We start from the raw sequence: 57,671 nt of genomic DNA, 5'->3' as shown, positions 1-57,671 counted from the left end.
TTCGATTTTTTAACTACGCTGACTTGATCGATTTGAGCACTCATGCTGCTGGATTTCCTTGGTTCGATGGAGTGAGACCGGGCAGGTCGTCCGCGCTGACTACGCGGTTGCGCCCCGCGCTCTTGGCGGCGTACAGCGCCCGGTCGGCTTGCTGGATCAGCTCTTCGACGCTGCTGGCGGGCGACGGCACTACGCTGGCCACGCCGATCGACATGGTGACGCTGGAGAGTTCCGTAGTCGCCTGCGGATTTTCAATCGCGAGCTGTTCCAAGTGGCGGCGGCATGACTCGGCCACGATCAGCGCGCCGGTCAGTTGAGTATCGGGCAGGATAATCGCGAACTCCTCGCCGCCGTAGCGCGCAGCCAGATCGGCCGGGCGCTTCAGGTGTTCAGTTAACACCGCGGCCACTTTTTTCAGGCACAAATCGCCCGCGAGGTGGCCGAAGCTGTCGTTATACAGTTTGAAGAAGTCGACGTCGCACAGCAGCAGGGTCAATGGCTGCTTGTCGCGCTGGCCGCGCTGCCACTCGATGCGCATGGTGTCGTCGAAGCGGCGGCGATTGGCGATGCCGGTCAGGCCGTCCAATGCGGCCAGTTTTTGCAGTTCGATGTTGGCGTCGGCCAGCTGCTTCTGGCTCTCGCGCAGGAAGCGGAATGCCTGGTCGCGCTGCAAGCGGCTGATATGGGCGCCGGAGTGATAGCGCACGCGCGCCAGCAGTTCCAGCTTGTCCGGCAGCTTGACCATGTAGTCGTTGGCGCCGGTGGCAAAGCTGTGCGCCTTGAGTTTCGGATCTTCTTTTGCGGACAGCACGATCACCGGCACGTGGCGCAGGCCTTCCTCGTTGCGGTACTGGGCGATCTGGCCGAAGCCGTCGATGGTCGGCATCACCAGGTCTTGCAGGATCACGGTCGGTTGCAGTTGCAGCGCCGTCTCCAGCGACTTGGTCGAATCGGTCACGTAATGGAATTCGATGTCCGGCTGATCGCTCAACATGCGGCGCACGGCTTCGACGATAATCAGCTGGTCATCGACCAGCAGTACGCGCACTTTGAAGGTGGTCAGGACTGGTTCTTGATCTGCTGCGATTACTTGTGCTTCGGACATCAGGACTCTCTTAAGTTATTGTCTGGGAACTAAGTACGGCCACCCAGAGTGCTGCGCAACATAGGCCCGATCTTCGCCAGCGGTAAAATCATCTGCGCGGCATCCATCTCGGCCGCCGCACGCGGCATGCCGTACACCGCGCTGCTGGCCTGGTCTTGGGCGATGGTGGTCTGGCCGGCGCGGCGCATGGCCAGCAAGCCTTCCGCGCCATCGCGGCCCATGCCGGTCAATAGTACACCAACTGCCTCGCCTTTCCAGTGCTGGGCCACGCAGTGGAAGAAGACGTCCACCGATGGCCGGTAGGCGTAATCCTTGGGATTGGCATCGTAACGCAAGCGGTAGTTTTGATCCAGCGTCAGGTGATCGTTGCTCTTGGCGATAAGAACAGTGCCTGCTACCAGCTCGTCGCCTTCTTCGATGGCGCGTACCGGCATCTCCAGCTGTTCGCCAAGCCAGCGCGCGAAGTTATCGGCGAAGTGCTGGTCGATGTGCTGCACCACCACGATGGCGCAGCCGCGCGGCGCCTTCCAGCCGGCCAGCATCTTGGACACGGCGACCGGGCCGCCGGTCGATGCGCCGATGGCCAGCAGGGAGGTGACCTTTTCGGTTTCCTGTGCTTCTGAGTTGTTATTGTTGCCGGCAGCGGCAGCAGTACGGGGCGGCATGGACTGATTGCCGCCGCTGTGGCGTATCAGCTTGTCCATGGTGCGGATCTTGGCCAGCAGTTCGGTGTCGCCGCCAGGCTGCCCTTGCAGCACCGGGGTCGCAGTGACGTCAAGGGCGCCGGCGCCCAAGGCACGGAACACCTGGTTGACGTTGTCCTGCGGGCGGCCGGTCACCACCAGGATGGCGCACGGGCTTTGCTCCATGATCTGGCGCGTCGCTTCCACGCCGTCCAGCTCCGGCATGTTCAAGTCCATCAGGATCAGGTCAGGGCGGTTTTCCGCGCACATGCGCACCGCCTCGGCGCCGGTGCGCGCGATCCACAGTACCTGGTGTTCCGCAGTACTGGCGACCACGCGCCGCAGCGCTTCGGCTGCCATGGCGACATCGTTGGCGATGGCGATTTTCATCTGCGGGCGTCCCCAATCAAATCGCTGACGGCATCGAGCAGCGTCTCGTCGTGGAAGCTGCCCTTGGTCAGATAGTAGTCGGCGCCTGCCGAGAGGCCGCGTGCGCGGTCTTCCGGCCGGTCTTTGTAAGAGACTATCATGACTGGCAGCTTGTGCAAGTGGATGTCTTTTTTAATCAAGGTGACCAACTCGATACCGTCCATGCGCGGCATGTCGACGTCGGTGATGACCAAGTCGTAATCGCCGCTGCGCACCACGTTCCAGCCGTCGATGCCGTCGATGGCGATATCGACCAGGAAGCCGCGGCCAAGCAGCAGCTTGCGTTCCATCTCGCGCACGGTGAGCGAGTCGTCCACCACCAGTATGCGTTTGGTTTTGCGGCGCTCGGCGGCGTCGGATTTGGCCAGTTGATGCAGGCCGCCTTCGTGCAGCAGTTTGTCGATGGAGAGCAGCAGATCCGGTACATCGAGAATCAGCACCGGCTCGCCGTTGTCGAGCAGGGCGGCAGAGGAGATGTCGCGCATCTTGCCGAAGATAGGATCGATGGCTTGCACAGCCAGGCTTTGCTCGCCGCGTATCGCATCCACCACCAGCGCGTAGCGGCGCGTGCCGGCGCCGATTACCACCACGGAGAGTTCGGCGCCGCTGGCGTCGGTGTCGCCCAGCTCCAGCACTTGCGAGGCCGAGACCAAGCCCAGATGTTCTCCGCCGAAGTCGAAGAACTGTTTGCTCTCCAGCGTGTGGATGGTGGTTTGCGGCACCTTGAGTACACGTTCCACCTGCACGATAGGCACGGCGTAGGCTTCGCCTTTCACATCCACCACCAGCGCGCGCACGATCGATTGCGTCAGCGGCAGGGTGATGTAGGTGTGGAAGCCGACGCCCAGTTCGGACTCGATGCGCACGGTGCCGTTTTGCGAGCGGATGGTTTCGTGCACGATGTCCAGGCCGACGCCGCGCCCGGAAATTTCGGTGATGTTTTCTTTCAGGCTGAAGGCCGGCAGGAACAGGAATTCCATCAGCTCCGCCGGCGACATTGAAGCCGCCATCTGCGCCGGCGCCATTTTTCGTTCGATCACGCGGGTACGGATTTTTTCCAGGTTGACGCCTTTGCCGTCGTCGCTGATTTCGATACTGAGCATGCCGGCGCGGTGCTTGGCTTCCAATACGATGGTGCCGGTGCCCGGCTTGCCGGCGGCGATGCGGTCGGCGGCGCTGTCCATGCCGTGGTCGATGGCGTTGCGCAGCATGTGGTTGAGCGGGCTTTCGATCTTGACGAGAATGTCGCGGTCGACCAGTGTGTCTTCGCCGATGATTTGCAGTTGCACGTCTTTGCCCAGGCTGCGCGACAGGTCGCGTACCATGCGTGGGAAGTGCTGCACGCCGTCGCGGAAAGGGCGCATGCGCATGGTCAGCACTTCGTCGACCATGGATTGCGAGACGCCGAGCAGGCGGCGCTCGTAGGCTTCAATGTCGGCGATGTGTTCGAGCACGAACTGTTTGAGTGGATGCGTCTTTTGCAGCGCCAGCAGCGACTTCTCTTTCAGGCCTGCGTCGTCGCTGTTGGAGATGGCTTCGTGCAGTTGCTCGATCAGCGAGAACAGGCTGCTCTGGTTGCGCTTGAAGCGCTGCAGGTTTTGCACGAAGGGGTGCATCTGGTGCGCGTTGATGCGCGACTCGCTGGCCAGTGACAGCAGCTTGTCGAAGTTCTGCGCGTTCTTCATCGGCCCAGGGGAGCGGCGTTCGTGCGCGTCTTCGGCGGCAGCGGCAGGCGCTGTACCTTCTGCGACAACTGGTGCAGGCGCAACCACCTGTGGCGGTGCAGGCGGCGATAGGTCGATAGGCTCCGGCAGGAAAGCGATGGTGGCGATGGCGTTGAGCGTCGATTTGATTTGTTCGCTGTTATTAGCCAGCCATGCATCGACGCCGCTGTCTTGCAGGCGCGACGCCTGCAGGATCAAGTCCACGCCGGCCAGCAGTACGTCGACGCGGTTCGGCGTCAAGGCCAGCTTGCCGAGTTGCGCGGCGATGAAGGCGTCCTCCATGCCGTGTGCCAGTTGCACCACCACTTCCAGCCCGACGATGGCGGCTGCGCCCTTGATCGAGTGCGCGGCGCGCATCATCGATTCGACTGCGCTGGCATCGTCTTTCAGTCGCTCCATGGCCAGCAGACCGTCGGTCAGAATTTGCGTCTGGCTGTCGGCCTCCATGCGGAACAGGTCCAGCATGGAAAACTGGCTCAGGTCTCCGTTGTTATCGACGCTCATCGTAGGGTTCTCGCGAGTTGGTAGCCGATCAGCGCTTCATCCAGCATGCCGATACGCATGTCGTCATGCGAGATCACACCGGACAGGAAGCGGGACAAGCCCTTGTTGATAGTGGCGGCCGGCGCTTGCACTTCGCCGCTCGCGTAGCGCAGTATGCCGTGCAGGTCGGCCACCGGCAGCGCATAGGATTGGTCTTCCCAGCGGGTGAGCAGCAGGCGCGCAAAGGTGTGGCGGTTGGTGGCCGCTTCGCCCTCGCTTTCATCGATGCCCAGCAGGTCGGCCAGCGACATGCATGGATACAGCGTGCCGCCGACGTTGACGATGCCGCTTAAGCCGCGCGAGGCACGGTGCGGCAGGCGGTGCGGCTTGGCGATCGGCGCGACCGAGACGAACATGCGGGTCGGCAGCGACAGCCATTCGCGGCCGATGCGGAACACCAGGCAGGAGCTGTCCTGCTGCTGGTTGCCGGTGGCGGCCTGGCGGAAGTGGGCGGCCCAGTCTTTTTTGTAGTCGTCGCTGACGGGGCGCTGCAAATTCTGCTGCGCGGCGCTGGCATAGACTTCGCAGTTGCGGCAGTGGACATGCTGTTCCAGCTTGTCGCAACTCTGGTCGCCGTTCACGCCGATACTGTTCCAGCAGGCTTCGATGATGGTTGTGCTCATGGGTTAGCGTCTCAGGATGCCTGCTGGCGTTTGTAGATGCGGGCGGCGCGCGCTTTGAGGGCGGCGGCGCCGGCGGCGTCGTTGTTGGCTTCAGCCAGCAGGGCGAGGTGGCACAGGGCTTCGTAGTGATCCGGTTGCAGGTAGATGCAGCGCTTCCAGTAATCCGAGGCCATTTGCGGCTTGTTGGTTAGTTCGTTCAGCAGGCCGAGGATGAAGTAGGCTTCGGCCGATTCGGGATGCTGGGCGAGATGGTCGCGGCATTTGGCCTCGGCGGCTTTGACGTCGCCAAGGTCGGCAAGGCGGCGCGCTTCGGCCAGCAGGTCAACCGCGGCGGCGGTGGGGGCGCTCGCAGCGGTGCCGGCACGCGCTGCGCCGGTGGCGGCCGCGGTTGGCGCTGCGGCGCGGCTGCGGCCCGGAGCGGCCGGTGCAGGTGATGGCAGAACCGAGAACGCAGTTGGCGGCAGCGACGGCGGCGAGGCGATGCTGCGCGCGGCGCGCGGCGCAGGGGGCTTGGCCGGTGTGCGCGGCGCGTGTGCCGGCTTGCGCGCCGGTGCGGCTGCTTCCTTCTGCAAGCCAAATGCCTGGTTGTACGGCAGCGGCGAGAAACCGTGCTGGCAGAACGACGGCACCTCGGCGTAACCGGCAAATAGCTGGCCGTCATCCATCAGCAGCGCTTCCAGCTTGGCGATGGCTGCCTTGGTGGTTGGCTTGTCGAAGTAGATCAGAAGATTACGGCAGAAGACGACATCGTAGTAGCCGCTGCGCGTGCTCAGGTCAAACTCCAGCAAATTGCCTTGCTTGAAGCGGACTTGCTTGCGTATGGTGTCGTTGATGCGGTAATCGCCGTCGCCGGCGCTGGTGAAGTGCGTGTCGCGGAAGCTCAGATCCTGCGCGCGGAATGCGTTGCGGCCGTAAATGCCGCTCTTGGCGCGCGCCACGCAGGTCGGGCTGATGTCGAACGCATCGACCATGAAGTTATCGGGCGGGATGCCGGCGTCGGTCAGCACCATCGCCATGGTGTACGGTTCCTCGCCGCCCGCGCATGGAATCGACAGGATGCGTACCAGGCGCTCGCTGTTGGCGGCCAAACGCGCGCGCACAAACTCGGTCATCGCTACAAAGGCTTGCGGATCGCGGTAGAACCAGGACTCCGGTACCACCACCAATTCCACCAGCGCCGTCATTTCCTCCGGCGTGATCTGCTGGAGGTAGGCGTCATGATCGGTAACGGCGGTTTGCTCCATGCGATTCTTGATCGCTCGTTCCACCACCGACTTGGATAGATTCAAGCCGGTGGCAGCGCGCAGCATGGATTGGGCGGGCGTCATGATGTGCTATCCGCCTCTTGGAACAAGAGTGCGCGCAGCTCGGCCGGCAGCAAGTGTTCTAGTTCCACCAATTGCAGCATGCCTTGCCCATCGCTGGCGACTTGGCCGAGGAAGGGCGCTGCCTGTACGCCGCTGTTGAGCAGCAGGTCATCGCGCACTTCCTGCACTCCCAGCACGCGCTCGGCGCGCAGGCCTAGCTGGTGGTGGGCGCCTTCCGGCGTCACGTAATCGGCGATGATGATGCGGGTATCGAAATGGTCTTCACCGCTAGGCAGGCCGGCTGCGCGGCACAAATCGATTACCGGCACCGACCCGCCGTGCAAGTCCATCAGGCCGGCCACGGTGTCCGGCGCCAGCGGCAGCTGCTTGAGTTCCACCAGCGGCAGCACGCGCACCACATCGCGCAGGCGCAAGCCGTAACGATCAGCGCCGATGTGGAAGACGAGGAGTTTCATGACCTTATACCGCCACAGCGAAATTGGCGACGCTGGTTTGCAGATCGCCTGCCGCGTACTGTAGCTGATGCACTGCCTCGCTGGTGGCTTTCAGCGATTCCACGGTTTGCTGGGTAGCGTCGTTCAGCTGCATCATGGTGGCGGTGATTTGTTCCGCGCCCACGGCCTGCGACTGCATCCCTTGCAGCACCACGTCAAACTGCGGCGCCAGTTTCTGCACTTGATCCATCACGCCCGACAGCTGATCCGTCACTTGGCGCACCTCGCCCACACTGCGGCGGATCTCTTCGGAGAATTTATCCATGCCCATCACGCTGGCGGAAACAGCGGACTGCATCTCTTTCAGCATCTGCTCAATGTCCCAGGTCGACACCGAAGTCTGATCGGCCAGGCGGCGAATCTCCGTCGCCACCACCGAGAAGCCGCGGCCAGCTTCACCGGCTTTCTCCGCTTCGATGGCGGCGTTCAGCGACAGGATGTTGGTCTGGTCGGCCACCTTGGTAATCGTAATCAGCACGCTGTTGATGTTGGACGCTTTCTCCGACAGTGCCGCCAGCTTGGCGTTGATCGAATCGGTTGCCGACACCATGTGCTGCATGGTGCCATCCATGCGCTTCAAGTTGTTCTGTGCATCGGCGGTCGCGCTGGTGGTGTAGTCCGCCACGGCAGTGGCTTCTTCCATGGTCTTCAGCAGTTGCGAAGTGTTGGCCGAGATTTCCTTGGTGGTGCTGAGAATCTCAACGCTGGTCTGCGCCTGCTCGATGCCGGTGGCTTCCTGCTGCTTGGCCGAGGCGGCGATTTCGGTGGCCGAGGTGGTGACTTGAATGCCGGCCTTCTGCACATTGTTCAGCAGCGCGCGCAGGTTGGCGAACATGCGGTCGAGGCCACCGGCCAGGCGGCCGATGGCGTCTTCGCCTTGCACTTCGATCTTGCCGGTCAGGTCGCCGGCGGCGGCCTTGGATACCACGCCGAGCAGCGAATCGACTTTCGACTTGAGCAGATTGGTGGCGGCCAGTTCGTTGGCCTGGCTGTCTTGAATCGACTGTGCCATGCGGTTGAATTCCTGGGTGACTTCGCCCAGTTCATCGGCCGACAGCACTTGCGCGCGCGCCGACTGGTCGCCGGCGGCGATCTTGCCGACAGCCTGCGTCAGGTTATTCAATGGCGCCAGCAGCGCGCGCACCAGCAGCCATGCGATACCGAGCGACAGCACTACGCACACCACGCCGCCCAGCGTCAATACCGTGCGCATGGTTTCTTGCAGCTGGTCGGAGGCCTTGGAGCGATTGATCAGCAGTTGCTTCTCTTCGGCCGCAGCGTCGTTCATGAATTTGTAGATTTCGCCGATGGCGGAATTGGTGGTGCCGGACAGCTGCGGCGTGCGGCCCATGGCATCGGCGGCGCCGGGTTTGTCGCCCAGTTCCTGGCGCAGCTTAAGCTGGGAGGTGATGACGTCGTTGCTCCACACATTGATCATCTCTTCCAGCTTTTTAAAGCGCACCACTTGATTCGGATTATCGGCGGTGAGTTTTTGCAGTTCGGCGACGGAGGCTGGCAGGTCGGCCATCTCCTTGCGCGTCCGCTCGAGACGCTGCTCGGTGCCGGTCAAATAGTAGCCGCGTGCTTCCACCTGTACTTGCAGCAGGTCGTTGCGCAGCACGTCGATGGCCTGGATCACGTCCATGGTATGCCGGTCCCACTCATTGGCCTCGGACAGGCTGTTAAAGCGGTTGTAAGCGATGGATAGCAGCACCAGGATAATGGCGAGGATGGCGCTAAAACTGAGATATAGCTTCTTCTTGATGCTCAAGTCTTTAAACATTTTTTCTCCATGGCTGGTGGGTACCAGATTACATCTGGCATTGTCCCATACAGGCCGTTTTTAGGGTATTCAGGTCGCTACAGAGAACGTGGCGACGCTGCTTTGCAGTCCGCCGGCTGCATACTGCAACTGGTGAACTGCTTCGCTGGTCGATTTAAGCGAGTCCACGGTTTGCTGGGTGGCGTCGTTCAACTGCATCATGGTTTCGTTAATCTGGGCGGCGCCGACGGCTTGCGACTGCATCCCTTGCAGCACCTGGTCGAATTGCGGGGCCAGTTTCTGGACTTGATCCATCACGCCGGACAATTGATTGGTCACGGCGCGCACTTCGCCGACGCTGCGGCGTATCTCTTCGGAGAATTTATCCATGCCCATCACGCTGGCGGAGACGGCGGACTGCATTTCCTTGAGCATCTGCTCAATGTCCCAGGTGGAGACGGAGGTTTGGTCTGCCAGCCTGCGGATTTCGGTGGCGACGACGGAGAAACCGCGTCCCGCCTCGCCGGCCTTTTCGGCCTCGATGGCGGCGTTGAGCGACAAGATATTGGTCTGGTCGGCCACCTTGGTGATTGTAATCAGAACGCTGTTGATATTGCTAGCTTTTTCCGACAGCGCCGCCAATTTGGCGTTGATCGAGTCGGTCGCAGTGACCATGGTTTGCATGGTGCCGTCCATGCGCTTCAAGTTCCCTTGCGCTTCGGCGGTGGCGTGAGTAGTGTAGTCGGCGACTGAAGTAGCTTCCTCCATGGTCTTCACCAGATGCGAAATGTTGGCCGAGATTTCCTTGGTGGTGCTGAGGATCTCGACGCTGGTCTGCGCCTGTTCAACGCCGGTGGCTTCCTGCTGCTTGGCCGAAGCGGCGATCTCGGTGGCAGAGGTAGTGACTTGGATGCCGGCCTTCTGCACGTTATTCAGCAGCACGCGCAGATTGTCGAACATGCGATCCAGCCCTTCGGCCAGTTGGCCGATAGCGTCGGTACCGGTGACTTCTATCTTGCCGGTTAGGTCGCCGTTGGCGGCTTTGGATACCACGCCCAATAAAGAATCTACTTTGGACTTGAGCAGATTGGTGGCCGCCAATTCCTTGGCCAGACTGTCCTGTATCGATTGCGCCATCTGATTGAACGCGTTGGAGACCTGACCCAGTTCATCGTTGGAACTGACTTCCACGCGCGCATCCTGTTCGCCATGGGCGATGCGTTCGACCACGGAATTCAAGCGCATCAGTGGCGCAGCCAGTGCTCCCGACAACAGCAGGCCAATCGCGATGGCCAGCACGGTGCAGACCGCGCCGCCGGCTACCAGCAGCAGCATCATGGATTCGGACAGATTGCTGGAAGTGCGCGAGCGCTCGGCCAGCAAGCGTTCCTCGTCGCCGGTGATTTCTTTGAGCATGCGGCGCGCTTCGGCCACGGTGCGGCTGCCGTTCAGTACCTCGGCGCTGTTGACGGTCTGCGCGCCGCTGCGGCGTTTCTCCAATTGCGGATGGATGACGCTACTGAGCCAGTTATTGATGAAGGGTGTGAAGCGCTTGAGGCGCGCCTGCTGGGTCGCGTTGTCGGCGGTGAGTTTGGTGATCTGTTCAATGTGGTGGCGCAGCGCGTCCTCTTCGACGCTGACTTGCTGGGTGATGCTGTCGTCGCCAGTAATCAGAAAACCGCGCACGGAGCTTTGAATCTGCATCATCGCGGTTTCGATCTGTCCTGCTTCCAGCAGCACCGCCAGCGTATGCCGATCCCACTCGCTGGCGGTGGAGAGCTTGGTGAAGTTGGTATAGGCCATGGACAGCAGGATCACGATGATGGCGACAATAGCGCCAAATCCTACTGCGAGTTTTTTCTTGATACTGAGGTTTGCTAGCATAGTCGCTCCACTCTCGATCAGGCAGTGGAGCCAATGTATCAAAAAAATGGCCGCTCAGCGAGCGGCCATATTTGGGCGAAGCGAGTGTGGCTTATTGACCGCGCTTCAGGCGCGCGTTTGCAGCGATGCGCATGCGCAGGGCGTTCAGTTTAATGAAGCCGCCGGCGTCGGCCTGGTTGTAGGCGCCGCCGTCTTCGTCGAAGGTCGCGATGTTCATATCAAACAGCGAGTCGGTCTTCGAATCGCGCGACACCACGATCACATTACCCTTGTACAGCTTGACGCGCACCCAGCCGTTCACGGTCTGCTGCGTGTGGTCGATCAGGGTCTGAAGCGCGACGCGCTCCGGCGCCCACCAGTAGCCGTTGTAGATCAGCGAAGCGTAGCGCGGCATCAGGTCATCTTTCAAGTGCGCCACTTCGCGATCGAGCGTGATCGATTCGATGGCGCGGTGGCCTTTCAGCATAATGGTGCCGCCCGGGGTTTCGTAGCAGCCGCGCGACTTCATGCCGACGTAGCGGTTTTCCACCAAGTCCAAACGGCCGATGCCGTGTTTGCCGCCGAGGCGATTCAGTTCGGTCAGCACGGTGGCCGGCGACATGCGCACGCCGTTGATGGCGACGATGTCGCCTTTTTCGTATTCGAGGTCGACGTACTCGGCCTGGTCAGGCGCCTTCTCAGGGCTGACGGTCCAGCGCCACATCGATTCTTCGGCTTCGGCGCTTGGGTTTTCCAGGTGGCGGCCTTCGAACGAGATGTGCAGCAGGTTGGCGTCCATCGAGTATGGCGCGCCGCCGTTCTTGTGTTTCATATCGATGGCGATGCCGGCGTCTTCTGCGTACTTCAGCAGTTTTTCGCGCGACAGCAGATCCCACTCGCGCCAAGGAGCGATCACTTTCACGCCCGGCTTCAGCGCGTAGGCGCCCAGTTCAAAGCGCACCTGGTCGTTGCCCTTGCCGGTGGCGCCGTGCGAGATGGCGTCGGCGCCGGTCTCGTTGGCGATTTCGATCAGGCGCTTGGCGATCAGCGGACGCGCGATCGAGGTGCCCAGCAGGTATTCGCCTTCGTACACGGTGTTGGCGCGGAACATAGGGAACACGAAGTCGCGCACGAATTCTTCGCGCACGTCGTCGATGTAGATGTTCTCAGGCTTGATGCCGAACTTCAGCGCCTTGGCGCGTGCCGGTTCCAGCTCTTCACCCTGGCCCAGGTCGGCGGTGAAGGTGACGATTTCGCATTGGTAGTTATCCTGCAGCCATTTCAGAATGACGGAGGTATCGAGGCCGCCCGAGTAGGCGAGGACTACTTTTTTAATGTCGCTCATGATTGATTCCTGTTGATGATTACTTGTTTTCGATGCGGCCGAGCAGCAGGTACTCGATCAACGCTTTTTGAATGTGCAGGCGGTTTTCCGCTTCATCCCAGACTACCGATTGCGGGCCGTCGATGACGTCGGCCGAAACTTCTTCGCCGCGATGCGCCGGCAGGCAGTGCATGAACAGCGCGTCCGGTGCGGCGCGCGCCATTTTGGCGCTGTCGACGATCCAGCCGTCGAAGGCTTTCAGGCGGGCGGCGTTTTCTTCTTCGTAGCCCATGCTAGTCCACACGTCGGTGTTGACCAGGTGCGCGCCTTCGCAGGCGTCGGACGGATTGGAGAATACGGTGAAGCGGTCGGTCGAGACCAGCGACATATCCATCTCGTAGCCGTGCGGCGTCGAGACGTTGACGTGGAAGCCGAAGACCTCGGCCGCTTGCAGCCACGAATACAGCATATTGTTAGCGTCGCCTACCCACGCCACCGTTTTGCCGGTGATCGAACCGCGATGCTCGATGTAGGTGAAGATGTCGGCTGCGACCTGGCACGGGTGGTGTTCGTTGGTCAGGCCATTAATCACCGGCACGCGCGAGTTGGCGGCGAAACGCTCGATGATGTCCTGGCCGTAGGTGCGCACCATGATGATGTCGCACATGCGGGACATGACCTGGCCTGCGTCTTCCACCGGCTCGCCGCGGCCCAGTTGCGAATCGCGGGTGTTCAGGTAGATGGCGGCGCCGCCCAGCTGGTGCATGCCGGCCTCGAACGAGAGGCGGGTGCGGGTCGAGTTCTTATCAAACACCATGACCAGCGTGCGGTCGATCATTGGGTGGTAGATCTCGTAGTTCTTGAACTTGCGCTTGATGATGTGGGCGCGTTCGATGACGTACTCGTACTCTTCCAGCGTGAGGTCGGAAAACTGCAGGTAATGCTTGATCGGTTTTTGGATAGGCATAATGACAACTGACAGATAGCTAAAGCTTAGCCGATCAATTATAAAGGCAATTCGGCGGATAGGGCTAATCGCCGCACTTTATGCTGTCTATACAAATGGTTTAATTATAAATTTGAGTCGCTGCCGGCTGCTGGTGCTCGGGCGCCGTCAGGGGCAGGTCGAGGGTGAACATGGTGCCCTCGCGCGAGCTGTGTACCGAAATCAGTCCGCCCATGAGCGAAGTGACAATGTTGTAGCTAATCGACAGTCCGAGGCCGCTGCCGCCTTGTCCCAGCTTGGTGGTGAAGAACGGGTCGAAGATGCGCGACATATGCTCGGGCGCGATGCCGCTGCCGTTGTCGCGGAAGGTCACCAGCACCCGGCCTTCGACCGGCGCCTGCGCGCGCAGCCACATGCTGCCGCTGCCTTCGCGCGTGAAAGCGTGCAGCAGGGCGTTGTTGATGAAGTTGGCGATCACCTGTCCATACGGGCCGGGATAGCTGTCCAACATGATGGTATCCGGCACCTCGACTTCAATCCGGTGGTTGGAGGCCCGGATGCGGTTCATCATGGTGGCGATCACCTCTTGCGACACCTGCGCGAGGTTGAACTGGCGGCGCTGTTCGGTGGTGCGGTCTACCGCCACTTGCTTGAAGCTGTTGACCAGGTTGGCGGCGCTGGTCAAGCCGCGCATCACCAGCTCGTGCGCCTTGCGCGCGTCGTCGAGGTAGGCGGCAAGCGACGAGCGTTTCAAACCGCTGCCGTTCATTTGCGCTTCCAGTTCCTCGGTCTTTTGCATCAGGGTGCTGGCGATCAGCAGGCTATTGCCGATCGGCGTATTCAACTCGTGCGCCACGCCGGCCATCAGCGCGCCCAGTGCCGCCAGCTTTTCTTGCGAGACCAGCTGGGTCTGCGCATCCTTCAGCTGGCGATAGGCCTCGGCGTTATCGAGCGCGATGGCGCCGTACGCGCACAGGGTGCGGAAGATCAGGCGCTCGCGCGCGCCGTAAGCGTTGGGCAGCGTGCTTTGCACCGTCATCACGCCCAGCGTGCGTTCGCCCACCAGCAGCGGCACGTACAAGGCGCTGGTCATCACCTGCGTGCCGGGGGCGAGGAAGATGTCCTCGGGCCCGGCGTCGGCCACGTAAATCTCGGTGCGCTCGCGCAGGCTGCGGGCGGCGTTGGCGCGCGGGTTGGCGATGTCGATGGTGTTGCTGGCCAGCGGCTGGCCGTTCTCGATGCCGAACACGCGGCTGATGGTGTCGCAGCCCGGATCGCACATATAAATCGCCAGCGAATTGGCCGGCAACAGCGCTTGCACGTGGCGGTTCAGCGCCTTGAATACGGCGTTGGCGTCAAGATGGGTGGTGATCTCCTGGCCGATCACGGACAGGCGTTCCAGCGTGGAGGTGGTTTGCTGCAGCAGCTGCACGCGGCGCGCTTCGGCGGCGGCCAGTTCGCGGTGATGCAGGCCCTCGGCGCGCGCGTTCTCGGTCTGGTGCTGCACCTGCATGGCGATGGCGCGGTTGGTGGCGTCCTGGCTGTGGGTTTTCTCGCGCGCCGACGCCGCCAGTTGCGCCGATTCGTAGGCCTTTTTGTAGTCGCCGATCTGCGCGTACTCGCGCGCCAGTGCGTCGTGCAGGTCGGCGGGCAGGGTGTAGCCGTTGATGTGGCTTGCCACCGCCAGCGCCTGGTGCAGGAAGTGCAGCGTGGCGTTAGGTTCGGTCATGCCGTCCGGCGCCGGTAGCTGGTGGCGCAGGTGGATCAGCGACATCACGCGCAGCGCCGCCACGTGGTTGTAGCGGTTGTCCTGTTCCTGCGCCAGCTGCGCCGCTTGTTCAGCCATCGCCAGCGCTTCTTGCGGACGGTCCAGGAAGCACAGCGCGTGCGCCTGGCCGCGCCGCGCGATGCTTTGGAAGTCGGCGTGTTGCAGGCTTTCGCCGCGCACTTGCAGCTTGCGGAAGGCCGACAGCGCGGCGGTGTAGTCGGCCTTGTCCAGCGACAGGTCGCCCAGGTAGTGCAGCGCGGTGGCGTAGCTGCGCGAACCGGACATCGGCGCCAGGATTTCCAGCGCTTCTTGCAGCAGTTCTTCGGTGGCCTCCAGCCGTCCAAGGCGGCGCATGGTGTCGGCGGTGTGCATCAGGCAGGCGCCGATGCTGCGCGGCCAGTTGGTGGGGCGTGCCAGATCGAGCGCGCTTTCCATCCACTCCAGCGCCGCGTGATGGTCGTTAAGGGTGGTGAAATCGAGGCCGATGTTGATGGCGGCGGTGATCGCCATGCGCAGCTGGCCGCTTTCCAGCGCCGCTTCATAGCAGTGCAGATAGTGGCCGGCGGCGGCGCCGAAGTCGCTGGCCTGGCTGGCGGCCAGGCCGTAGTAATCGAAAATCCAGCTGGCCACGGCCGGCAGGTTTTCTTCTTCCTTGCTAAAGCGCTGCGACCAGCGCTGCTGCGCGCTGGGCAGGTCGTGCAGCACGGCCCAGCGGGCATTGACGGCGTCGGCGATGGCGCAGCGCTGGGCATCGCCGGCTGCGCGCGCGGCGGCGGCCATTTGTTCCAGTGCGGCGGCGGCGCGGGCGTGGTCGCCGCTGTCGATGGCGATCCATGCGCGCAGCCAGTGGGCATCGGCCTGGCCGATGGTGTTGCCGAGGGTGGTGAAGCGCGCGCCGGCGTCGGCGGCTTGTTCGTCGGCCACTTCCAGCTGGCCGGACAGCCATGTGGCTTCGGCGCGTATCAGCAGGAAGCGGGCTGCGATGGCTTGGCTATCGGCGCTGGGCAGGTCGGCGGCCGGCAGCAGGGTCAGGCCTTCTGCCGCCAGTTCGAGGGCGCGCGGCGTGTCGCGCTGGCGCAGATGCCATGCCAGCGGCAGCAGCATCGGCAGGCGCGCAGGGCCGCGCAGGGTAGGCAGGGCAGCCTCCCAATCGGCCAACGCGTCGTCCAGCGCAAACATGTCCATCACGGTTCCTCGGGCTAATTGCCTCAAGGCATTATAGACACAAAACCTTGTTTTTAATACAGGGTCTGTGAAGATTCATGCAAGAGCTGGCCGTACAGCGTATGCCGCATCCTGGCGATCTTGCCTTCCTCGACGGCGGCCAGCACGGCGCACTGCGGTTCGATCAGGTGGCGGCAATTGTAGAACTTGCAGTGGCCGAGGTATGGCTCAAATTCTACGAAAGCTCGCTCCAGCATGCCCTCGGTCAGATGGTAGAGGCCGAACTCCTGGAAACCGGGCGAATCGATGATGGCCGCATCCGGGCCCAGCTCGGGCAGGGTGTACAGGCGGGTGAAGGTGGTGGTGTGCTTGCCGGTGTCCAGCGCCGCTGAGATTTCACGCACGGCGATGTCGGCTTCCGGGATCAGCAGGTTGATCAGCGAGGACTTGCCCATGCCGGACTGGCCGATCAGGATCGACGATTGGCCGGCCAGCAGCGGTTTCAAGATGGCCAGCGTTTCCTCCGGCTTGGCCTTGGCCGATACCTCGTGCACCGGGTAGCCCAGCGCGGCGTACGGCGCCACGCGTTCGCGGGTGCGCGGCAGCGATTCGGCCACGTCGGTCTTGTTGAGGATCAGGTGGGCCTTGATGCCCGCCGCCTCGGCCGCCACCAGCGCGCGCGAGACCAGGTCGTCGGTGAAGCCCGGTTCGGTGGCGACCACGATGAACAGCTGGGTCAGGTTGGCCGCCAGCAGCTTGGACTTGTATTGATCCGAGCGGTACAGCAGGGTCTTGCGTTCTTCAATCTTGTCGATCACGCCCTGGTCGGGCGAGGTCAGCGTGATGTGGACGATGTCGCCCACGGCCACGTTGGTCTTCTTGCCGCGGGTGACGCATTGCAGCTTGAGGCCGTCCGATTCCGCCAGGTAGTGGCGGCCGTGGGCGGCGATGATGGTGGCTAAACGTTTCTCGCTCATTATTGCGCCGCCAGATTCAGTTGACGGATGCGCACGCTGGCCGGCGGGTGCGAGTCGTAGAAGGCCGAGTGCAGCGGGTCGGGCGTCAGGGTGGACGCGTTGTCCTCGTACATTTTGACCAGCGCCGAGACCAGGTCGCGGGCGTCGGTGTGCTTGGCGGCGAAGGCGTCCGCTTCGAACTCGTGCTTGCGCGAACCGATCGAGGTCAGCGGGTTGAACAGGAAGGTGAACACCGGCAGCACCAGCATGAACAGCAGCAGCACCATGGCGTCGTTGCTCTGGCCCGGCAGCGTCAGCGGATTGACGCCGAGGCCGTCGTAGAACCAGACCTGTGTTTTCAGGTAGCCGAGCAGGGCCAGGAAGCCCAGTGAAATGGCAAACATCATGGCAATGCGCTTGATGATGTGCTTGAGCTTGAAGTGGCCCAGCTCGTGCGCCAGCACCGCCTCGATTTCCTGCGGCTGCAAGCGCGCCAGCAGGGTGTCGAAGAAGACGATGCGCTTGGCCGCGCCGAAGCCGGAGAAGTAGGCGTTGCCGTGGGCGCTGCGCTTGGAGCCGTCCATCACGAACAGGCCCTTGGAAGCGAAGCCGACGCGCTGCATCAGGCCCTCGATGCGGGCTTTCAGCGACTGGTCTTCCAGCGGCGTGAATTTGTTGAACAGCGGCGCGATCACGGTTGGGTACAGCACCATGATCAGCAGCTGGAAGCCGCTCCACACGATCCAGGTGTACAGCCACCACAGGTCGCCGGCCTTGCCCATCAGGGTCAGGATCACCCACATCAGCGGCAGGCCGATGGCTGCGCCCAGCAGTGCGCCCTTGATCATGTCGGCAAAGAACAGGCCTTTGCTCATCTTGTTAAAGCCGAAGCGCTGCTCCAGCTTGAACTGCTTGTAATAGTCGAACGGCAGGTCGATGGCGCCCGAGATCACGGTGAAGGCGGTCAGCAGCACCAGCTGGTAGACCATGCCGGGGCCGGTGATCTGGAACACTTGCAGCGACAGCCATTGCAGCCCGCCCAGCAGGGTAAAGCCGATCAGCACCAGCGTGTTGACCACCAGGGTCAGCAGGCCGAACTTGGTGCGGGCGATGGTGTAGTCGGCGGCCTTTTGATGGGCCGCCAGCGGGATCTTTTCAGCAAATTCCGCCGGCACGGCGCTGCGGTGGGCCAGCACATGGCGGATGTGACGCGAGGCCAGCCAGAAGCGGACGAGCAGCGTCAAAATGATGAAAGATACGAACAAAATCGAAAACGCAAGTGAATACATTCGGTGCCTGTGAGAAAATGGCGGATTCGGATTAATTTAGCCAAGAGAGAATTATGTCACAAGCTACAGATTTGCCAGAAGGTTCCGCTGCTGCCCCGGCCACGCCGCGTCAGAACGAGTTCAACCTGGTGTGGGTGGATATGGAAATGACCGGCCTGGAGCCGGACACCGACCGCATTATCGAAGTGGCAATGGTCATCACCGATATGCACCTGAACGTGCTGGCCGAGGGCCCGGTGTTTGCCATCCACCAGTCGGACGAAACGCTGGACAAGATGGATGCATGGAATAAGGGCACGCACGGCCGCTCGGGCCTGATCGACCGCGTGAAAGCGTCGACCGTGACCGAAGCGCAGGCCGAGGAAGAGCTGATCAAGTTCATGAAGCTGTGGGTGCCGAAGGGCAAAGCGCCGATGTGTGGCAATACCATCGGCCAGGATCGCCGCTTCATGGTGCGCTACATGCCGAAGCTGGAGGCCTTCTTCCATTATCGCAATATTGACGTTTCGACCCTGAAAGAACTGGGCAAGCGCTGGAACCCGACCATGGTCAGCGGTTTCAAGAAAGCGCAAAAGCACACCGCGCTGGCCGACATCGTCGAATCGATCGAGGAACTGAAGTACTACCGCGAGCACTTCATCAAGCTGTAAAACAGACAACGCCGGCCAATGCCGGCGTTGGTGTTTTGGCGTACATAGCCGGGCGTATGCCTGGGTTAAAGTAAGCCATGACTCGTTCTTATCTCCTACTGGCCATTGGCGTTCCAGTGTTATTGCTGGCGCTGGCCGCCTGTTCGCCACTGGCCACGCTCAATGCCTTGTCGCCGAGCGGCGCTTCCGATTGCATCGAAGGCGTTGCCTATGGCGATGGCCCGCGCCGCAAGCTGGACGTTTATCGGCCACGCGGCCTGAGTGGGCGGGCGCCAGTCGTGGTGTTTTTCTACGGCGGCAACTGGGTCGGCGGCGCGCGTGGCGACTACGCGTTTGTCGGCCGGGCGCTGGCGGCGCGCGGCATCGTGGCGGTGATTGCCGATTATCGTCTCTATCCTGAAGTAAGCTATCCCGAATTCCTGCGCGATGCCGCGCGGGCGGTGGCATGGACTGCGCGCGAGGCGCCGCATTATGGCGGCGACCCGAAACGGCTGTTCGTGATGGGGCATAGCGCCGGCGCCTATAACGCCGCCATGGTGGCACTGGATCGGCGCTGGCTGGCGGAGCAGGGCATGGCGCCCTCCGGCCTGCGCGGCTGGATCGGCCTGGCCGGGCCGTATGATTTTCTACCGATTCAAAACCCCACCACCAAGCCGGTATTTCATTTTCCCGACACGCCAGCGGATTCCCAGCCTATCCATCATGTGAGCGCGGCCTCGCCGCCAGCCTTGCTGATCGCTGCGCGCAAGGACAAGCTGGTGGAGCCGATGCGCAATAGCGGCCAGTTGGCGGAATTGCTGCGCGCGCAGCAGGTTCCTGTGCAGGAGCGCTATTACGGTGCGGTTCGGCACACCACCCTGATCGCCACCATCGCTGCACCGCTACGCTGGCTGGCGCCGACGCTCGATGATGTGGCGGAGTTCGTGCTCAAACCGCCCGCATGACGAAGGGCACGCCGCGCGCCCAGCGGTTGGAGGAGAGTGAGAAGCTGAGCGCGTGCACCTGGTGGTACCAGCCGGCCGGCACGTACAGCATGTCGCCCGGTTCGACGATCACTTCGATCATGGTCGCTTGGCGGGCCAGCGGGTAGTGCTCGTAGTCGGGCGCTTCCGGGTTGAACGGTGAGCCGAACAGGATGGCGTTGGCTTCCTTTGGATACAGGAATTCGTCGTGATGCGGCGGCGACAGGAAGATGCGCTTGGTGCCCCAGATCTGCGCGAAGATATTGTCGTCGTAATCGCAGTGCAGCGGCGTCATGGTGCCGACCGGGCCGATCCAGAAACGGGGCGGGCCCATCTTGTCGAAGTAGGTAGGCCAGTGGCACATGCTGTTCAACTCACGCAATTCCAGATTGCCGAGGTAGGGCGGCAAGCCTTCGGTGCGCTCTGCGAGGTCGAGGTATTCGGCCATGGTCATATCCTGCATGGCGCGGTCAGGCGCGAAGGCGGTGCCGATGTAATCGCCAACGCGGGCGCGCACCGCCATGTGGCCGTGACGCTCGCGCAGAATGGTCTGCGGCTGCTGGGTCAGCGGCCAGCGGCCGACCACACCCTCAACCAGGAACGGCAAGCCCTGCATGGCGCGCGCGCGAAACGCCGCCGCATCCTGCAAGCGGACGCGCAGTACTTCGGTAATGGCAGGCAGTGCGCGCGAAGCCTGCTTAATCGCCTCGCGCATCTCATGAATCGAACTCACGCCGCGCACCTGGGCATCGCGCTGCTCACGCGCGAGCTTCTTGGCGGCTGCCTCGTCGGCCGTTTCCAGCGCCAACACCCGCGGCGGCAATTTCTGTTTTCCTAACATCTTCTCAATCTTTGTTGCGTTACAGGCAGAACTTTACCAGCAATCGGCCTCTCTTCAATAGGCGGCGCGGACGGCTTCGTTGGCGACGGTGAGGCGGGAGGCGAGGACGTTGACGACGAAGCGGTGGAATTGCTGGGCGCTGGCGCCGTCTTCGTGTTCCATTCGCTGTAGCGCGGCCAGCGACAGGCGGCGCACGCGGGTGGGGACGTCGGCGCGGACGTCGGCGCTGCGCGGGTTCTGCGTGTACAGGGCCATCTCGCCGACGATGGTGCCCGCGCCGAAGGAGCGCAGGCGCAGTGCGCCGCCATCGGCCAGCGGCAGCGAGACCGTCACCCGGCCGTGTTCGACGATGTAGACGGCATCGCCGGCATCGCCACGGGCGAACAGCAGTTGGCCGGCGGCCAGCTCGCGCTGTTCCAGTTGCGCCTCCAGCCGCTCCCACACGTCGGCGGTGAAGTGCGCTTGCAGGCCCAGGGCGCTGTCTTGCGCAGTGTGATGGGCGGCGGCGAGGATTTGTTCTTCGGCCCATTCCAGTCCGGCATCGAGGCTGTCGAAGTCCAGCACGGTATTGCTGAACAGGCCCGCCCGCTCCAGCAGTTGGCGCGCGTCGGCAGGCAGGGCGGTCAGCACCAGCCGCACGCCGGCGATGTCGCAGCTTTGGCGCAGTTTGAGGAAGCTGACCGAGGTGGAGGCGTCCAAGCCGTCGATCTGGCGGAAGTCCAGCAGCACGACGCGCGGCGCTTCGGCGGCGGCCAGGCGCTCGCGCACATGGCTCAGGATGGAGTTGGCGGTAGCGAAGAAGAGGAAGCCGTGCAGGCTGGCGCCGATCACAGCGCGGCCATGTTCGCGCAGCCGCGCCGTGTCTTCGATCGAACGCTCGACGTTGGAGCTGCGCGCGTGCAGGTCGAACTCGCTGCGGATTACGCTCACGCGCCCGTACTTGACCACGAACAGCACGCACGCCGCCAGGATGCCCAGCGCAATGCCGGCCACCACGCCATGCACCGCAATCACCAGCACGATCAAGGGAATCAGCAGGTACTCGGCGCGGCCCAGCTTGCGGTAGGAGTTGATCAGCCACTCTTGTATCAAGCCGATGGCGATGTAGAGCTGCAAACCAACCAGCACCGACTTCGGCATCCAGCCGATCAAGCCCGGCGCCAGTACCACCACCAGCAGGCAGCCGACGGCGGCCGCAATGCCGCTGCTGCGGTCGCTGGCACCGGCACGGCGATTGAGCATGGTGCGGCTCAGCGACTGGTAGCCGACGATGCCGCCGCACAGTCCGCCCAGCACATTGGCCGCGCCGGCTGCGCGCATTTCGCGGTCGAGGTTGGGATCTTGCTGGCAGGCCAAGCCGGCGCCGGTGGCGTTGAGCAGGATGGTGAGGGCCGATACCGCCACCACGGCCAGAAATTCCGGCGCGTGGCCGAGGATGACGTGCCAGTGGATTTGTTCCAGCGGCAGCATCAGCGGCGCTTGCAGTGCCGACAGCGGCACCGCCTCAAACAGCAGTCCGAGCTGGCGCGCCTGCGCCGCCGTCATGCCGCTCAAGTGCATGCCGGCAAAGAACACCAGCAGGCCGGCGCTGATCCCAACCGGCACCACCAGTGTAAAGCGCTTGAGCGTGCGCGCGCCGATCATCAGCGCGGCGCACACCACTACCGCCGGCAGCCATGCCAGCCACGGCAGCGAGAGCAGGGCGTCCAGCTGCGACCAGTGCAAGCCGTGGCCGGTCAGGACGCGGAAGGCGCCGGCCAGCAGCAGGTAGCCGGTGCCGGCAAGGTAGCCGCCAATCACAGGAAACGGCAGGAACTGGATCACCGCGCTGCCGTGCGTGGCGCCGAGCAGATAGAGCAGCAACCCACTCACCACCGAAGCCAGCGCCAGAGCGGCCAGCAAGGTCACCAGCAGATCGGGGCCGGCCGCCATGTCGGCGGCGATGCCGGTGGCCAGCCCGGCGAGAATGGCCGAGGCGTTGCCATCCGGCCCGCCGATCATGAAGCGGATGGTGCTGCCCATGGCAATCACCGGCGCCACCACGATGCAGCTAACCAGCGTCACCAGTACGCCTGCCGGCAGGTAGGGCGTGAGCGAGCCGCTGAAGATCAGGGCGGCGTAGCTGAGCGCGTAGCACAGCATCACCACCGCCGACAGCAAGCCAGCGCCGATATTTACCGGCAGCGGAGCGCTCCGGTCTGTCGGCGGCAGCAGCGTGACGGGAGTACCGGAGGCGTTCATGATGTTGTCGTCCTTATGCGAAGGCTTGCCACACCAGCCACGCATTGGCGCTGGAGATCACGGCAAACAGGAACCAGGACAGCGCCGTAGTCCACCACGCATTGACGTGGCTGCCCATGATGCGGCGCTGCGCGGTCAGGCTGATCAGCGGGTACATGGCAAACGGCAGCTGCATGCTCAGCACCACCTGGCTTAGCACCAGCAGCTTGCCGACCGAGTGTTCGCCCAAGGTCAGCACGCCGATCATGGCCGGGATCAGCGCCAGCCCGCGTGTGAGGGCGCGCCGTTGCCAGCATGGGATCTTCATTTTCAGGAAGCCTTCCATGATGACCTGGCCGGCGATGGTGCCGGTGAAGGTCGAGCTTTGGCCAGAGGCCAGCAGCGCGAGGCCAAACAGAATCGCCGCCAGTGCGGTGCCGGCCACCGGTTCCAGCAAGCGGTAGGCTTCGTCGATGTCGAGCACGCGGTCGGTGCCGGGCTCGTGGAAGGCGGCCGCTGCCAGCACCAGAATGGAGCCGTTAATCAGCAAGGCCAGCAGCAGCGAGACCACGGTGTCGATGCGCGACAGGCCAATCGCCTGGCGCTTGGCGTGGTCGTTATTCGCCACCACGCGCGTTTGCACTACGGACGAATGCAGGTAGAGATTGTGCGGCATCACGGTCGCGCCGAGGATGCCGATAGCGAGGTACAGCGGCTCGCGCGAGGACAGCGCGCTCAGGGACGGCACCAGTCCTGCGGCCACCGCATTCCAGTCCGGCTTGACGAATACCAGTTCGGTGAACAGGCAGATCGCCACCGTCAGGATCAGGCCCAGCACGATGGCTTCCACTTGTCGGAAGCCTTTGCCTTTGAGGCCCAGCACGATCATGGTGTCGAGCGCAGTCAGCGCCACGCCGACCGGCAGCGACACGCCCAGCAGCAGCTTGAACGCCAGCGCGCAGCCCAGCACCTCGGCCAAATCGCAGGCGATGATGGAAATCTCGGCAAAGCCCCACAGCGTCTTGCCGACCACCGGCGGGTACTGCTCGCGGCAATGCACCGCCAAATCCTTGCCGGTGACGATGCCGAGCCGCATGCTCAAGCATTGCAGCACGATAGCCGCAAGGCTGGACAGCACCACCACGAACAGCAATTGATAGCCAAACTGCGAGCCGCCTTGAATCGCCGTCGCCCAGTTGCCCGGATCCATATAGCCGACCGAAACCAGCAAGCCGGGGCCGGCAAAGCGCAGGATTTTCTTCCAGAACGGATCGCTCTCCGGCACGGCGACGGTGCCAGCGACTTCAGAGGGGCAGAACGGCGCGGTGGCCGTGGTGGGCAGCTTGAAGGGGAGGGAGAACATAGGCATCCTGCAAAAAGATGCCTAAATTCTACTTTAGAAAGAGAGACAAGTCCCTCTGTCATTGCGCCGGGCTTATTCCGGCTCGGCGCCGTGGCACTTTTTGTACTTCTTGCCGCTGCCGCAAGGGCAGTCGTCGTTGCGGCCGACCTTCGGTTCTTCGCGCTTGACGGTTTCAACACCGGCTTTGCGCAGCGGCAGCCAGAATTTGTAGATGTTCGGCAGGTTGGCTTCCAGTTCCAGGCCCAGCTTGTGGGCTTTGACTGGATCTTCGACCAGCGCCAGTTCTTCCTCTTCGATTTCGTCGGCGCCCAGCAGGTAGATAGGACGCATCAGGGCGGACTGCTCCGAATCCCAGATCGGCTGCCACGAACCCGGACGCAGTTCCATGCCTTCCCAGAAGCCCCAGCACCATGCTTCGGCGTTGATCAGGGTCTGGCCTTCGTGCTCGTGTTCGACGAACAGCGGCTCGAATTCCTTCGGCGCCACTTCAAACGTCACCAGCACTTCGTTCATGAAGCGCATGATCAGGTTGATGATGCGCTGCTCTTCTTTCTCGTGCTTGAATTTCGGGACGTCGGTATCTTCCTTGCCCCAGACTTTCTTCAGCCATTCGGCCGGCATGATGGCTTCCGGGCCGATGGCGATAGCGGTCAGGTAACCGTGGAGCATGTCCATGGTCATGGCGTCTTCAGGGGTGCGATCGGACAGCAGGAAGTTGTCCAATTCGTCGAATTCTTTGTCGCTCAGTGGCTGATCGAGTTGCATATTTTGCTCTTTTTATTTCGGGGAATACGACAGTATACACGCCGCGCCCCGTACAATGGCGGCTATGACTGCACCCCACCCATATTCCGCGTTGAGCCCAGACTGCGTGCTCGACGCCCTCGACAGCATCGGACTGCGCGGCGACGGCCGCCTGCTGGCGCTGAATAGCTACGAAAACCGTGTGTACCAAGTCGGCATCGAAGACGATAAGCCGCTGGTAGTGAAATTTTATCGTCCCGGGCGCTGGAGCGATGAGGCCATTCTCGAAGAACACGCCTTCACCGACGAACTGGCCGCCACTGAAATCCCGGTCGTGCCTGCACTGGCGTTGAATGGCCGCACGCTGCACCACTACCAGGGCTTCCGCTTCGCCGTGTTCACCCGCCACGGCGGCCGCGCGCCCGAGCTGGGCGATCCAGCCGTGCTGGAATGGACGGGGCGCTTCATTGCCCGCATCCACGCGGTGGGATCGGTAAAGCCGTTCCAGCACCGTCCCGCGCTGGACATCGCCACCTTCGGCACCGAGCCGTGCGACTTCTTGCAATCCAACGGCTTCATCCCGCTGGACTTGAAAGAAGCCTACGCCAGTATCGCCCAGCAAGCGCTGGACGGCGTGCGCCGCTGCTACGACCGCGCCGGTGAACTGCCGGCGCTGCGCCTGCACGGTGACTGCCACGGCGGCAACGTGCTGTGGACCGACGCCGGCCCGCACTTCGTCGACTTTGACGATGCGCGCATGGGCCCGGCCATCCAGGACTTGTGGATGATGCTGTCCGGCGAACGCTCGGAGCAAGTGCGCCAGATGGGCGACATCCTGGCCGGCTACGAGGACTTCTGCGAATTCAACCCGCGCCAGATGCACTTGGTGGAAGCGCTGCGCACTCTGCGCCTGATCCACTACTCGGCATGGCTGGCGCGGCGCTGGGACGACCCGGCCTTCCCAGCCGCCTTCCCGTGGTTCAACACCCAGCGCTATTGGCAAGACCGCGTGCTGGAGCTGCGCGAGCAAGTCGCGCTGATGGACGAGCCGCCGCTACCGGTTTGAGGTAGCGGAATATGCAGCGCTAGGCCTTCACGGCGCGCATTTTGAGAACACGCGAGATCTGCTGTTTGCTGAATCCGGTGCCCTGAATGTAGGGCACGCATTCGTCGGGCACAGTGTAGGACTCCTGCACGGCGTAGTTGCCGATGAAGCGGTAGCGGTCGCTATCCTGTCGCAAGAACACCGGGATGGCCTCGGTTTGGCGCGCCAGCGTGCTGCCGGCGGCGCGGGCCGCGCTGCCGCTATTGCAGACGATGTACTCGGGCGCCAGCGGATTCAATTCCGCGCGCAGGCAGGCCGCGACGATCTTGCCTTGGCGTGCAGGTAAAAACGATTCCTTGTTGCCGCCAACCACGGCGTGGATATTTTCGCGGCTGTATTCTTTGTTGAGTTCAAACATAATTTCTCCGTTCATCAGCGCAGCGGCTTGCTGCGTGCGAACAGTACGATAGTGTTTTCGCCGTAAAAGTAGTGTCAATTTTCTTGGTCGGCTTATCAATAATGCGTAAATTCAGCGTTTCAGCGGACGCTGCTATTTACGATAAATTTACTGCGCGGCGTAGCATCTTTATAAAACCTTTAGGCGGCCGGCGTTAAGCTTTCAGTTGGCTTAACGAAGAGGTACGCAGTGATGTACGACGAAACTTTCGATCCACGGCGCAGCGACGACGGCTGCGAAGAATCGCTTGCAGTGCAACGCTTGCTGCGGGCGCAGCGCAAGTCCTTGCGCGCCGGCTATGTGGTATTCGCGGTGATCGCGCTCAGTGCCAGCATGCAACTGCTGATTGCTTGCCTGTACAGCCAGTAAAGCAACCTGAGAATTGGCGGGTTTTTCCGCCTCTTCTCACGGTTAGGATTGCTTGTGGGCTACATGATAATGAGAGCTCAGAAATCCACCTGTGAGAACTCTCATGAACGACACCGACCTGCTCCCGATCCCGATGGTCTCGCTGCTTGATGCAGAGGAACCGGCCGCGATGCCGCGTGCCGCGATGGAGATGAAAGCGATCCAGGAAGCCATCGCCCGGGTGGAAGCCGAAGCCAAGGCCGCTTGCGCCGCCGAGAGCCGCGCGCACGCCGAAGCGCGCGCCCGCGCGCTGGCCGAAGACCGTGCCGCAATGGATGCCGCTGCGGCAGCAGTGGCGCTGCAAAATGCGCAGGCGTCGGAAGAGGCGATTGCCGCCAACAAGGAGCGCCTGGAATCGCTGCGCGCCGCTGCGCAGGCCAGCGTGGCCCGTCTGGACGCGGTCAAGCTGGAAACCGCCGAGCTGCGCGCCCGCGCCGAGGCGGACAATCAAATCCGCAAGGCTGCGGAAGAACGCGCCAAGGCCGAAGAAGAAAACCGCAAGCGCGCACACGAACACATCGCCACCGAAGCGGAACTGGCCGAGCAAGCGTCGCGCGCCGCCGCAGAACTGCAAGCACAAACCGAACACGCCCGCTTGCAAGCGGCTGAACGCGTCGCCGCGGTGCAGGCTGCCAAGGAAGAGGTGGTTGGCATCGCTTCTGCCGATGCGCGCGTCGCCACGCTGGCCCGCGAGCGCGAGCGTCATGCCGCTGGCGCGCGCCTGACCGCGCAGCAACTGGCCGAGGCCGAGGCCGAAGCGCTGGAACTGACCAAGCAGCGCGAGCGCGCCGATCAGGTGGCGCTGGAAGCGGCCTTCAACCGTTCCGCCGCCGAAGTGCGCGCACTTGAAGAAGCCCGCGCGCTGGCGCACCTTGAGCAGGAGCGCGAGCAGATCGCGCAAGCCAAGGCCGAATCCGAGCGCAGCGCCGCGCAATCGCTGCGCCTGCGCCTGCAAACCGAAAAAGAAATCCGTGACGCGGCGATTCACCGCGAGCGCATGGAAGCCGTGGCTGCCGCCAGCGCGCAGGCGCGCCGCGAAGCCGACGCCCGCATCATCGCCGCCACCGAAGCGCGTATCGAAGTGGATAACCAGCTGCGCGCCGTGGCGCTGGCCCGCGTGCAAGTGGAAGAAGAAGCCGAGATGGCGACCCTGGCCAAGGTGGAAGCGGAAGCCGAAGCGCTGGAGCAAGCCAAGCTGCGCCAGGCCGCCGATCAAGCCGCCGCCGAAGCCGCCCGCGCCGACAGCATGGAGCAGCAGCGTGCTACCGATCTGGCGAATGAGCGCGCGGCGTTGTCGCGTGCGGCAGCGGAACTGGTCGCCGCTCAAAACGCCGCCGAGCAGGAAGAAGTTGCGACGCTGGCCCAGCACGTGGAAGCGCAGAATGCCGCCAACGCCGTGGCCGCGCAGCGCGCCGAGCAAGCTGCTGCGTTGCTGCAAGCGGAGCAGGCGCGTGCGGCCGCCGAGCAGCAAGCCATCGCGTCGTTGAAAGAAAAACTGGAAGCCGAGCAGCGTGCTACCGAAGCGGCGCAACAACGCGTGGCCGCCGAGCGCGCGCAGACCGAGGCCTTCCGCCAGCAGCGCGAAGCCGACCAGCGCCTGGCCGACGCCGCCAATCAGGAAGCCGAAGCGGCGCGCGTGATGGCGGCGCAGGTGTCGGCGGAAGCCGAGCAGAAAGCCATCGCTGCGCAAGCGCTGGCGGCGCAAGCCAGCCTCGCCGTGGAACTGGGCGTGGTGCATGCAGAGCGTGCCCGCGTGGAGCAGGAGAAGGCGGCCAAGGCCGAGGAATTGCTGCAAGCCGAGCGTGATTTCGTGGAGACCGAGCGCAAATCGCTGGCGCTGATCGACCAGAAGCTGACGCAGCAGCGCATCACCACCGCATCGGAAGTACGCGCGTCGCAAGCGATTGCCGGCCGCCTGGAAGCGGAGAAGGCCGTGGCGGCCAGCGCCCGCCAGCGTGCCGATGAAGCGCAGGCTGAAACTGAAGCGATGCATCAGCGTGAATTGGCCGAACAAGCCGCAGCCCAGGCCGCAGCCGACAAGGCCGCCGCACAGAAAGCCTTGCTGGAAACCGCGCAAGCGCACGCGGCGATGCAGCGCAAAGTGGCCGAAACCACGGCCGCGATGACCGCGACCAAACAGAAATTGCTGGAACTGGAAACCCGCCGCCTGGCCGCAGCGCAGAAAGTGCTGGTCTCGGTGCAGGCCAAAGTAGCGGCGGAAGAAGCGCTGGCCGCAGAAAGTGGCACCGTCGTCGCCACGCTGGATGATGCGCGCGCCCGCAAGGAAGCGGCCCGCCAGCCAGCACCAGCCGAAACCACCAAAGCCGTCTGGCGCGCCCGCTAAAAAACCGGGGTCAGTTCTGCCAATCGGACACGGGCTCTACCGTAGCGGTCGCTACGGTAGAGCCCGTGTCCGATTGGCAGAACTGACCCCGGATTAGAAGCTGTAGCCGACGCCGATCAGAAACAGGTCGGCATCGCGGTGGTAGTCGGTGACCACGCGGTTCCATGAGACTTCGGCTACCACTTGCTTAGACCAGTGGTAGCGGCTCGCCACGCTCACCAGCCCCGAGCGGTGCGAACGCTGGCCCTCGCCATCCGGCACGCGGATGTTGAAGTAGGGGCCGGCCCCCATGCCCAATTCCACTTTGGGATTCAGCGAGCGGATCAGCCACAATTGCGTGGCCACGCCGTTGCGCTTGCTTTGCGCGGTATTGCCTTCATACAGCGCCGTCAACGTCCAGTCGACGTAACGCCCCACCGCGCGCCGGTATTCCAGCGCCGCAATCGCCGTGGTCTCCGAACTCAGGCTGTTGGTGATGCCTTGGCCCGCCAGCACGGTGACGGCTTCATCGGTCGCCGGCCCCTCCAGGTGCAGCTTGTCGCCCTTGACGCCGTTGAACTGGTAGCCCACGCCCAGCATCAGCGAGGTGGTCGCGTCCTTGCCGCTGGGGCGGATGCGGGTCACCATCAGCTGGTTGTACCAGCGGCTGTCCGGGTAGTGGTAGGTGAGCTGCGCGCTGTAGATCGGCGCCCAGCCGTGGTCGTTGGTGTAGCGCGCGCCGGTCTTGCTGTGCAGGTCGACGGTGTCGAAGTAGTAGTAGGCGCCGATGCCGGCGCCGAAGCTCCAGCCCGGCTGCTGGTTATTGCTGCGGAACCACACTTGGCTGCCCACGCCGTCACGGTGGTGGCCCAGCGGGTGGCCTTCGTTCAGGTAGACCAGTCCCAGCGCGAGGTGCTCGTTGACAGGGTTGAGGTAGGACGCGCCAGCGCTGAAGGTGACTTCGTCCGCCTCGCGCACGCGCAGCGTGCCGCCGTAAGCAGTCACTTCCTGCGCAGAAGTCCAGCCGGCCGCTGCCAGCGCCACGGCGGCAAAGAGGGTACGTTGCATAGTGGAAGCTCCGGTAAAACGGCGAGTCTACCGGAAATCAACTCACGACGCCTCACGCCTGTGTAACAGCGTGTTTTATGGCTGAGGTGTGACCTTGGTGATGTAATACTCGGTTTCACCGAAGCACTGGGTCGGCACGCCTTTGTGCTGGGCGTAGCTGAGCACCACGCGCTTGCCGGTGGCGGCGGTCAGTTCCTTGGCCACCTGCGGATCGCGCACGCTGAACTCGAATTTCTCCGGGATCGCGCCCGGCATCGAGGTCAGCAGGATTTCGCCTTCCCAGGTTTTGCAGATCCAGCCGCGGGTCGAGAATTTCTGCAGGTAGCCGGCGCGCTCGCCTTCCGAGTACGAGATGTGCAGCATGGCCCAGGTGTAGGCCGCCATCAGCAGCAGGGCGACGGCCAGCAGGCCGATGAAGTACACGAAAATGCGCTTAGGAGTGGTCATAGGGGTTCAGAGTTAGGCAACGTTTCTTATCTTATCACGCCGCGTGCAGCCGTTTGTGGCGCACCGACGACCATAGCGACACCACGATGAACGCCACGCCCGACAGCCCGGTGAACCACTCCGGGATGTGGTATTTCACACTGGCCAGCATGATGATGGCCAGGATGCCGATGGCGTAGTGCGCGCCGTGCTCAAGATAGACGTACTCGTCCAGCGTGCCTTTGTGCACCAGGAACACGGTCAGCGAGCGCACGAACATGGCGCCAATGGCCAGCCCCAGCATGATGATCACCACGTCCGAGGTAATCGCAAACGCGCCGATCACGCCGTCGAAGCTGAACGAGGCGTCCAGCACCTCCAGGTAGAGGAAGCCGCCGAAGCTGCCCTTGGCCACGCTGGCCACCACTGGCGCCACGCCCGCTTCGGTGATGTCGTCCTCGTCTTCCGGCTCGTCTTCTTCCAGCAGGCTGCTGATCCAGCCCACCGCCAGGTAGACGATCACGCCGACCACGCCGGCGGTCAGCACTTTATATTGCTCGTCCGCGCCGACCAGCGACACGCAGCCAAACACTGCCGCCAGCGCCAGCAGCACCGACAGGCTCTCGGTGCCGTGCTGGCCCAGTTTTTCCTCGATCCAGCCCAGCCAGTGCAGTTCTTTCTGGTCGTCGAACAGGAAGTTGAGGAACACCAGCAGCAGGAAGGCGCCGCCGAAGGCCGCCACCTCGGCGTGGGCGCCGGTCAGGTGGCGCGAGTATTCCTCGGGTGTGGTGGTGGCCATGTGCCACACGTCGATCAGGCCGAGGCCGGTCGCCATGGAGACGATCAGCAGCGGGAAGATCAGCCGCATGCCAAACACGGCCACCAGGATGCCGACCGTCAGGAACAGCTTGCGCCAGAATTCGTTCCAATGGCGCAACACCGAGGCGTTGACCACGGCATTGTCGAACGACAGCGACACTTCCATGATGCCCAGCACCGCCGTGATCCATAGCGCCTGCGCCAGGCCGCTGACGCCGCCATGGTTGTAGCCCCACCAGCCGGCAAGGGCCATGAGGATGAAGGTGACGGCAAAGGAGATTCGGAAGTGCTGCATCGTTGTCTTTGTGGAAATAAGGGAATAAGGTGAATTTTATAATACTTGCTTCCGCCGCTGGGGAGGGTTCTGCCATAATGTCGCCACAAAAATGCAAAGGACTGCCTCGATGGACATCGCTTATCTCGTTACCCCGCTGATTACCTGGATCACGGTCGGCCCGATCAAATTCCTGATTAATAGCGCCAAGGCGCGCAAATGGGCCTTTAATCTGGTCGGCAACGGCGGTTTTCCGAGCAATCACAGCGCCGTGGTGTCGAGCATGGCGACCCTGATCGCGCTGCGCGAGGGCATCGGCCACCCGGCCTTCGGCGTGGCGGTCACGCTGTGCTTTATTGTCATTATTGATGCCAATAGCCTGCGCCAGCACGTCGGCAAGCAGGCCGCCGCCATCAACCGCATCGCCAAGGAAGACGGCGGACACAAGTGGCTGCGCGAGCGCATGGGCCACACGCTGGTGGAAATTGCCGGCGGCCTGACCACCGGCATCATCATCGGCAACATCATCCACGCCATCTTCGGCCGCGGCTAAAACTGTCCGCGTGGGGCCGGACAGTGTCCGGTTCCGCACATTCCCGCTTTACCGTTCATCCCCGTATTTGGCGTTTCAGCCACAAAATTTACCGTTCGTCGCACTGTGGTTGACCTGATAATGTCGGTCAAGGATACTCTGCGCCCTGTAGTCTGGCTCATTCTAAAAGCACCTCGACGTGCCACTTTCTGGAGAACTTTATGTTGCGCAAAACCCTTCTAGCTCTTGCCATTGCCTCTGCCCTGGTTGCATGCGGCAAATCAGCCAAGGAGCCTGAAAAAGCCGCCGCCAGCGCTTCTGCCTCAGCTTCCGCAGCTAAAGATGCGCCAAAAGTGACATTGCAGATGTCGCCGGAAGACACGCTGACCATTGAATCGAACGCGCTGGCGTCCGGCCCGGTGATTACCGGCTCGATCCAGCCGGAGCGCCGCGCCGACCTGCGCGCCGAGGTGAGCGCGGTTGTAGTTCAGGTACTCAAGGAGAATGGCGAAACCGTCAAAAAAGGCGACGTACTGCTGCGCCTCGACGAAACCGCCATCCGCGACAGCCTGACCTCGGCCGACGAAGCCACCCGCGCCGCCGAACAAACGCTGGCCCAGACCCAGCGCATGTACGAGCGCCAAAAAACCCTGCTGGCGTCCGGCATGGTGTCGACCACCGCCATGGAAGACGCCGAAGTGCGCCGCAACAACGCCCAGAGCGACCTGGCCGCGGCGCGTTCGCGTTCGGTGACGGCGCGCCAGCAACTGACCCGCACCGTGGTGCGCGCGCCGTTTGACGGCATTGTCAGCGACCGTAAAGTGTCGAACGGCGATACCGCCCAGGTCGGCAAGGAGTTGATCAAGGTGATCGACCCGAGCAGCATGCGCTTCGAAGGCATGGTCTCGGCCGACAAGATCGGCGTGGTCAAGACCGGCCAGCCGGTGCTGTTCCGCGTGAACGGCTACCAGGGCCAGAGCTTCACCGGCAAGATCAAGCGTGTTGATCCATCCGCCAACGCCGTCACCCGCCAGGTGGAAGTGCTGGTGGATTTTGCTGATGCGACCCGTCCGGGCGTAGCCGGCCTGTATGCCGAAGGCCGCGTCGAAGCGCAGACCACCTCGTCGCTGATGGTGCCGCCATCGGCGCTGGTGCAGGCGGGCGACAATAATTATGTGTGGCGCGTCAAGGACGGCGTGCTGGCCAAGGTGCCGCTGACCATCGGCACCCGCGACGAGCGCAGCGGCCGCTGGCAGGTGCTGAGCGGCCTGAACGCCGGCGATATGGTGGTGCGCGTGCCGGCCTCCGGCTTTAAAGACGGCCAAAAAGTGACCTTGACCGCGCCGAAAGCCGTGGCCTCGGCCTCGGCCGGCAAGGTCGCAGAAAAATAATCAGGAGCCCCAGCCATGTTCTTATCGGATTTTAGTATCAAGCGGCCCATCGCCACGATCGTGCTGATCGTTGCGATGATGTGCCTAGGCCTGATGGCGCTCAACAAGCTGCGCGTCAATCAGAACCCGGACGTGGAAGTGCCGTTCATCGTGGTCAATATCCCGTACCCGGGCGCGTCGCCGGAAACGGTGGAGCGCGAGATCGTCAACCGCCTGGAAAAATCGCTGCAGTCGATTACCGGCGTGACCGAACTCAATAGCACGGCGTCGGAAGGCGCGGCCAGCATCTTCATCAAGTTCACCTTCACCAAGAACTTGATCGAGGCGTCGGACGAGATCCGCAACGCCATCGCCGCGGTGCGCTACAAGCTGCCGACCGAGATGCGCGAGCCGATCTTGCAGCGCATCGATCCATCGGCGCAGCCGGTGATGCAGATGGCCCTGTCGTCCAGTTCGCAAAGCCACGCCGAGATCTCGCGCCTGGCCGAGGACAAGCTGGCCGACCGCTTCCGCAGCATTGACGGCGTGGCCTCGGTCAACATCGACGGTTCGCTCAAGCGCGAGCTGAGCGTGCTGCTGAAGGCCGAGAAACTGCGCGAGTACAACGTCTCCATCGGCGACGTGGTCAATGCGTTGCGCAACCAGAATACCAACGCGCCGGTCGGCAAGGTGCGCGGCGACCTCGACGAGAAAAGCATCCGCCTGGTCGGCCGCATCGAGCGCCCGGAAGAGTTCCAGCAGGTGGTGGTCAAGCGCAACGGCAACGAACTGGTGCGCCTGTCGCAAGTGGCCACCATTCAAGACGGCTTTGCCGAAGTGAACAGCCTGAGCGTGCGTTCCGGCAAGCCGAACGTGGGTATCTCGGTGACCCGCTCGCGCGATGCGTCGACCGTGACCGTGGCCCGCAAGATCAAGGCCATGGCCGAGGAAATGCAGAAGGAAATGCAGCCCGGCACCAAGCTGGAAATCACCCAGGATGACGGCGAGAACGCCGAGAGCAGCCTGGATAACGTGATCCACGCGCTGGTGTTCGGCGCCGGCCTGACCATCTTCGTGGTGTACGCCTTCCTGAACTCGTGGCGCTCGACCCTGATTACCGCGCTGTCGCTGCCGACCTCGGTGCTGGCGGCCTTCATCGGCGTCTGGCTGTGCGGCTTCACGCTGAACTTCATGACCCTGCTGGGCCTGTCGCTGGCGATCGGCGTGCTGATTGACGATGCGATTGTGGTGCGGGAAAACATCGTGCGCCACATGCAGATGGGCTCGGATCGCCGCACCGCCGCGCTGAAAGGCACGGCCGAGATCGGCATGGCGGTGGCTGCCACCACCTTCTCGATCATGGCGGTGTTTATTCCGGTGGCCTTCATGCCGGGCATCACTGGTGAATGGTTCCGTCCGTTCGCACTGACCGTGACCTGCTCGGTGGCGGTGTCGCTGCTGATCTCGTTCACCCTGGATCCGATGCTGTCGGCGTTCTGGGGCGACCCGCCGGGCCACCACGACGCACCGCGCAAGGGCCTGGAGAAGTACTTCGCCAAGTTCAACGTCTGGTTCGACCACCAGGCTGACCGCTACGGCAACGTGATCGAGTGGGCGCTGCATCACCGCCGTTCGATGGCTGTGATCGCGGTGGCGACCTTTGTCGGCGCGCTGATCCTGCAAGGCAAGTTCGGCGGCGCCAGCTTTGTGCCGGCGTCGGACTGGGGCACCATTGCGATTGACGTGCGCACTCCGTCGTCGAGCTCGCTGGAATACTCGCGCCTGAAACTGGAAAAGGCTGCCGTGATCGCCCGTTCGATCAAGGAAACCAAGGAAACCAATAGCTACGTCAACCTGAGCGGCGGCCGCATCTACGTCGACATCGGCAAGAAAACCGAACGCAAGCGCGGCGCGGTGGAAGTGGCCAAGGAATTGCGCGAGAAGCTGGCCGGCCTGGTCGGCGCCGAGTACACCGTGCTGGACGACCTGAGCAACGGCGCCCGCAAGCCGGTGCAGATTGAATTCACCGGCACCGATTCGCGCAAGCTGATGGAAATCACCAACGCCTTCATGGATCGCCTGCGCAAAGTGCCGGGCGCGGTGGACGTCGGCTTGTCGGAAATGGATCCGAAGGACGAGCTGCAAATCGAGCTGAACCGTGGCCTCGCCAACTCGATGGGCATCGCTGCTGGCGATGCGGCGCAAGCATTGCGCGTGGCGTTTGCCGGTATCGAAGTGGGCGACTGGGTCGACCCGACCGGGGAGTCGCGCGACGTGGCCGTGCGCCTGGCGCCGGAAGACCGCACCAGCGCCGAGAACATCGAGCGCCTGCCGATCTCGGTGGCCGGCACCAGCCAGATGGTGCCGCTCGATCAGATTGCCCGCGTCACCATGGGCAAGGGCCCGTCGACCATCAAGCACAAGGATGGCAAGCGCGTGATCTCGGTCAGCGCCAACGTCGAAGGCCGCTCGCCGGGCGAAGTGACCACCGACGCCATGAAACTGGTCAAGGACATCGACTTCCCACCGGGCTACGGCCTGGCACTGGGCGGCGCCGGCAAGGACATGCAGGAAGTGTTCGGCGCCATGGGTATCGCGCTGGTGGCCGGCGTGGGCCTGATGTACCTGATCCTGGTGATGCAGTTCGGCTCCTTCTCGGCACCGATCGCCGTGATGCTGTCCTTGCCGCTGTCGCTGATCGGCGTGGTGGTGGGCCTGCTGCTGACCAACAGCACCATCAATCTGATGAGCTTGATCGGCGTGATTATGCTGATGGGCCTGGTGGCCAAGAACGCCATCCTGCTGCTGGACGCTGCGCGCAAGCGCGAGGAAGAGGGCTATGGCCGCGAAGATGCGCTGATGTACGCCGGCCGCATGCGCCTGCGTCCGATCCTGATGACCACCTTTGCGCTGATCGCCGGCATGCTGCCGGTGGCCATCGGCCTGGGCGAGGGCGGCGAGTTCTATCGTCCAATGGCCATCGCCATCATCGGCGGCACCATTACCTCGACCCTGCTGACCCTGTTGATGGTGCCGACCTTCTACGACAGCATCGAGATCAGCAAGGATCGCATGAATGCCAAGTTCAGCCGCCGCGCGGCACGCTGGACAGCCGCGCCGGCCCTGCTGGTGACCATGGTCGAGGCGATATTGACGCTGGTGTTCGTGCGCTTCATCTACCGCATGATCATGAAGGCGGTGTACAAGCTGACCGGCCGTGGCGGCCCAAGCGCACCGCCGCCGGCCGAGATGTTGGAGCAAGAACGCAAGATTGCTTAAAAGTATTTTTAATTAAGCACAAGAAAGGGCCTTCGGGCCCTTTTTTTATTAATGAAATGCAGAGCGTTCGCTCGGTTGGGTGGTTTTTGGTGTATGCTGCTGGCCTTCCAGTACCTTTGGCTACTGGGCCCAAAAAAACCATTCAATAAGTGAGACTGTCATGCAGCACAAATACCTCCCCCTGATCATTGCCGCCGCCCTGGGCGCGATGTCCGTTAGCGCCCAGGCATCGGGCTACCGTTTTGGCTCGCAGAGCGTGGCTGGCCAGGGCACGGCTGACGCCAACGGCGCCGAAGCCGCTGACGCTTCGACCATCTTCTACAACCCGGCAGGCATGTCGCGCCTGGACGGCACGCAGATCAGCGTGGGCACCACCGTGGTCGTGCCGCACTCGACCTACACCGACACCGGTTCCAAGCACTTCACCGGCGCACCTACCGGCGGCACCGCTGCTGACGGCTACGCCCCGGACGCCGTGGCTGCGCCGTCGCTGTACGTCAGCAAAAAGCTGAACGACCAGTGGGCAGTCGGCCTGGGCCTGTTCGTACCGTACGGCGCCAAGCTGGACTACGGCAACACCTGGAACGGCCGCTACGCGCTGTCCAACATCAAGCTGGAAGCCATCACCCTGAACCCATCGGTATCGTGGAAGCTGAATGAGCACCACGCCTTCGGCTTCGGCATCAACGCCGAGCACATGAAGGCCGAACTGGGCCAGGCTGTGGACGTGCCAGGTTCGATCGCCGCGCTGTCGACGCCAGCCGGTGCTGCGCAAGGCGCAGTGCTGATCAAGCAGATCGCTGCACTGGGCGGCAATCCTGCACTGCTGAAAACCGCGGGCGACGCCCACGGTTCGAACGACGGCCAGGACTGGGGCTGGGGTTTCAACCTGGGCTATATGTTCACGCTGGATCAGAACACCCGTTTCGGCCTGGCTTACCGTTCGTCGGTATCGCACCAGCTGAAGGGCAGCACCGTGTGGGACTTCTCGCAAGTGACCACCGATCCTATCGTCAACAAGGTGCTGGAAGCCGCGTCGCACAAGGTCAACTCGGCCGCGCTGGTACGCCTGCGCACCCCGGAAACCCTGTCGGCGAACGTGTTCCACCAGTTCGATTCGAAGTGGGCCGGTATGGCTGACGTGACCTTCACCCGCAACAACCGCATGGGTGATCTGCACATCGAGTTCCCAGGCACCGGCGAAGGCGACGAAGTGATTCGCCAGCAATGGAAAAACACCGTGCGCGTTTCGCTGGGCGGTAACTACGCTTACAGCGAAAACCTGACCCTGCGCGCTGGCGTTGCGTACGACGAGTCGCCAGTACCGAGCGCAGAGCTGACCCACCCAGCACTGCCGGACAGCGACCGCATGCAGTACTCGTTCGGCGCGAACTGGAAACTGAGCCCACGTTCGTCGATCGACCTGGCATACAGCTTCCTGGACTTCAAGGATGCCAAGATCAACTACACCAACCAGTGCAACCCGCTGGCAACCACCTGCACCGGCAACGGCGAAACCACTCGTGGCGTGTACAAGACCCACCTGTCGCTGATCGGTCTGGCGTACAACTACAAGTTCTAAGCATTTAGAATTACGTAGCACTAGGGCCCTTGCGGGCCCTTTTTTTATGCTGCTTTTTTCTCGTTATCGAGCGGTGGTTCGACATCGCTGTTAAAGGTGGCGTAATCTGTTTCTCCCAGCACGCGGCTGGTAACGGCGCCCGCTGTTACCGAGCCACTGACATTAAGCGCGGTACGGCCCATATCGATCAGCGGTTCAATCGAAATCAGCAGGCCGGCCAAGGCCACCGGTAAATTCATCGACGACAGCACGATCAGCGCGGCAAAGGTCGCGCCGCCGCCCACGCCGGCCACGCCCACCGAACCGATCGTAATGATCGCCAGCAGCGGGGCGATAAAGCTTACCGTGAATGGATCGACGCCCACGGTCGGCGCAATCATCACCGCCAGCATGGCCGGGTAGATGCCGGCGCAGCCGTTCTGGCCGATGGTGGCGCCAAACGAAGCGGCAAAGTTGGCGATGCCTTCCGGCGTGCCGAGGCGCTGCGTTTGCGTCTGCACGCTCATCGGAATCGCCCCGGCGCTGCTGCGCGAGGTGAAGGCAAAGGTCAGCAGCGGCAGGATTTTCTTCGTCCAGCGCAGCGGATTCAGGCCGAGGCCGCTCACGATCAGCAGGTGCACCACGAACATCAGTAACAGCGCGCTGTACGACGCCAGCACGAAGTCGACCAGGCGCAGGATGTCGGTGTAGCTGGAGCTCGATACCACTTGCGCCATCAGCGCGAACACGCCGTACGGAGTCAGGCGCAGCACCAGCGTGACGATGCGCATGACGATCGCGTGCGCCACCTGCACGAAGCGCTCGAACGAGGCGAAGATGTCCGGCTTCTTGTCATGAATGCCGGTGGCGGCAATGCCGATAAACACCGAGAAGATCACCACCGCAATGGTGGAGGTCTTGCGGCCGCCGGTCATGTCGAGGAAGGGATTGGCCGGGATAAAGCTCAGCAGCATGCTTGGCAGCGAGATCGCCTGCGCCGCTTCCACTTTGCCTTGCAGGTAGACGCCGCGCGCGATGTCGGCGGCCGAGGCGGTCAGGCCGACCGCGCTCAGGCTGAAGGCCTTGGCCATCAGGATGCCGATGCTGGCGGCAACCAGGGTGGTGATCATCAGCGTGCCGATCGTCAGCGCACTGATTTTCCCCAGCGAGTTGATACCTTTGAGCTTGAGGATGGCGGCAATGATCGACACCATAATCAAAGGCATCACAATCATTTGCAGCAGCTTGACGTAGCCGGTGCCGACGATGTCGAGGTACTCGCCGGTGGTCTTGATCTCGGCCGCGCCGGCGCCGTAGATCGCCTGCAAGGCCGCACCCAGCACCACGCCCAGCCCCATGCCGGTGAACACGCGCACCGAAAACGACGCGTGCTTGCGTTGTTGCGCGTATAACAGCCCGAGCAGGGCCAGCGCTGCCAGAAGATTGAGGATCACGTTGATCGTCATAGCTTATCCTTTACTACGAATTTTTGACCGATCGTGCATTTTATATGGCCTTATAGATGGTTTATCGAATATCTGGCTATATGGATAGACAGAATTCACATATGCAAGTGTTGTAAGTTGTTTTCGTGTGGAAATTTGTGAAACTATTTGAATTCCAAGCCGGTACAATTTCTAGCATTCCATCTGCAAGGAGCGTACGTATGGCTACCATGAAAGTTGGCACCCGGCTCAGCCTGGGTTTTGGACTGGTGCTGCTGCTGTTATTGCTGGTCGCCATGCTGGGCGTGTTCAACATGAGCACGATCCATGCCAAACTCGACCGCATCGTCAACGAGAACGCGGTCAAGACCCAGTTGGCGAACGAGATGTCGGAGTCGGTGCATATCGTGGCGCGGGTGACGCGCAGCGTGGTGCTGCTGACCGAGGAGGCGGCCATCCGCACGGAGATGGAAAAGGTCGCCAAGGCGCGCGCCGTCTACAACAAGGCGGTGGAGGAGTTGTCCAAGATGCCGGCTACGCCCAAGGGCATCGAAATCCGCGAGCGCATCGCCGCGCAAGCCAAGATCACGCGGCCATTGAACGACCAGGTGTTCGCGCTGGCGCTGGCCAACAAGGATGCCGAGGCCACCGAGCTGCTGATGAAGCAGGCCGGTCCCTACACGCAGACCTGGCAGGATGCGCTGGATGAGTATGGCGACCTGCAAAAGGAAACTAATCAAGCGGATGCCGCCGCAGCCACCGCCGCTTACCAGCGCGCGCGCACGCTGATGCTGGTGTTGAGCGGGCTGGCGATCGTGGTCGGTGCGGTGGCGGCAGTACGCATCGCGCGCGGCCTGTTGCGGCAGCTGGGCGGCGAACCGGATTACGCGGCGGCGGTGGCCGGGCGGATTGCCTCGGGTGACTTGACGGTGGTGGTCGATACGCGCAGCAACGACAACAACAGCATGCTGCACGCCATGAAGATGATGCGCGATGCGCTGGCCAAGATCGTGGCCGAGGTGCGTACCGGCACCGAGACCATCGCCTCGGCCTCGTCGCAGATCGCGAGCGGCAACCAGGACTTGTCCTCGCGCACCGAGCAGCAGGCCAGTTCTCTGGAAGAGACCGCATCGTCGATGGAAGAGCTGACCAGCGCGGTGCGCGCCAATAATGACAATGCGCGGCAAGCCAACCAGCTGGCGCAGTCGGCGTCGGCGGTGGCGCAGCAGGGCGGGGCGGTGGTGTCGCAGGTGGTCGATACCATGGGCGCGATCAACGAATCGTCGCGCAAGATCGTCGACATTATTTCCGTGATCGACGGCATCGCCTTCCAGACCAATATCCTGGCGCTGAACGCGGCGGTGGAAGCGGCGCGCGCCGGCGAGCAGGGACGCGGCTTTGCGGTGGTGGCGTCGGAAGTGCGGACGCTGGCGCAGCGCTCGGCCTCGGCCGCCAAGGAAATCAAGGAATTGATCGGCACCTCGGTGGAGAAGGTGGAGATCGGCAGCAAGCTGGTCGAGCAGGCCGGCCACACCATGGACGAGGTGGTGGCCAGCGTTCAGCGCGTGACCGACATCATGGCCGAGATTTCGACTGCGGGCGACGAGCAAAGCGCCGGCATCGAGCAGATCAACCAGGCCGTGAGCGAGATGGACACGGTGACGCAGCAGAACGCCGCGCTGGTGGAGGAGGCCGCCGCCGCGGCGGAAGCGATGCAGAATCAGGCGGCCAACCTGGAGCGCGTGGTCAGCGTGTTCCAGGTGGACGGCATGCAGCGCGCCGCCGCGCCGGTGGTCGCGGCCAAGCCCGCTGCGCCGCGCCTGGCGGTAGCGCCGCGGCCGGCTCCAGCCGTGAAGCCGGCCGCGCCGCGCGTGGCGGTGCCGCTTGCAGCCAAGGCCAAGCCGCGTCTAGCCAGTACCAGTACAGCGGGCGGCAGTAGCGATGGTGATTGGGAAGAATTCTGAATCTGACTATAATCGCGACAGTATCTATCTTTAAGGATGAGTCGCGATGAAAGTTTTGTTTGCCCTGATGTTGGTTTCGACGGCCGCCATGGCCGATGATGCAGCGCTGCTGAAGTGCCGCCAACTGGAAGACGGCCCGGTGCGCCTGGCCTGCTACAACGCCATTCAGCTTAATCCGGCCGCGCCGGTAGCCGCCGCACCGACTGGCGTGCCAAGTAAAGCCGAGATGGAAGCGATGTTCGGCCGCGAGCCGGCAGCGCTGAAATCGGCAGGCGTGAATTCGATCGAGACCTCCATCGTTGGTCCGTTCGACGGCTGGGTACGTGGCCAGCGCATCCGCCTCGCCAACGGCCAAGTGTGGAAAGTGGTGGACGACACCGAGGACGTGGTTGAGCTGAACAATCCGAAAGTCACCGTCAAGCGCGGCCTGCTGGGCGCGATCTTCCTCGACATCGAAGGCGCGCACCGCAACCCGAAAGTGCAGCGCGTTCAGTAAAGCCAGATATCGAAGCTGGTCGCGCCGTTGCCGGTGGCGGCCAGCCGGTAGCTGAAGCCGTGCCGGTTCAATACTTCGCGCACGAATAGCAGGCCGATGCCTTGGCCGCCTTTCTTGGTGGTGAAGAACGGCGTGAACAATTGGCGCGCCGGCACGTCGCCCAGCAGGTTGCCGCTGTCGATCACCGACAGCCGCACGCCGCCATCCTCGCGCGCCAGCACGAAGGCGATGCGCTTGTCGTCGCTGCTGCCCATTTCTACTGCTTCCATCGCGTTTTTCACGACGTTGAGCAGGGCTTGCTCCATCAGGTGGCGATCCATGGCGATGGCTTCCACCTCGTCGCAGCGCTCCCACGCCAGGCTGATGCCGCGGCTGCGGCACGGCTCGCGGTACAGGTAAAGGATGTCGTCCATGATGTCGCGCACGGCGTTGGGACGCAGTTCCGGCGCCGGCATTTTCACCACGCGCGTGAAGCGCTCGATGAATTCGCCCAAGCTGGCGTTGCGGCGCTGCACCGCGACGATGGCGGTGCTGAAGTCGTCGCCGTCGCGCTCAGCCAGCTGGCTGCGGTAGTAGAGCAGTGAGTCCAGCACCGAGCCGGTGGCGGCGACGGTGTTGTTGACCTCGTGCGCAAGCACGCGGATCAGTTTTTCGTAGGTGGCTTTTTCCGAGCTTTCCAGTTCTTCCGTCAGTTCTTCCACCAGCAGGAAGTGGCGCGCGAAGCCGCGGTCGTAGAACTGGCCGCGCTGGCCACGGTAGCGGCGGCCGTCGGCGTCGGTCAGCAGTTGCGAATCGCCGAGGGGCAGGGCGTCCAGCTGGGCGAGCAGGCAGAGGCTGTCGCCTTGCGGCACGCACTCGGCCAGCGTTTTGCCCCTGGCGTGGTGCAGGCCGCGCAAGGCTTGCGCACTGGCGTTGAGCAGGCTGATGCGGCCGTCGAAATCGAACACGATGACCGCGCTTGGCGTGGCTTCCAGCAGGCGGTCGAGGAAGCCTTGCTGTTCGCCGATTTGCAGGCGCTCCTGGTACAGCGCGCCCAGCATGGTGTTGAATAGCTGGACGAGTTCATTGAGTTCGGCGTCGCTGCTGTTTTGCAGGCGGGCGGCGTAGTGCTGGTCTTGCAGCAAGTCGTGGAAGTGGCGCGTGTAGCCGAGCGGCTCCAGCGCGCGGCGGATCAGGCGGATGCCCAGCACCAGGCTCAGCACCACCACCGATTCCAGCGCCAGCATCAGCAGCGGCTGGCTGCGGAACAGCAGCACCGTGAGCGCAAGGAATAGCGCGTGCGCGGCGATCAGGTAAGCGTACAGCCGCCGCCGCAAGCTCATCGCCAGCCGCCGCTGCGCGCACCGCCGTCAGCGTGAGCGAGGTTGCCGCCGTCCGTGGCGCTATCGGGTGCACTGCCGAGGCCGTGGCGTTCCAGGCGGCGATACAGCGCGGTACGGCTCAGTCCCAGCGCTTTCGCCACGCGCGAGATATTGCCTTGATGCTGCTCCAGCGCATGCGCGATCATGTGCCGCTCGACCTGTTCCAGCGTCATGCCATCGACGCCCAGCCGCGCACCCGCTGCGCCCGGCCCGCCGCCATGCTCATGCTGCTCGACCGCAACAAAATCCGCTTGCCGCAATTCGCTGCGGCCCACCAGCAGCAAGGTGCGCTCCAGCGTCTGCTTCAACTGGCGAATATTGCCCGGCCACGGCTGCGCGCTCAGCCACTCCAGGGCTTGCGGCGCAATCGTCGCCGACGGCAGGCCATAGCTGGCCGCCACTTCGCCGATGATATGCCGCGCCAGCAGCGGAATATCGCTGCGCCGCTCGCGCAAGGGCGGCAGCCGGATCGTGATCAGATTCAAGCGGTAGAACAAATCCTCGCGGAATTCGCCGCTGGCCACCAATTCCGCCAGTTCGCGATTGGTGGCCGACACCACGCGCACATCGGCCTTCTCGCTGCGGCTGGCGCCGACCGGCTGGTAAGTCTGGTCTTGCAGCACGCGCAGTAGTTTGACCTGATCCGAGCGATTCAGTTCGCCGATCTCATCAAGGAACAACGTCCCTTCATGCGCGGTAGCGACGTGGCCCTTGCGATCCGTCTTCGCATCCGTGAACGCCCCGCGCACATGGCCGAACATCTCGCTTTCAAACAGCGTCGGCGTAATCGCGCCCATGTTGATCTTGACGATGGCCTTGCCCGAGCGCGCGCTGTTGCGGTGGATGGCGTCCGCCACCAGCTCCTTGCCGCAGCCGCTTTCGCCGAGTATCAGCACCGGCGCGCGCGTGTTGGCGACCTGGCCGATGGTGGTCAGCACCTTCAGCAAGCGCGGATGCTCGCCGATGATGCCGCCGAAATCAAACTGCGCGTCAAGCGCCTGCCGCGACGCGCTGCCCGCCGGCGCCGGCGCGGCCGCCTCCAGCGTGGTGCGGATCAACTCCGCCAGCTGCGTGTTATCCCATGGCTTGGTGAAGAAGTTGGCCGCGCCGGCCTGCATGCCGCGCACCGCCAGCGCGATCGAGCCCCACGCCGTCATCAGCAGCACCGGCAGCGCCGGGTACTCAGCGCGTATCGCCGCCAGCAATTGCAAGCCTTCCTCGCCGCTGGTTTGCAGCGAAAAATTCATGTCCTGCAAAACCAGGTCAACCGGCTGCTGGGCAAGCAAGGCCAGGGCCTGCCTGGGATCGTCGGCGCACAGCGTGTCGTAGCCGGACTGCTTGAGCAGCAGGGCCAGCGAGACTTGCACCGCGCTGTCGTCGTCGATGATGAGAATGCGTTGCTTGCGAGTCGATTCCATTGTTTATTCGTAGTGCAGCGCTTGGGTCGGGCTCAGGCGCGCGGCGCGCCAGCCGGGGTAGAGTGAACACAGCAAGGATAGCAGATAGATCACACTTGCCGATAGCACCGTCGCCGCAAGGAACACCGTCCAGTTCAAGCTTTCGCCAAACACGCCGGTCAGCGGCAGCTGCACCAGCAGCACCAGCGCGATCACGATGGCGCTGGTACTCAGCAGCATCTGCTCGGAGATGATCTGGCGGTAGATGCTGCCCGCATCGGCTCCCAGCGCGCGGCGCAGGCCGATTTCCGGGATGCGCTGGGTGGTGTTCTGCCACAGCACGCCGAACAGGCCGAACGCCACCATCACCAGCAGGAAGGCGGCAATCACCGACAGGATGATCAGCGGCACCATCTGCGTGTTGAGCATGGACTTGCGCGCCTCGCTTTGCGGCGTGATGACGAAGTTCCAGTCGTTGCGGATCTGCTTGAGCTTGGCGTTGAGCTTGGTCTCGAAGATGCGCGGCGTGCCCGGTTTCAGCTTGAGCATGATGTTGTAGGCCGCTTCCTTGCCGACGCCGGGGATGAAGCGCGGCAGCATGAAGTACACCGGATCCATGAATTCGCCCTGCGAACGGAAGTTGGCCACCACGCCGGTCACGCGGTAGCGCCAGCGCTTGTTCTTGTCCTCGTTCGCCACGACGATGATCTGGCCGATCGGATCCTTGCCGGGGAAGTATTTGTCTGCCAGGCGCTGGTTGATGACGGTGGGCGCGGCGTCGGCGCCGTCGTCCTGCTTCGAGAAGGCGCGGCCGGCCGTGAGCGTCATGTCCATGGTCTTGAAATAGTCGTCGGTTACGCCCATGGCGTCGATGGTGAGCTTGTTGCTGCCGTCGGGTAGGGTGTATTCCTCAGTCCAGCGCGACATTTCATACGTACCGAACGAGCTGAAGGCCACTGATTCCACTTCCGGCAGGTCGAGCAGGCCGCGCTTCAGGCTGTCGTAAATGGCGGCGTCGTTGGGGATATCGCCGGCCACGCGGATGCTGACCGACCACTGGTTTTGCCAGGCGTGGCCGGTAGGCATCTGGTACAGCTGGGCGTAGCGCAGGCCGAATGCGGCGATCGCAAACACCACCAGGAAGGCCAGCAGTATCTCCAGGCTCAGCATCATGTTGCGGGACTTGCGTTTCCAGATCAGTTTCAACAGGTGGCGCAGCATTATGCAGTTCCTTTCAAGGCGTGAACCGGGGCCAGCCGGGACATTTTCCAAGCCGGGATCACGCCCGACAGCACGCCGAACACCAGCGTAAGCAACAAGCCGTAGCCGAACACGGCCAGATTGAGGTGAACCTGCAAGTAGGGAATCAATCCCGAGCCTTCCAGCCACCACAGCACGCCGGCGGCGAGCACCAGCCCGGCCGCGCCCCCGATCAGGCACAGCAGTACGTTTTCCAGCACCAGTTGCGCTACCAGTTGGCGGCTGGTGGCGCCGAAGGCTTTGCGTACGCCGATTTCGCTGCTGCGCTCCATGATGCGGCCGACGTTGAGGTTGATCAGGTTCAGCGCGGGCAAGGTCATGAACAGCATCATCAGCACGATGATGCCGGCTAAAAATTTACCTGCGCCGCCGTCTTCGGTCTGGTCGCCAAGCAGCGTGCGGGAGAACAGGCTGAGCTTGGAATCGCCCCACATCCGGGTGCGATTGAACTGGTTCGGATCGTCGTATTGCACGGTGGTGGCAACCTGCATGATTTCTTTTTTCAGGGCGGGCAGGTCATCCGGCGAGCGCGCCAGCATCAGGGCGCTGAAGCCGCCGAACAACTTGGTCTTGTACTCGCTCGATGGCTGCGCGGTGACCGGCGCCCAGATATCGGCGTAGGCGTTGATGTGCATCTCGTCCTGCACCACGCCGATCACGGTGAGCATTTGCCCGTTGGCGCTGAATTTCTGGCCGAGGTAGGACTGGCCGGGGAAGAGTTTGCGCGCGGTGGACTGGTTGAGCACGGCCACCATGCGGCCTTGTTCGACGTCTTCGGCGTTATAGAGACGGCCTTGCAGCACGGTGAAGTCGAGGATTTTCCAGTACTCGGCATCGGTGTGGCGCATCATGAGGTCGCTGACGCGGTCTTGCTGGTACACCGATACCGACATCGGGAAGCCCGCCGCCGACACCAGCTCAGCATGCTTGAGCGGCTTCAGATATTGGTCGATCAGCTTGTAGCCTAGCGTGCCTTGGCGGCGGCCGCCCTTGCCGGTGTGGGTGGATTCGATCATGATCATTTGCACGAAGCGCTCGCTCTTGCCTTCCACGCCAGTGGGGAAGAAGGTGTTTTGCAGCAGCGCCGTTACCACCATCAGCACCACCAGGGTCAGCACGATGCACAGCAGGTTGATCGCGGTGAACAGCTTGCGGCGCATGAAGACCTTCCATGCCGTCAGCAGATAATTTCTAAACATGCGTGCTCCTTAAGCGACCAGCTGGCCGTCGAACACGCGCACGATGCGGCCGGCTTGCCTGGCCTCTTGCTCGTTGTGCGTGACCATCACAATGGTGGTGCCTTCGCTGTGCAGCTTGAGCAGGATGTCCATCACTTCCTGGCCCATTTTGCTGTCCAGGTTGCCAGTCGGCTCGTCGGCCAGCAGCACCTGCGGCTGGCCGACGATGGCGCGGGCAATCGCCACACGCTGCTGCTGGCCGCCCGACAGCTGGTTCGGATAGTGATCCATGCGCGCGCCGAGGCCGACTTTTTCCAGCGCCTCGCGCGCCAGCCGCTGGCGCTTCTTGGCCGACATATTGCGGTACAACAGCGGCAGTTCGACGTTGTCGATCACGCGCAAGTCGTTAATCAGGTGAAAGCTCTGGAAGATGAAGCCGAAGGTGTTGTTGCGCAGCTTGGCTACGTACTTGTCTTTGTACGAGGCGACCGGCGTGCCGCCGACGTGGATGGCGCCGCTGCCCGGCTGATCGAGCAGGCCGATCAGGTTGAGCAGGGTGCTTTTGCCGCAGCCGCTGGGGCCCATGATGCTGACGAACTCGGATTTCTCCACGTGCAGGTCAATGTCTTTCAGTGCCAAGGTTTCGACCTTGTCGGTCTGGTAGGTTTTGCTGACTTTGTTTAAGCGGATCATGCTGTTCTCCCTGTATTTACTGGGCCACGCGGACGCTGTCGCGATCCTTGTAGCGGCTGGTGTCTGAAATGATGAGGTGATCGCCGGCGCGCGCGCCGGACAGGATTTCGACGGCCTTGCCATCGCTGGCGCCGATGTTGAGCGTGGCCTTGCGGGCGATGCCGTCGCGCACCACGAAGATGTCCTGCGGGCCGCGGCCGTTGAAAGCGGGGCCGTAGTCGGCTAGCAGGGTGTTCTGCTTTTGCTCGGTGATGATGTTGACCTCCACCCGCAGCTTGTTGCGCAGGATGGCGTGGTGCGGCTCGGCCAGCGTGACCAGCAGCTTGATGGTGCCGTTCTGAATTTCCGGCAGCACGGTTTGCACTTCGCCGCTGAGCTTGATGTTGCCTTGTTCGACCAGCACCTTTTGGCCGGCGCCGAGGGCGCGCGCGTGGAAGTCGGACAGCGAGGCTTCCACCTTGTAGTTGTTGAGCTCGGAAACCTTGGCCACCAGCTGGCCGGTGCTGACGCTGGCGCCTTCCTCGGCCGTCAGCCAGGTCAGCATGCCGGCGAACGGCGCGCGCACCTGCGTTTGCGCCAGCAGTTGTTGCTGCTCTTGCAGCTGCTTTTGCAGGATGTTTTTTTGCAGGCGCGCACCTTCGATATTGCTGCTGGTGACGCGCTTGCTGTCTTCGATTTGCTCGCGGTGCTGGCGCAGCAGGATTTCGGTGCGCTGGACGTTGAGTTCGGCGGTGAGCAAATCTTCGGCCGACACGCCGCCGGCTTTGCGCAGCGTTTGGTAGCGGCTGAGCTTGACGCGGTTGGCTTGCAGATCCAGTTCCAGCAACTCGATGGCGCTGATGAGCTGCTTGCGTTTCTGATCCATCTCCAGCGTCAGTGCGAGGATGCGGTTTTCCTGCTGCGCCAGCTGTTCCTTGAGCGCGTCGATGGCGAGCAGGATGGTGCGGTTGTCGAGTTCCAGCAGCAGCTCGTTGGCCTGCACTTGCTGGCCCAGCTTGGCGTGCACCTTGGCGACCCGCGTCTGGATCGGGCTCGACACCAACTCCTCATGCACCGGGATGACGATGCCGGAAGCATTGATGGTATTGGCGATATTGCCGACGCGGACGGTGGCGATGCTAACGCCGCTGGCATCCACGCTGGGGCTGACCGCACGGTTAATCGCCCACGCCGTCAGGCTGATCGTAGCGAGCAGGGCGGCCACCACCAGCGCAGTCTTGCGCTTACGGCGGGCAATGATGTCGGGGCTGATAGTGGTATCCATGCCCTCTCTACTGCAAACCTCGTGCCACTATGCAAAGCCTTATAAATCAAGGTCTTAGCAAGGGGAGTCGTAGGTTGGTTTGCCCGCCTTCGCCCACTGCCGTCCGAAAACGGACACCCTGCGCTAGCGCAGGCGCTTGGCCATCAGGGTGTAGCTGTGGTGTTTGCCGTCGATCAGGAACATATTGGGAATTTCGCCGACCTTGCGGTAGCCGCTGCTTTCGTAGAGTTTGATGGCCGGTGTGTTCATCGAAAGTACTTGCAGGTCGACCCACTGGACGCCTGCCATCAATGCCCATTGCTCGGCATGGGCCAGTAATTCCCTCCCTAGGCCTTGCCCCCGATGCTTGCGCTCCACACCCATGCCCAGCAGGCAGCGGTGCTTGGTAAAGGTCTCCGGGTGGCCGCGTAAATCAACATGGCCGACAATGCCGCCGTCATCGTCCCGGATCACCCACGCCCGCCGCCAACCCGGCTTGCTCACTTCGATCTGCATGCCATTCCTGAAGGCCTCCTCCTTCTCAGGCGGGAAGCGCGAGGCGTCGCGTGGCAGCGGCTGGAAATAGGGCATGCTGCCTTGGCCATTGTCCGACAAATGGTCGTTGAGGTAGGCCACGAAGTCCGCAAAGCTGGTTTGATCGAGTTTTTCCAGGTTCATATTTCAGTGTGGGAATTTTCCAACGATGGAGTTATACCAATGTGTTAGGGTTGTGTCCATTGTGCATCATAAAACGGAGTCGTCATGCCTCGTTTGTGGATCGCCTTGCTGGGCCTGCCGCTGCTGGCCCATGCTGCCGATGACAAGGATCAAATCGTCACTGACCGGCCGGATTTCGTCGAGTCGAGCAACGTAGTCGGCGCCGGCCGCTTTCAAATCGAAACCAGCGTTGCGTTGGAACGCAACAAGGCCAACGGTATCAAGGAGCGTACTTATTCCACGCCGACCTTGCTACGCTTCGGCCTCAGCGATACGCTGGAGGCGCGCATCGAGACCGACGGGCACATGCGCGTGGTGACCAATGATCTGGGCGCCGGCACCCGTCAAACCGACAATGGCTACGCCGACGTCTCGCTCGGTGTGAAATGGCACGTGGCCGACGAGCAGGGCGCGCGGCCATCGATGGGCATACTGGCCCACGTCGACCTCGACAGCGGCAGCGCGCCATTCCGCGCGGCCGGCAAGGGCGGTTCGCTGCGCCTCGCGGCCGAGTGGGAACTGCCGAACGACTTCGGACTAGGCATCATGCCCGGCATTGCGTGGCAGCGCAACGATCAGGGCGAGCGCTACACCAGCGGCATTTTCGGCATCGTGCTGGGCAAGGAGTGGAGCGAGCGCTGCCGCACTTTCATCGAATACGCGGCGCCGCAGATCGCCAAGGGCCGCAACGGCGGCTCGGTGTCGACCTTCGACATCGGCGGCGCTTATCTGGTGACCGACACGGTGCAAGTCGATACCGCCTTATCGCGCGGGCTCAACAAGAACACGCCGGACTGGAGCTGGACGCTAGGCCTATCCATCAAATTCTAAGCAGGGGACAGCATGCGAATCACGATCAGGCAGCGCTTGTTATTGATGAATCTGGCGACGCTGCTGTTTGTCAGCTTGGTGGGGCTGGTGGGATATTATGCGGTGCATGTGCTGGATGTGTCGATGGATGCGATCAGCGCCAATAGCGCGGCGATGAAGGACCAACTGCAAGCGGATCAGGCGCACGATGCGCTGCGTGCCGATGTGCTGGCCGCGCGCCTCGCCGCCGAGAAAAATGATCCTGCTGAGATCAAGGAAGTGCGGCAGGATACAGCCGAGCACATCGCGCTGTTCCGCAAGCTGATCAAGGAAATGGACGCGGCCAGCACCGACGCCGAGGTGCGGCAAGCGATGGAGAAGGTGCGGCCGGATGTGGATCGCTATCTGAAAAGCGCGGAGGAGATGGTCGAGCTGTCGCTGAGCAATCCGCCGGCGGCGCAGGCCAAGTTCCCCGCTTTCATGGACAGCTTCCGCGTGCTGGAAAAAAGCATGGCCGCGCTGAGCGACCTGATCGAGCATAACTCGGATGCGACCAAGGAGGTCGGCGATGAGGCCGTGGTGAAGTCGCGCATCCACATCATCGGCTTCGGCTTGCTGGCGGTGGTGGTGTCGCTGGTGGTGGGGCAGATGATCTCGCGCTCGATCTTGCAGCCGCTGGGCGAGGCGGTGGGCTTTGCTGCGCGCGTGGCCAAGGGCGATTTGTCGTCGCAATTGACGGTGGCCGATGATGATGCCACCGAGACCGGCCATCTCAAGCGCGCCTTGCGCGATATGAATGGCAGCTTGCACGGCATCGTCAGCCAGGTGCGCACCGGGACGGATGCGATCGCGCTGGCCTCGGGCGAAATTGCGACCGGCAATCTCGATCTGTCATCGCGCACCGAGGAGCAGGCGAGTTCGCTGGAGGAGACCGCGTCCTCGATGGAAGAGATGACCTCGGCCGTGCGGCAGAATTCCAGTAACGCGGGCGAGGCCAATCAGCTGGCCTCATCGGCAGCGCAAGTAGCCACGCGCGGCGGCACGGTGATGGCGCAGGTGGTGGAGACCATGGGCGGCATCAACGCTGCATCGCAGAAGATCGTCGACATCATTTCCGTGATTGAGGGCATTGCGTTTCAGACCAATATCCTGGCCTTGAATGCAGCGGTGGAGGCGGCGAGGGCGGGCGAGCAGGGGCGCGGCTTCGCGGTGGTGGCGTCGGAGGTGCGCAGCCTTGCGCAGCGGGCTGATGCGGCGGCCAAGGAGGTGCGGCAATTGATCGAGGCTTCGGCCGCCCAAGTGGCGGAGGGCAGTGCGCTGGTGGGGCAGGCCGGCGGCACCATGGAGGAAATCGTCGCCAGCATCCAGCGCGTGACGGCCATTGTCGGCGAGATTGCCTCGGCCAGCCGCGAGCAGGAGATGGGCATCGATCAAGTGAATCAAGCCATCGGCACCATCGACAGCGCAACGCAGCAGAACGCGGCGCTGGTGGAACAAGCCGCCGCAGCAGCCGGCGCCCTGCAAGAGCAGGCCGGGCGGCTGGCGGAGGCGGTGAAGGTGTTCCGGCTGCGTTAGGCCGCGGCGAGGCCGCCTCTCCGGCGCGGGGCGACCAGCGACAGTTGCGCTCTCTTGCGCTGCCCAGCCGGCGCGGCCGGGGCGGTGGCTTGATGCGACTGGTCGGACGCCAGTTTGAACACGCCCACCAATTGCACCAGCTGGTGCGCTTGGTCTTGCTGGGCTTCCGCCGCTGCGGCCGCTTCTTCAACCAGAGCGGCGTTTTGCTGCGTGACCGTGTCCATCTCGGCAATCGCGTGGTTGATCTGCTCGATACCGGCTTCCTGCTCGTTGTTGGCGGTGCTGATCTCGCTCATGATGGCCGTGACCGACTGCACGGCGGCGACGATTTTCTCCATCGTCGCACCGGCTTCGCTCACCAGCTGCGTGCCGGCGCCGACTTTGCCGACCGAGTCGTCGATCAGCTTCTTGATTTCCTTGGCCGCTTCCGCCGAGCGCTGCGCCAGCGTGCGTACTTCCGACGCCACCACCGCAAAGCCACGGCCTTGCTCGCCGGCGCGTGCTGCTTCCACTGCTGCATTCAGGGCCAGAATGTTGGTCTGGAACGCGATGCCGTCAATCACGCCGATGATGTCCACAATTTTCTTGGCCGATTCGTTGATCGCATCCATGGTCTGCACCACGTTGGCGACCACTGCGCCGCCTTGCACCGCGATGTCGGAAGCGTTTTGCGCCAGCGTGTTGGCTTGCCGCGCGTTCTCGGTGTTTTGCTTGACGGTGGCGGTCAGTTCTTCCATCGAGGAAGCGGTCTCTTCCAGCGAGCCGGCTTGCTGTTCGGTGCGCGAGGACAGATCCATATTGCCGGAAGCGATCTCGGTGGCTGCGGTGACGATGGAATCCGCGCCGCTGCGCACTTGGCCGACGATATCAGACAGGCTGTCGCGCATGCCTTGAATTGCAAACAGCAGGCTGCGCTGGTCGCCGCTGCGCAGGGTGATCGGCACCGCGAGGTCACCGCCGGCAATTTTGCCGGCGATGGCGGCCACGTCGTTCGGCTCGCCGCCCAGTTGACGCAGCAACTGGCGCGAAATCAGCCACGCCAGGCCGGCACCGAGCGCCAGCGCCGCCAAGCCCAGCAGGATAGCCAGATTGCGCGACTGCACATAGGTTGCTTCCGCGCTGGCGCGGGCTTGTTCCATGTTGGCGTTTTGATGCGCGATCAAGGTGTCGATGGCGCCCATATAAGCCAGTTGCAGGCCGCGCATTTTGCCCAGCATTTCATCGATGGCGCCGTCGATATCGCCTTCACGGCGCAGGCGCATCACTTCGTCCAGCGAAGCGTTGAACGGCGTGCGCGCCGCTTGCACGGCATCGAACAATTCTCGCCCTTTGCTGGACTGAACCATTTCGTCCAGTTTTTTCATGGCCGTGTCGTTTTCCTTGCGCTTTTCCATGATGACGGCCATTTCCTTGGCGGCCTTGGCATCGTCACGAATCAGCAAGGCATTGCGCAGCGAGCGCGCAATCTTGTTGTTGTGATTCATGATGGTCTGCGCTTGCAGCACTTTCGGGTAGGTAACGTTGACGATGTCGTTGGTGTTTTCGGCCAGTTCGCTTTGACTGTAGATGCTTTGGCCGATAGTGATCGCCAGCATGACCAGCACAGCGCCAAAACCGAGTCCCAGCTGGGTGCCTACCTTGAGGTTGTTGAGTTTCATGTTGATATTCCGTTTGTCGAGGGTGACTCGCGTTCCACAGTGGAACGTTGGCGGGAATGGGGCCAGAGAGGAAATGTGACGACCGCGAGAATTAGGCGATCAATAGTGCGTTGAATTGTCACCAATATACACAGGTCGTTCCCGCATGGCAATTAAATTAAATTTAGATGCTTTGTTCACCTACATGTGTGTTGCGTGGGATCGATTCCATTACACTTGGCTTTCTGTTCACTTTTTGCCCAGGAAATGGTGGAGACCCATGACTACAACGAATAATTCCCGGCTGGACGTGATCGATGCGCTACGTGGCTTTGCCATCGTGTCGATCATGTTGCTGCACAACATCGAGCACTTTGACTTTTACTTCGCGCCCGGCGGCTTGCCGGATTGGCTGAAGGCGGTCGACAAGGTGATTTGGGACAGCCTGTTCTTCTTGTTTGGCGGCAAGTCTTACGCCATCTTTGCCTTGCTGTTTGGCATGACTTTCTACATCCAGTATCACAACCGGGAAGTGCGCGGCGAGGATTTCCGCGCCCGGTTTGCATGGCGCCTGGTGCTGCTGCTGGGCTTTGGCCTGCTGAATTCCATGTTTTATCACGGCGATATTTTGAGTATCTACGCGGTGCTGGGATTCGCGCTGATTCCAGTGGTGCGGCTTTCCAGTCGCTGGGTGCTGACGATTGCGATTGTTTTACTGTTGCAGCCGTATGCGTGGATTGAGTTTATTCAGGCTTTGCCAAATCCTGATCAGAAATTGGGCGATCCAGCGTCGTGGGCTTATTTCGGCATTGCGAATGATTATTTTGCGAACGGTTCGGCGACCCAGGTTTGGTGGGGGAATCTGACTAATGGCAAGATCGGCGTGATTCGCTGGAGCTGGGAAAATGGCCGGATCTTCCAGATTCCTGCCTTGTTTATGCTGGGTATGCTGGCTGGCCGTAAAGGCGTATTCAAAGAAGGTAATCAAGCTTTCTGGCGTAAGACCTTGTTAATTGCATTGCTGGCTTTTATTCCGTTTTATCTGTTGAAAACATGGCCGGAGGCTTGGGGAATTGGGCAGGCAGTTAGCCGCCCGCTGCTGACTATTGTTACCTCTTGGTCTAACGTGGCGTTTATGGTGGTGCTGGTTTCCACTTTCTATCTGCTGTTTTATTCGCAGGCTTGGCTGGCGATATTCTCGCCATTAGGCCGGATGAGTTTAACCAGCTACATGGTGCAATCCATCGTCGGCACGTCAATTTATTATGGCTTTGGCCTCGGCATGTATAAGTACACTGGAGCGAGCTTTGCGCTGGCGATCGGCATCGTGCTGGCGCTGGTGCAGCGCCAGTTCAGCGTCTGGTGGCTGGCTCGACACCCTCAGGGGCCGCTTGAAACCGTGTGGCACAGACTGACATGGATCGGTGGTGCTTCCCTGATTCATGCTAAAAATTAGCACGAATACACCAAAAATCAGCTTGGGTAGCCCGGCCGGCAGCGTTGCCGGCTGGCGCCGATTATTCGTCGTCGGGATTAATCCAGAGAATGCGGCCGTTGCCGGCTTCATTCAGGCGGGTAATCAGCGCGGAGGCTGCACTGTCGGGAAGATTAAATTCAAACTGAACGCTATCCGCATGCCGGACATTATTGAGCGTGGCGCCAGCCATTTCAATTTCTCGCCGCACCATGCCTTCCATCGCATAAGGTGCGCTGCAAATAAGAAAACGCTGCTTAATAATAGGGATTTTCTCCGCTTTTAATAAAGCCTGCGCCACGCTATCGGTGTAAGCGCGAACCAAGCCGCCAGCACCTAATTTAACGCCGCCAAAATAGCGTACCACCGTTGCCAATACGCCTTCTAAATCCTGATGGCGTAAAACATCGAGCATAGGACGACCGGCGGTGCCGCTAGGTTCACCATCATCCACGGCCGCTGATTGGCCGCCCGCTAATAATGACCAGCAAACGTGCGCCGCTCCCGGATGCTGGGCTTTTAATTCCGCGACGATTTTCTGCGCACCGGCGCGATCAGTCATCGGCTGGACGCAGGCGATAAAACGGCTTTTTTTAATCAGCAGTTCGTGATGAACTGCGGTGTGGATGGTTTGAGGCATAGGGGGCGTATGGTGCCAGAAATTAATCGCGAAGACGAGGGCGCGGTATAATCCGGGCCGTATCCCCACTGAGTATAACGCCATGACCAATCCTTCCCCAGCGCCACATTTAGCAACCTCCGACGGCGATCCGGGCGAGGACGATGAACTGCTGCGCCAGCTCGGTCTGACCGACAAGGGCGTCGCGCTGTTCCGGCTCGAAGGCCGGGTGTTTTTGCGAATCACCGGCGTGGTGGAGTACGCCGGCCGGCAAGTGCCTTACGATCTGGTGCCGGCGATGGGTGTGCTGGCCAAGCCGTCCAAGTGGCGCAAAATGGACGCAGCAACCCGCGGCGCGCTGCTGCGCGAGCGCGCCAGCGATGAAGTGATTGCCGAATTGCACGGCTACGTTGATGCCTTCGTGCAAGAGCTGAGCGATGCCTGCGATGACTGCGATATGGACGCAGAACCTTTCCTGCAAGCACTGAGCGATATGCAAATCGCCGAGCCGGCCGGTTTGGTGTTCGACCGCATCCGCCAGCGACTGGAGCACGCGGTTGAGCGCGACATGGAGGAGCAGCACGCCGAGCGCACGCGCCAGAGCATCAACTTGGCCGAATATCCGGCCTCGTTCGACGTGGCGCGCCGTATCAAGCGCAAGTTCATCGCCGTGCTGGGGCCGACCAATTCCGGCAAAACGCACTTGGCGATGGAAGCCTTGGGCAAGGCGCCGAGCGGCGTCTACCTCGCGCCGCTGCGCCTGCTGGCGCTGGAAAACTACGAACGATTGCAGGAAATGCAACAGCACGGCAAACCGCTCAAGGTCAGCCTGGTCACCGGCGAGGAGCGCCGCTTGATGCCGGGCGCGACCCACGTCGCCAGCACGGTGGAAATGCTCGATACCCAAACACCGGTCGATGTGGCCGTGATCGACGAAATCCAGATGCTGTCCGACCGCGACCGTGGCGCGGCGTGGACGGCGGCCGTGTGCGGCGCGCCGGCCAAAATCGTGTACCTGGTCGGCGCGCCGGAAGCGCGGCGTGCGATCGAGGTGCTGGCGGCGCGGCTGGAATGCGAACTGGAAGTGCACCTGCTCAAGCGCAAGGGGCCGTTGTCGATGGAGCCGACCGCCGTGCGCAAACTGAGCAATCTGCGCCGTGGCGACGCCGTGATCTGCTTCTCGCGCCGCGAAGTGCTGATGTGGCGCGACATGGTGACCGAGATGGGACTGTCGGTGGCGACCGTCTACGGCAACCTGTCGCCGGAAGTGCGGCGCGCACAAGCCCAGCGCTTCCGCGAAGGCGCGGCCGACGTGGTGGTGGGTACCGACGCCATCGCCATGGGCCTGAACATGCCGATTGCGCGCGTGGTGATGACCACCAGCGTCAAGTACAACGGTTACGAGGAAGAAGAGATTCCAGCCGCGCTGGCGCGCCAGATCGCCGGCCGGGCAGGGCGC

47 protein-coding genes (2 of these 47 running past the window's edge) are annotated in these 57,671 nt (G+C 62.5%); 15 read left to right on the top strand and 32 right to left on the bottom strand.

Annotated elements, in window-relative coordinates:
* The 14 genes from ppnP to GTP45_RS16060 all read right to left on the bottom strand — a co-directional run.
* Nucleotides 1-44, bottom strand: partial view of a pyrimidine/purine nucleoside phosphorylase gene (ppnP, locus tag GTP45_RS16125; RefSeq protein WP_161014854.1) — the 5' end (the start) only. It extends 271 nt beyond the left edge of the window; only the first 44 of its 315 coding nucleotides appear in the window; its start codon is at nt 42-44; the stop codon falls past the left edge of the window.
* Nucleotides 41-1,105, bottom strand: a complete 1,065-nt coding sequence (locus tag GTP45_RS16120) for a diguanylate cyclase (protein ID WP_161014853.1) — start codon at nt 1,103-1,105, stop codon at nt 41-43. Before GTP45_RS16120 ends, ppnP begins: the two co-directional genes overlap by 4 nt.
* A 29-nt stretch (nt 1,106-1,134) precedes the next feature.
* A complete protein-coding gene (cheB, locus tag GTP45_RS16115) occupies nt 1,135-2,178 on the bottom strand; it encodes a chemotaxis-specific protein-glutamate methyltransferase CheB (RefSeq protein WP_161014852.1) in 1,044 nt (347 codons plus the stop codon).
* Entirely contained in the window at nt 2,175-4,445 is a 2,271-nt protein-coding gene (locus GTP45_RS16110) for a hybrid sensor histidine kinase/response regulator (RefSeq protein ID WP_161014851.1), read from the bottom strand. Before GTP45_RS16110 ends, cheB begins: the two co-directional genes overlap by 4 nt.
* Nucleotides 4,442-5,107, bottom strand: a complete 666-nt coding sequence (locus GTP45_RS16105) for a chemotaxis protein CheW (RefSeq protein ID WP_161014850.1) — start codon at nt 5,105-5,107, stop codon at nt 4,442-4,444. The genes GTP45_RS16110 and GTP45_RS16105 overlap by 4 nt, the downstream gene beginning before the upstream one ends.
* An 11-nt stretch (nt 5,108-5,118) precedes the next feature.
* The gene (locus GTP45_RS16100; RefSeq protein ID WP_161014849.1) at nt 5,119-6,435 is read right to left on the bottom strand and encodes a CheR family methyltransferase; all 1,317 of its coding nucleotides are present in this window, start codon (nt 6,433-6,435) and stop codon (nt 5,119-5,121) included.
* Nucleotides 6,432-6,890, bottom strand: a complete 459-nt coding sequence (locus GTP45_RS16095) for a chemotaxis protein CheW (RefSeq protein ID WP_161014848.1) — start codon at nt 6,888-6,890, stop codon at nt 6,432-6,434. The genes GTP45_RS16100 and GTP45_RS16095 overlap by 4 nt, the downstream gene beginning before the upstream one ends.
* A 4-nt stretch (nt 6,891-6,894) precedes the next feature.
* Nucleotides 6,895-8,712, bottom strand: a complete 1,818-nt coding sequence (locus tag GTP45_RS16090; RefSeq protein ID WP_161014847.1) for a methyl-accepting chemotaxis protein — start codon at nt 8,710-8,712, stop codon at nt 6,895-6,897.
* Nucleotides 8,713-8,781: 69 nt separating this feature from the next.
* Nucleotides 8,782-10,575, bottom strand: coding sequence for a HAMP domain-containing methyl-accepting chemotaxis protein (locus tag GTP45_RS16085; protein ID WP_161014846.1), 1,794 nt, complete (start codon nt 10,573-10,575; stop codon nt 8,782-8,784).
* A 91-nt stretch (nt 10,576-10,666) separates the two neighbouring features.
* Nucleotides 10,667-11,899 carry an argininosuccinate synthase gene (locus GTP45_RS16080; protein WP_161014845.1) on the bottom strand — a complete coding sequence of 411 codons (1,233 nt, stop codon included), beginning with the start codon at nt 11,897-11,899 and terminating at the stop codon, nt 10,667-10,669.
* A 19-nt stretch (nt 11,900-11,918) separates the two neighbouring features.
* The gene (argF, locus tag GTP45_RS16075; protein WP_161014844.1) at nt 11,919-12,845 is read right to left on the bottom strand and encodes an ornithine carbamoyltransferase; all 927 of its coding nucleotides are present in this window, start codon (nt 12,843-12,845) and stop codon (nt 11,919-11,921) included.
* A gap of 100 nt (nt 12,846-12,945) precedes the next feature.
* Nucleotides 12,946-15,777, bottom strand: coding sequence for an ATP-binding protein (locus GTP45_RS16070; RefSeq protein ID WP_161014843.1), 2,832 nt, complete (start codon nt 15,775-15,777; stop codon nt 12,946-12,948).
* Between the two features lie 53 nt (nt 15,778-15,830).
* The gene (gene rsgA / locus GTP45_RS16065) at nt 15,831-16,733 is read right to left on the bottom strand and encodes a ribosome small subunit-dependent GTPase A (protein ID WP_161014842.1); all 903 of its coding nucleotides are present in this window, start codon (nt 16,731-16,733) and stop codon (nt 15,831-15,833) included.
* Nucleotides 16,733-18,001 (bottom strand): M48 family metallopeptidase, encoded by a 1,269-nt coding sequence (locus GTP45_RS16060; protein WP_161014841.1) that lies wholly within the window; start codon nt 17,999-18,001, stop codon nt 16,733-16,735. Before GTP45_RS16060 ends, rsgA begins: the two co-directional genes overlap by 1 nt.
* A gap of 53 nt (nt 18,002-18,054) precedes the next feature.
* Between GTP45_RS16060 and orn the strand changes: the two genes are divergently transcribed.
* Entirely contained in the window at nt 18,055-18,651 is a 597-nt protein-coding gene (gene orn, locus GTP45_RS16055; RefSeq protein WP_161014840.1) for an oligoribonuclease, read from the top strand.
* Between the two features lie 77 nt (nt 18,652-18,728).
* Nucleotides 18,729-19,595 (top strand): alpha/beta hydrolase, encoded by an 867-nt coding sequence (locus GTP45_RS16050; protein ID WP_161014839.1) that lies wholly within the window; start codon nt 18,729-18,731, stop codon nt 19,593-19,595.
* Here the strand turns inward: GTP45_RS16050 and GTP45_RS16045 are convergent.
* The 4 genes from GTP45_RS16045 to GTP45_RS16030 all read right to left on the bottom strand — a co-directional run bounded on the left by GTP45_RS16045 (nt 19,579) and on the right by GTP45_RS16030 (nt 24,802).
* Nucleotides 19,579-20,454: a cupin-like domain-containing protein gene (locus GTP45_RS16045; protein WP_161014838.1), complete on the bottom strand. Its 876-nt coding sequence runs from the start codon at nt 20,452-20,454 to the stop codon at nt 19,579-19,581. The two genes, GTP45_RS16050 and GTP45_RS16045, sit on opposite strands and share 17 nt — an antisense overlap.
* Before the next feature lie 54 nt (nt 20,455-20,508).
* A complete protein-coding gene (locus tag GTP45_RS16040; RefSeq protein WP_161014837.1) occupies nt 20,509-22,695 on the bottom strand; it encodes a SulP family inorganic anion transporter in 2,187 nt (728 codons plus the stop codon).
* 13 nt (nt 22,696-22,708) lie between these two features.
* Entirely contained in the window at nt 22,709-24,037 is a 1,329-nt protein-coding gene (locus tag GTP45_RS16035; protein WP_161014836.1) for an Nramp family divalent metal transporter, read from the bottom strand.
* Between the two features lie 72 nt (nt 24,038-24,109).
* Nucleotides 24,110-24,802 (bottom strand): UPF0149 family protein, encoded by a 693-nt coding sequence (locus GTP45_RS16030; protein WP_161014835.1) that lies wholly within the window; start codon nt 24,800-24,802, stop codon nt 24,110-24,112.
* Nucleotides 24,803-24,857: 55 nt separating this feature from the next.
* Here GTP45_RS16030 and GTP45_RS16025 point away from each other — a divergent pair, with 55 nt between their 5' ends.
* Nucleotides 24,858-25,847, top strand: coding sequence for a serine/threonine protein kinase (locus tag GTP45_RS16025; protein WP_161014834.1), 990 nt, complete (start codon nt 24,858-24,860; stop codon nt 25,845-25,847).
* A gap of 19 nt (nt 25,848-25,866) precedes the next feature.
* On the opposite strand, the gene GTP45_RS16020 is transcribed toward GTP45_RS16025, so the two are convergent.
* A complete protein-coding gene (locus GTP45_RS16020; protein WP_161014833.1) occupies nt 25,867-26,244 on the bottom strand; it encodes a glycosyltransferase family protein in 378 nt (125 codons plus the stop codon).
* A 231-nt stretch (nt 26,245-26,475) separates the two neighbouring features.
* Here GTP45_RS16020 and GTP45_RS16015 point away from each other — a divergent pair, with 231 nt between their 5' ends.
* Together GTP45_RS16015 and GTP45_RS16010 are read left to right on the top strand one after the other, a co-directional pair.
* Nucleotides 26,476-26,652, top strand: coding sequence for a hypothetical protein (locus GTP45_RS16015; protein ID WP_161014832.1), 177 nt, complete (start codon nt 26,476-26,478; stop codon nt 26,650-26,652).
* A 103-nt stretch (nt 26,653-26,755) separates the two neighbouring features.
* Nucleotides 26,756-29,035, top strand: a complete 2,280-nt coding sequence (locus GTP45_RS16010) for a coiled-coil domain-containing protein (RefSeq protein WP_229258482.1) — start codon at nt 26,756-26,758, stop codon at nt 29,033-29,035.
* A 93-nt stretch (nt 29,036-29,128) separates the two neighbouring features.
* On the opposite strand, the gene GTP45_RS16005 is transcribed toward GTP45_RS16010, so the two are convergent.
* From GTP45_RS16005 to GTP45_RS15995, 3 genes are all read right to left on the bottom strand, one after another.
* Nucleotides 29,129-30,082: a hypothetical protein gene (locus tag GTP45_RS16005; protein ID WP_229258481.1), complete on the bottom strand. Its 954-nt coding sequence runs from the start codon at nt 30,080-30,082 to the stop codon at nt 29,129-29,131.
* A 75-nt stretch (nt 30,083-30,157) separates the two neighbouring features.
* Entirely contained in the window at nt 30,158-30,529 is a 372-nt protein-coding gene (locus GTP45_RS16000; protein ID WP_161014831.1) for a DUF8785 domain-containing protein, read from the bottom strand.
* A 34-nt stretch (nt 30,530-30,563) separates the two neighbouring features.
* Nucleotides 30,564-31,622 (bottom strand): DUF475 domain-containing protein, encoded by a 1,059-nt coding sequence (locus GTP45_RS15995; protein WP_161014830.1) that lies wholly within the window; start codon nt 31,620-31,622, stop codon nt 30,564-30,566.
* 109 nt (nt 31,623-31,731) lie between these two features.
* Between GTP45_RS15995 and GTP45_RS15990 the strand changes: the two genes are divergently transcribed.
* From GTP45_RS15990 to GTP45_RS15975, 4 genes are all read left to right on the top strand, one after another.
* A complete protein-coding gene (locus tag GTP45_RS15990; protein ID WP_161014829.1) occupies nt 31,732-32,154 on the top strand; it encodes a divergent PAP2 family protein in 423 nt (140 codons plus the stop codon).
* 200 nt (nt 32,155-32,354) lie between these two features.
* A complete protein-coding gene (locus GTP45_RS15985; protein WP_161014828.1) occupies nt 32,355-33,524 on the top strand; it encodes an efflux RND transporter periplasmic adaptor subunit in 1,170 nt (389 codons plus the stop codon).
* A 15-nt stretch (nt 33,525-33,539) separates the two neighbouring features.
* Complete coding sequence (locus GTP45_RS15980; protein ID WP_161014827.1) at nt 33,540-36,782, top strand: efflux RND transporter permease subunit; 3,243 nt, start codon at nt 33,540-33,542, stop codon at nt 36,780-36,782.
* A 160-nt stretch (nt 36,783-36,942) separates the two neighbouring features.
* The gene (locus GTP45_RS15975; RefSeq protein WP_161014826.1) at nt 36,943-38,364 is read left to right on the top strand and encodes an OmpP1/FadL family transporter; all 1,422 of its coding nucleotides are present in this window, start codon (nt 36,943-36,945) and stop codon (nt 38,362-38,364) included.
* A gap of 44 nt (nt 38,365-38,408) precedes the next feature.
* Here GTP45_RS15975 and GTP45_RS15970 read toward each other — a convergent pair whose 3' ends face one another.
* Nucleotides 38,409-39,809 (bottom strand): L-cystine transporter, encoded by a 1,401-nt coding sequence (locus GTP45_RS15970; protein ID WP_161014825.1) that lies wholly within the window; start codon nt 39,807-39,809, stop codon nt 38,409-38,411.
* Nucleotides 39,810-40,018: 209 nt separating this feature from the next.
* Here GTP45_RS15970 and GTP45_RS15965 point away from each other — a divergent pair, with 209 nt between their 5' ends.
* Nucleotides 40,019-41,752 carry a methyl-accepting chemotaxis protein gene (locus tag GTP45_RS15965; RefSeq protein ID WP_161014919.1) on the top strand — a complete coding sequence of 578 codons (1,734 nt, stop codon included), beginning with the start codon at nt 40,019-40,021 and terminating at the stop codon, nt 41,750-41,752.
* Nucleotides 41,753-41,798: 46 nt separating this feature from the next.
* Nucleotides 41,799-42,248 (top strand): hypothetical protein, encoded by a 450-nt coding sequence (locus tag GTP45_RS15960; RefSeq protein ID WP_161014824.1) that lies wholly within the window; start codon nt 41,799-41,801, stop codon nt 42,246-42,248.
* Here GTP45_RS15960 and GTP45_RS15955 read toward each other — a convergent pair.
* From GTP45_RS15955 to GTP45_RS15925, 7 genes are all read right to left on the bottom strand, one after another.
* Nucleotides 42,242-43,570, bottom strand: coding sequence for a sensor histidine kinase (locus tag GTP45_RS15955; protein ID WP_161014823.1), 1,329 nt, complete (start codon nt 43,568-43,570; stop codon nt 42,242-42,244). The two genes, GTP45_RS15960 and GTP45_RS15955, sit on opposite strands and share 7 nt — an antisense overlap.
* Nucleotides 43,567-45,027: a sigma-54-dependent transcriptional regulator gene (locus GTP45_RS15950; RefSeq protein ID WP_161014822.1), complete on the bottom strand. Its 1,461-nt coding sequence runs from the start codon at nt 45,025-45,027 to the stop codon at nt 43,567-43,569. Before GTP45_RS15950 ends, GTP45_RS15955 begins: the two co-directional genes overlap by 4 nt.
* Nucleotides 45,028-45,030: 3 nt before the next feature.
* Nucleotides 45,031-46,227, bottom strand: coding sequence for an ABC transporter permease (locus GTP45_RS15945; protein WP_161014821.1), 1,197 nt, complete (start codon nt 46,225-46,227; stop codon nt 45,031-45,033).
* Nucleotides 46,227-47,465, bottom strand: coding sequence for an ABC transporter permease (locus GTP45_RS15940; RefSeq protein WP_161014820.1), 1,239 nt, complete (start codon nt 47,463-47,465; stop codon nt 46,227-46,229). The genes GTP45_RS15945 and GTP45_RS15940 overlap by 1 nt, the downstream gene beginning before the upstream one ends.
* Before the next feature lie 9 nt (nt 47,466-47,474).
* Nucleotides 47,475-48,137: an ABC transporter ATP-binding protein gene (locus tag GTP45_RS15935; protein ID WP_161014819.1), complete on the bottom strand. Its 663-nt coding sequence runs from the start codon at nt 48,135-48,137 to the stop codon at nt 47,475-47,477.
* A 16-nt stretch (nt 48,138-48,153) separates the two neighbouring features.
* A complete protein-coding gene (locus GTP45_RS15930; protein ID WP_161014818.1) occupies nt 48,154-49,401 on the bottom strand; it encodes an efflux RND transporter periplasmic adaptor subunit in 1,248 nt (415 codons plus the stop codon).
* 123 nt (nt 49,402-49,524) lie between these two features.
* Nucleotides 49,525-50,058, bottom strand: a complete 534-nt coding sequence (locus GTP45_RS15925; protein WP_161014817.1) for a GNAT family N-acetyltransferase — start codon at nt 50,056-50,058, stop codon at nt 49,525-49,527.
* An 84-nt stretch (nt 50,059-50,142) separates the two neighbouring features.
* On the opposite strand from GTP45_RS15925, the gene GTP45_RS15920 reads away from it, so the two are divergent.
* Nucleotides 50,143-50,928 carry a transporter gene (locus tag GTP45_RS15920; protein WP_161014816.1) on the top strand — a complete coding sequence of 262 codons (786 nt, stop codon included), beginning with the start codon at nt 50,143-50,145 and terminating at the stop codon, nt 50,926-50,928.
* A gap of 12 nt (nt 50,929-50,940) precedes the next feature.
* Nucleotides 50,941-52,482 carry a methyl-accepting chemotaxis protein gene (locus tag GTP45_RS15915; RefSeq protein ID WP_161014815.1) on the top strand — a complete coding sequence of 514 codons (1,542 nt, stop codon included), beginning with the start codon at nt 50,941-50,943 and terminating at the stop codon, nt 52,480-52,482.
* Here the strand turns inward: GTP45_RS15915 and GTP45_RS15910 are convergent.
* Complete coding sequence (locus GTP45_RS15910; RefSeq protein ID WP_161014814.1) at nt 52,479-54,140, bottom strand: methyl-accepting chemotaxis protein; 1,662 nt, start codon at nt 54,138-54,140, stop codon at nt 52,479-52,481. The genes GTP45_RS15915 and GTP45_RS15910 overlap by 4 nt on opposite strands.
* 259 nt (nt 54,141-54,399) lie before the next feature.
* On the opposite strand from GTP45_RS15910, the gene GTP45_RS15905 reads away from it, so the two are divergent.
* Complete coding sequence (locus tag GTP45_RS15905; RefSeq protein WP_161014813.1) at nt 54,400-55,575, top strand: DUF418 domain-containing protein; 1,176 nt, start codon at nt 54,400-54,402, stop codon at nt 55,573-55,575.
* A 61-nt stretch (nt 55,576-55,636) separates the two neighbouring features.
* On the opposite strand, the gene GTP45_RS15900 is transcribed toward GTP45_RS15905, so the two are convergent.
* Nucleotides 55,637-56,233, bottom strand: a complete 597-nt coding sequence (locus GTP45_RS15900) for an IMPACT family protein (RefSeq protein ID WP_161014812.1) — start codon at nt 56,231-56,233, stop codon at nt 55,637-55,639.
* Between the two features lie 82 nt (nt 56,234-56,315).
* On the opposite strand from GTP45_RS15900, the gene GTP45_RS15895 reads away from it, so the two are divergent.
* Nucleotides 56,316-57,671 carry the 5' portion of a helicase-related protein gene (locus GTP45_RS15895; protein ID WP_161014811.1) on the top strand. It continues 627 nt past the right edge of the window, so only the first 1,356 of its 1,983 coding nucleotides appear in the window; its start codon is at nt 56,316-56,318; its stop codon lies off the right edge, out of view.

Source organism: Duganella rivi, assembly GCF_009857435.1.
GTDB classification, from domain to species: domain Bacteria; phylum Pseudomonadota; class Gammaproteobacteria; order Burkholderiales; family Burkholderiaceae_D; genus Rugamonas; species Rugamonas rivi.
This window is presented reverse-complemented; position numbering and strand designations above follow the sequence as displayed.

Bases quoted from the DNA above. Each gene is read 5' to 3' on its own strand.
- GTP45_RS15910 (WP_161014814.1), bottom strand. From the start codon at position 54,140: ATGAAACTCAACAACCTCAAGGTAGGCACCCAGCTGGGACTCGGTTTT.
- rsgA (WP_161014842.1), bottom strand. From the start codon at position 16,733: ATGAGCGAGAAACGTTTAGCCACCATCATCGCCGCCCACGGCCGCCAC.
- GTP45_RS16035 (WP_161014836.1), bottom strand. From the start codon at position 24,037: ATGTTCTCCCTCCCCTTCAAGCTGCCCACCACGGCCACCGCGCCGTTC.
- GTP45_RS15925 (WP_161014817.1), bottom strand. From the start codon at position 50,058: ATGAACCTGGAAAAACTCGATCAAACCAGCTTTGCGGACTTCGTGGCC.
- GTP45_RS16105 (WP_161014850.1), bottom strand. From the start codon at position 5,107: ATGAGCACAACCATCATCGAAGCCTGCTGGAACAGTATCGGCGTGAAC.
- GTP45_RS16080 (WP_161014845.1), bottom strand. From the start codon at position 11,899: ATGAGCGACATTAAAAAAGTAGTCCTCGCCTACTCGGGCGGCCTCGAT.
- GTP45_RS15930 (WP_161014818.1), bottom strand. From the start codon at position 49,401: ATGGATACCACTATCAGCCCCGACATCATTGCCCGCCGTAAGCGCAAG.
- GTP45_RS15915 (WP_161014815.1), top strand. From the start codon at position 50,941: ATGCGAATCACGATCAGGCAGCGCTTGTTATTGATGAATCTGGCGACG.
- cheB (WP_161014852.1), bottom strand. From the start codon at position 2,178: ATGAAAATCGCCATCGCCAACGATGTCGCCATGGCAGCCGAAGCGCTG.
- GTP45_RS15960 (WP_161014824.1), top strand. From the start codon at position 41,799: ATGAAAGTTTTGTTTGCCCTGATGTTGGTTTCGACGGCCGCCATGGCC.
- GTP45_RS15975 (WP_161014826.1), top strand. From the start codon at position 36,943: ATGCAGCACAAATACCTCCCCCTGATCATTGCCGCCGCCCTGGGCGCG.
- GTP45_RS16000 (WP_161014831.1), bottom strand. From the start codon at position 30,529: ATGACCACTCCTAAGCGCATTTTCGTGTACTTCATCGGCCTGCTGGCC.
- GTP45_RS16020 (WP_161014833.1), bottom strand. From the start codon at position 26,244: ATGTTTGAACTCAACAAAGAATACAGCCGCGAAAATATCCACGCCGTG.
- argF (WP_161014844.1), bottom strand. From the start codon at position 12,845: ATGCCTATCCAAAAACCGATCAAGCATTACCTGCAGTTTTCCGACCTC.
- GTP45_RS15900 (WP_161014812.1), bottom strand. From the start codon at position 56,233: ATGCCTCAAACCATCCACACCGCAGTTCATCACGAACTGCTGATTAAA.
- GTP45_RS16090 (WP_161014847.1), bottom strand. From the start codon at position 8,712: ATGTTTAAAGACTTGAGCATCAAGAAGAAGCTATATCTCAGTTTTAGC.
- GTP45_RS15945 (WP_161014821.1), bottom strand. From the start codon at position 46,227: ATGCTGCGCCACCTGTTGAAACTGATCTGGAAACGCAAGTCCCGCAAC.
- GTP45_RS15920 (WP_161014816.1), top strand. From the start codon at position 50,143: ATGCCTCGTTTGTGGATCGCCTTGCTGGGCCTGCCGCTGCTGGCCCAT.
- GTP45_RS16095 (WP_161014848.1), bottom strand. From the start codon at position 6,890: ATGAAACTCCTCGTCTTCCACATCGGCGCTGATCGTTACGGCTTGCGC.
- GTP45_RS15985 (WP_161014828.1), top strand. From the start codon at position 32,355: ATGTTGCGCAAAACCCTTCTAGCTCTTGCCATTGCCTCTGCCCTGGTT.
- GTP45_RS16050 (WP_161014839.1), top strand. From the start codon at position 18,729: ATGACTCGTTCTTATCTCCTACTGGCCATTGGCGTTCCAGTGTTATTG.
- GTP45_RS15970 (WP_161014825.1), bottom strand. From the start codon at position 39,809: ATGACGATCAACGTGATCCTCAATCTTCTGGCAGCGCTGGCCCTGCTC.
- GTP45_RS16040 (WP_161014837.1), bottom strand. From the start codon at position 22,695: ATGAACGCCTCCGGTACTCCCGTCACGCTGCTGCCGCCGACAGACCGG.
- GTP45_RS15990 (WP_161014829.1), top strand. From the start codon at position 31,732: ATGGACATCGCTTATCTCGTTACCCCGCTGATTACCTGGATCACGGTC.
- GTP45_RS16070 (WP_161014843.1), bottom strand. From the start codon at position 15,777: ATGGACATGTTTGCGCTGGACGACGCGTTGGCCGATTGGGAGGCTGCC.
- GTP45_RS16005 (WP_229258481.1), bottom strand. From the start codon at position 30,082: ATGCAACGTACCCTCTTTGCCGCCGTGGCGCTGGCAGCGGCCGGCTGG.
- GTP45_RS15965 (WP_161014919.1), top strand. From the start codon at position 40,019: ATGAAAGTTGGCACCCGGCTCAGCCTGGGTTTTGGACTGGTGCTGCTG.
- GTP45_RS16030 (WP_161014835.1), bottom strand. From the start codon at position 24,802: ATGCAACTCGATCAGCCACTGAGCGACAAAGAATTCGACGAATTGGAC.
- GTP45_RS16025 (WP_161014834.1), top strand. From the start codon at position 24,858: ATGGCGGCTATGACTGCACCCCACCCATATTCCGCGTTGAGCCCAGAC.
- GTP45_RS15935 (WP_161014819.1), bottom strand. From the start codon at position 48,137: ATGATCCGCTTAAACAAAGTCAGCAAAACCTACCAGACCGACAAGGTC.
- GTP45_RS16045 (WP_161014838.1), bottom strand. From the start codon at position 20,454: ATGTTAGGAAAACAGAAATTGCCGCCGCGGGTGTTGGCGCTGGAAACG.
- GTP45_RS16010 (WP_229258482.1), top strand. From the start codon at position 26,756: ATGAACGACACCGACCTGCTCCCGATCCCGATGGTCTCGCTGCTTGAT.
- GTP45_RS15955 (WP_161014823.1), bottom strand. From the start codon at position 43,570: ATGAGCTTGCGGCGGCGGCTGTACGCTTACCTGATCGCCGCGCACGCG.
- GTP45_RS15950 (WP_161014822.1), bottom strand. From the start codon at position 45,027: ATGGAATCGACTCGCAAGCAACGCATTCTCATCATCGACGACGACAGC.
- orn (WP_161014840.1), top strand. From the start codon at position 18,055: ATGTCACAAGCTACAGATTTGCCAGAAGGTTCCGCTGCTGCCCCGGCC.
- GTP45_RS15995 (WP_161014830.1), bottom strand. From the start codon at position 31,622: ATGCAGCACTTCCGAATCTCCTTTGCCGTCACCTTCATCCTCATGGCC.
- GTP45_RS15940 (WP_161014820.1), bottom strand. From the start codon at position 47,465: ATGTTTAGAAATTATCTGCTGACGGCATGGAAGGTCTTCATGCGCCGC.
- GTP45_RS16120 (WP_161014853.1), bottom strand. From the start codon at position 1,105: ATGTCCGAAGCACAAGTAATCGCAGCAGATCAAGAACCAGTCCTGACC.
- GTP45_RS16015 (WP_161014832.1), top strand. From the start codon at position 26,476: ATGTACGACGAAACTTTCGATCCACGGCGCAGCGACGACGGCTGCGAA.
- GTP45_RS16085 (WP_161014846.1), bottom strand. From the start codon at position 10,575: ATGCTAGCAAACCTCAGTATCAAGAAAAAACTCGCAGTAGGATTTGGC.
- GTP45_RS16110 (WP_161014851.1), bottom strand. From the start codon at position 4,445: ATGAGCGTCGATAACAACGGAGACCTGAGCCAGTTTTCCATGCTGGAC.
- GTP45_RS16100 (WP_161014849.1), bottom strand. From the start codon at position 6,435: ATGACGCCCGCCCAATCCATGCTGCGCGCTGCCACCGGCTTGAATCTA.
- GTP45_RS16060 (WP_161014841.1), bottom strand. From the start codon at position 18,001: ATGTATTCACTTGCGTTTTCGATTTTGTTCGTATCTTTCATCATTTTG.
- GTP45_RS15980 (WP_161014827.1), top strand. From the start codon at position 33,540: ATGTTCTTATCGGATTTTAGTATCAAGCGGCCCATCGCCACGATCGTG.
- GTP45_RS15905 (WP_161014813.1), top strand. From the start codon at position 54,400: ATGACTACAACGAATAATTCCCGGCTGGACGTGATCGATGCGCTACGT.